General features: G+C 66.5%; 41 protein-coding genes and 4 tRNA genes. 30 read left to right on the plus strand and 15 right to left on the minus strand.

All coding sequences use genetic code 11. The features are described from left to right. Window positions 1-42: 42 nt before the first annotated feature. From AC6LJ2_RS21770 to egtD, 4 genes are all read right to left on the minus strand, one after another. Window positions 43-918 carry a carboxylesterase family protein gene (locus AC6LJ2_RS21770; protein ID WP_498152168.1) on the minus strand — a complete coding sequence of 292 codons (876 nt, stop codon included), beginning with the start codon at window positions 916-918 and terminating at the stop codon, window positions 43-45. Between the two features lie 116 nt (window positions 919-1,034). Next, a tRNA-Met gene (locus tag AC6LJ2_RS21775) sits at window positions 1,035-1,111 on the minus strand. A 130-nt stretch (window positions 1,112-1,241) separates the two neighbouring features. Continuing rightward, complete coding sequence (gene egtB, locus AC6LJ2_RS21780; protein ID WP_263914957.1) at window positions 1,242-2,558, minus strand: ergothioneine biosynthesis protein EgtB; 1,317 nt, start codon at window positions 2,556-2,558, stop codon at window positions 1,242-1,244. A 36-nt stretch (window positions 2,559-2,594) separates the two neighbouring features. Beyond that, window positions 2,595-3,572: an L-histidine N(alpha)-methyltransferase gene (egtD, locus tag AC6LJ2_RS21785; RefSeq protein WP_498152169.1), complete on the minus strand. Its 978-nt coding sequence runs from the start codon at window positions 3,570-3,572 to the stop codon at window positions 2,595-2,597. 393 nt (window positions 3,573-3,965) lie between these two features. On the opposite strand from egtD, the gene AC6LJ2_RS21790 reads away from it, so the two are divergent. Together AC6LJ2_RS21790 and AC6LJ2_RS21795 are read left to right on the plus strand one after the other, a co-directional pair. Continuing rightward, entirely contained in the window at window positions 3,966-4,298 is a 333-nt protein-coding gene (locus AC6LJ2_RS21790) for an ElaB/YgaM/YqjD family protein (protein ID WP_263914959.1), read from the plus strand. Between the two features lie 117 nt (window positions 4,299-4,415). Further along, window positions 4,416-5,780, plus strand: a complete 1,365-nt coding sequence (locus AC6LJ2_RS21795; protein ID WP_498152170.1) for a phospholipase D-like domain-containing protein — start codon at window positions 4,416-4,418, stop codon at window positions 5,778-5,780. Window positions 5,781-5,786: 6 nt separating this feature from the next. Here AC6LJ2_RS21795 and AC6LJ2_RS21800 read toward each other — a convergent pair whose 3' ends face one another. The 4 genes from AC6LJ2_RS21800 to AC6LJ2_RS21815 all read right to left on the minus strand — a co-directional run bounded on the left by AC6LJ2_RS21800 (window position 5,787) and on the right by AC6LJ2_RS21815 (window position 10,810). Further along, a complete protein-coding gene (locus AC6LJ2_RS21800) occupies window positions 5,787-7,457 on the minus strand; it encodes an FMN-binding glutamate synthase family protein (RefSeq protein ID WP_263914961.1) in 1,671 nt (556 codons plus the stop codon). A gap of 91 nt (window positions 7,458-7,548) precedes the next feature. Beyond that, complete coding sequence (locus tag AC6LJ2_RS21805) at window positions 7,549-8,772, minus strand: YeeE/YedE family protein (protein ID WP_445658548.1); 1,224 nt, start codon at window positions 8,770-8,772, stop codon at window positions 7,549-7,551. Between the two features lie 157 nt (window positions 8,773-8,929). Further along, window positions 8,930-9,874, minus strand: a complete 945-nt coding sequence (locus AC6LJ2_RS21810) for an AEC family transporter (protein ID WP_445658549.1) — start codon at window positions 9,872-9,874, stop codon at window positions 8,930-8,932. A gap of 39 nt (window positions 9,875-9,913) precedes the next feature. Continuing rightward, window positions 9,914-10,810, minus strand: coding sequence for a DMT family transporter (locus AC6LJ2_RS21815; protein WP_263914990.1), 897 nt, complete (start codon window positions 10,808-10,810; stop codon window positions 9,914-9,916). A gap of 114 nt (window positions 10,811-10,924) precedes the next feature. On the opposite strand from AC6LJ2_RS21815, the gene AC6LJ2_RS21820 reads away from it, so the two are divergent. Continuing rightward, entirely contained in the window at window positions 10,925-11,365 is a 441-nt protein-coding gene (locus tag AC6LJ2_RS21820; RefSeq protein ID WP_445658550.1) for a GNAT family N-acetyltransferase, read from the plus strand. Window positions 11,366-11,513: 148 nt separating this feature from the next. Here AC6LJ2_RS21820 and AC6LJ2_RS21825 read toward each other — a convergent pair. Next, a tRNA-Leu gene (locus AC6LJ2_RS21825) sits at window positions 11,514-11,598 on the minus strand. A gap of 187 nt (window positions 11,599-11,785) precedes the next feature. Between AC6LJ2_RS21825 and AC6LJ2_RS21830 the strand changes: the two genes are divergently transcribed. Beyond that, window positions 11,786-12,397, plus strand: a complete 612-nt coding sequence (locus tag AC6LJ2_RS21830; protein WP_263914965.1) for a tRNA-uridine aminocarboxypropyltransferase — start codon at window positions 11,786-11,788, stop codon at window positions 12,395-12,397. A gap of 144 nt (window positions 12,398-12,541) precedes the next feature. On the opposite strand, the gene AC6LJ2_RS21835 is transcribed toward AC6LJ2_RS21830, so the two are convergent. Continuing rightward, window positions 12,542-12,626, minus strand: a tRNA-Leu gene (locus tag AC6LJ2_RS21835). A gap of 212 nt (window positions 12,627-12,838) precedes the next feature. Here AC6LJ2_RS21835 and rnr point away from each other — a divergent pair. The 12 genes from rnr to AC6LJ2_RS21895 all read left to right on the plus strand — a co-directional run bounded on the left by rnr (window position 12,839) and on the right by AC6LJ2_RS21895 (window position 25,512). Then, window positions 12,839-15,304 (plus strand): ribonuclease R, encoded by a 2,466-nt coding sequence (gene rnr, locus AC6LJ2_RS21840; protein WP_263914966.1) that lies wholly within the window; start codon window positions 12,839-12,841, stop codon window positions 15,302-15,304. A 148-nt stretch (window positions 15,305-15,452) separates the two neighbouring features. Then, on the plus strand, window positions 15,453-16,190 hold the full coding sequence (gene rlmB / locus AC6LJ2_RS21845) for a 23S rRNA (guanosine(2251)-2'-O)-methyltransferase RlmB (protein ID WP_175194733.1): 738 nt from the start codon (window positions 15,453-15,455) through the stop codon (window positions 16,188-16,190). 61 nt (window positions 16,191-16,251) lie between these two features. Beyond that, entirely contained in the window at window positions 16,252-17,496 is a 1,245-nt protein-coding gene (locus AC6LJ2_RS21850; protein WP_498152171.1) for a cystathionine gamma-synthase family protein, read from the plus strand. Window positions 17,497-17,548: 52 nt separating this feature from the next. Beyond that, entirely contained in the window at window positions 17,549-18,229 is a 681-nt protein-coding gene (locus AC6LJ2_RS21855; RefSeq protein ID WP_498152172.1) for a Fe2+-dependent dioxygenase, read from the plus strand. Between the two features lie 355 nt (window positions 18,230-18,584). Next, window positions 18,585-18,857 (plus strand): HU family DNA-binding protein, encoded by a 273-nt coding sequence (locus tag AC6LJ2_RS21860; protein WP_003812968.1) that lies wholly within the window; start codon window positions 18,585-18,587, stop codon window positions 18,855-18,857. Between the two features lie 164 nt (window positions 18,858-19,021). Continuing rightward, window positions 19,022-19,097, plus strand: a tRNA-Val gene (locus tag AC6LJ2_RS21865). A gap of 310 nt (window positions 19,098-19,407) precedes the next feature. After that, window positions 19,408-20,202, plus strand: coding sequence for an energy transducer TonB (locus AC6LJ2_RS21870; protein ID WP_263914969.1), 795 nt, complete (start codon window positions 19,408-19,410; stop codon window positions 20,200-20,202). A gap of 1 nt (window position 20,203) precedes the next feature. Continuing rightward, a complete protein-coding gene (locus AC6LJ2_RS21875; RefSeq protein WP_263914970.1) occupies window positions 20,204-21,169 on the plus strand; it encodes a MotA/TolQ/ExbB proton channel family protein in 966 nt (321 codons plus the stop codon). Continuing rightward, the gene (locus tag AC6LJ2_RS21880) at window positions 21,169-21,648 is read left to right on the plus strand and encodes an ExbD/TolR family protein (RefSeq protein ID WP_263914971.1); all 480 of its coding nucleotides are present in this window, start codon (window positions 21,169-21,171) and stop codon (window positions 21,646-21,648) included. The genes AC6LJ2_RS21875 and AC6LJ2_RS21880 overlap by 1 nt, the downstream gene beginning before the upstream one ends. Before the next feature lie 65 nt (window positions 21,649-21,713). Further along, window positions 21,714-22,385 carry a response regulator transcription factor gene (locus AC6LJ2_RS21885; RefSeq protein WP_006218435.1) on the plus strand — a complete coding sequence of 224 codons (672 nt, stop codon included), beginning with the start codon at window positions 21,714-21,716 and terminating at the stop codon, window positions 22,383-22,385. An 86-nt stretch (window positions 22,386-22,471) separates the two neighbouring features. Continuing rightward, entirely contained in the window at window positions 22,472-23,587 is a 1,116-nt protein-coding gene (locus AC6LJ2_RS21890) for a sensor histidine kinase (RefSeq protein ID WP_263914972.1), read from the plus strand. Beyond that, window positions 23,584-25,512 (plus strand): potassium transporter Kup, encoded by a 1,929-nt coding sequence (locus AC6LJ2_RS21895; RefSeq protein WP_263914973.1) that lies wholly within the window; start codon window positions 23,584-23,586, stop codon window positions 25,510-25,512. The genes AC6LJ2_RS21890 and AC6LJ2_RS21895 overlap by 4 nt, the downstream gene beginning before the upstream one ends. Window positions 25,513-25,753: 241 nt before the next feature. Here the strand turns inward: AC6LJ2_RS21895 and argG are convergent, their stop codons facing one another. Then, window positions 25,754-27,094, minus strand: a complete 1,341-nt coding sequence (gene argG / locus AC6LJ2_RS21900) for an argininosuccinate synthase (RefSeq protein ID WP_175194718.1) — start codon at window positions 27,092-27,094, stop codon at window positions 25,754-25,756. 186 nt (window positions 27,095-27,280) lie between these two features. Beyond that, window positions 27,281-28,201 (minus strand): LysR substrate-binding domain-containing protein, encoded by a 921-nt coding sequence (locus AC6LJ2_RS21905; protein ID WP_263914974.1) that lies wholly within the window; start codon window positions 28,199-28,201, stop codon window positions 27,281-27,283. A gap of 106 nt (window positions 28,202-28,307) precedes the next feature. On the opposite strand from AC6LJ2_RS21905, the gene AC6LJ2_RS21910 reads away from it, so the two are divergent. From AC6LJ2_RS21910 to AC6LJ2_RS21930, 5 genes are read left to right on the plus strand one after another with little or no spacing between them, the layout of a single operon-like run. Next, entirely contained in the window at window positions 28,308-29,174 is an 867-nt protein-coding gene (locus tag AC6LJ2_RS21910) for an amidohydrolase family protein (RefSeq protein ID WP_263914975.1), read from the plus strand. Between the two features lie 58 nt (window positions 29,175-29,232). Continuing rightward, window positions 29,233-30,186 (plus strand): Bug family tripartite tricarboxylate transporter substrate binding protein, encoded by a 954-nt coding sequence (locus tag AC6LJ2_RS21915; protein WP_175219106.1) that lies wholly within the window; start codon window positions 29,233-29,235, stop codon window positions 30,184-30,186. Window positions 30,187-30,189: 3 nt separating this feature from the next. Continuing rightward, a complete protein-coding gene (locus tag AC6LJ2_RS21920) occupies window positions 30,190-30,720 on the plus strand; it encodes a carboxymuconolactone decarboxylase family protein (RefSeq protein WP_445658555.1) in 531 nt (176 codons plus the stop codon). Window positions 30,721-30,732: 12 nt separating this feature from the next. Then, the gene (locus AC6LJ2_RS21925; RefSeq protein ID WP_445658556.1) at window positions 30,733-31,296 is read left to right on the plus strand and encodes a hypothetical protein; all 564 of its coding nucleotides are present in this window, start codon (window positions 30,733-30,735) and stop codon (window positions 31,294-31,296) included. A gap of 23 nt (window positions 31,297-31,319) precedes the next feature. Beyond that, window positions 31,320-32,201: an alpha/beta fold hydrolase gene (locus AC6LJ2_RS21930; protein ID WP_263914978.1), complete on the plus strand. Its 882-nt coding sequence runs from the start codon at window positions 31,320-31,322 to the stop codon at window positions 32,199-32,201. 84 nt (window positions 32,202-32,285) lie between these two features. Here the strand turns inward: AC6LJ2_RS21930 and argF are convergent, their stop codons facing one another. Both argF and AC6LJ2_RS21940 read right to left on the minus strand, forming a co-directional pair. Further along, window positions 32,286-33,227, minus strand: a complete 942-nt coding sequence (argF, locus tag AC6LJ2_RS21935; protein ID WP_263914979.1) for an ornithine carbamoyltransferase — start codon at window positions 33,225-33,227, stop codon at window positions 32,286-32,288. Window positions 33,228-33,283: 56 nt separating this feature from the next. Next, on the minus strand, window positions 33,284-34,465 hold the full coding sequence (locus AC6LJ2_RS21940) for an aspartate aminotransferase family protein (protein ID WP_498152173.1): 1,182 nt from the start codon (window positions 34,463-34,465) through the stop codon (window positions 33,284-33,286). Between the two features lie 136 nt (window positions 34,466-34,601). Between AC6LJ2_RS21940 and AC6LJ2_RS21945 the strand changes: the two genes are divergently transcribed. Then, window positions 34,602-34,892 (plus strand): DUF3579 domain-containing protein, encoded by a 291-nt coding sequence (locus tag AC6LJ2_RS21945; protein ID WP_129246681.1) that lies wholly within the window; start codon window positions 34,602-34,604, stop codon window positions 34,890-34,892. A gap of 92 nt (window positions 34,893-34,984) precedes the next feature. Here AC6LJ2_RS21945 and AC6LJ2_RS21950 read toward each other — a convergent pair whose 3' ends face one another. Beyond that, complete coding sequence (locus AC6LJ2_RS21950; RefSeq protein ID WP_263914981.1) at window positions 34,985-35,704, minus strand: GntR family transcriptional regulator; 720 nt, start codon at window positions 35,702-35,704, stop codon at window positions 34,985-34,987. A 248-nt stretch (window positions 35,705-35,952) separates the two neighbouring features. Here AC6LJ2_RS21950 and AC6LJ2_RS21955 point away from each other — a divergent pair, with 248 nt between their 5' ends. The 8 genes from AC6LJ2_RS21955 (at window position 35,953) to AC6LJ2_RS21990 (ending at window position 45,054) form a co-directional block, all read left to right on the plus strand. Continuing rightward, the gene (locus tag AC6LJ2_RS21955) at window positions 35,953-36,699 is read left to right on the plus strand and encodes an aspartate/glutamate racemase family protein (protein ID WP_498152174.1); all 747 of its coding nucleotides are present in this window, start codon (window positions 35,953-35,955) and stop codon (window positions 36,697-36,699) included. 73 nt (window positions 36,700-36,772) lie between these two features. Further along, the gene (locus tag AC6LJ2_RS21960; protein ID WP_498152175.1) at window positions 36,773-38,350 is read left to right on the plus strand and encodes an ABC transporter substrate-binding protein; all 1,578 of its coding nucleotides are present in this window, start codon (window positions 36,773-36,775) and stop codon (window positions 38,348-38,350) included. A 93-nt stretch (window positions 38,351-38,443) separates the two neighbouring features. Next, entirely contained in the window at window positions 38,444-39,436 is a 993-nt protein-coding gene (locus AC6LJ2_RS21965; protein ID WP_263914984.1) for an ABC transporter permease, read from the plus strand. After that, the gene (locus AC6LJ2_RS21970; protein WP_263914985.1) at window positions 39,426-40,367 is read left to right on the plus strand and encodes an ABC transporter permease; all 942 of its coding nucleotides are present in this window, start codon (window positions 39,426-39,428) and stop codon (window positions 40,365-40,367) included. The genes AC6LJ2_RS21965 and AC6LJ2_RS21970 overlap by 11 nt, the downstream gene beginning before the upstream one ends. A 32-nt stretch (window positions 40,368-40,399) precedes the next feature. Continuing rightward, the gene (locus AC6LJ2_RS21975) at window positions 40,400-41,593 is read left to right on the plus strand and encodes an amidohydrolase family protein (RefSeq protein ID WP_263914986.1); all 1,194 of its coding nucleotides are present in this window, start codon (window positions 40,400-40,402) and stop codon (window positions 41,591-41,593) included. Continuing rightward, window positions 41,593-43,080, plus strand: coding sequence for an amidohydrolase family protein (locus AC6LJ2_RS21980; protein WP_498152176.1), 1,488 nt, complete (start codon window positions 41,593-41,595; stop codon window positions 43,078-43,080). Before AC6LJ2_RS21975 ends, AC6LJ2_RS21980 begins: the two co-directional genes overlap by 1 nt. Continuing rightward, window positions 43,077-44,084: an ABC transporter ATP-binding protein gene (locus AC6LJ2_RS21985; protein ID WP_498152177.1), complete on the plus strand. Its 1,008-nt coding sequence runs from the start codon at window positions 43,077-43,079 to the stop codon at window positions 44,082-44,084. Before AC6LJ2_RS21980 ends, AC6LJ2_RS21985 begins: the two co-directional genes overlap by 4 nt. After that, entirely contained in the window at window positions 44,074-45,054 is a 981-nt protein-coding gene (locus AC6LJ2_RS21990; RefSeq protein WP_498152178.1) for an ABC transporter ATP-binding protein, read from the plus strand. Before AC6LJ2_RS21985 ends, AC6LJ2_RS21990 begins: the two co-directional genes overlap by 11 nt. Window positions 45,055-45,539 lie beyond the last annotated feature (485 nt).

Below are 45,539 nucleotides of genomic sequence, written 5' to 3' on the forward strand. Positions count from 1 at the left end.
CGCCCCAGGTGGCTTGGCTGCCTGGGGCGCGCGTTTTGCGTATCAGGGGCGGCGTTGCTGGAACATCCATTCCCGCCAGGGCTTGGCGGTCAACAGTTCCGGCGCGATGCGGTGGTCCATGCCGTCGTAAGTGATGAAGATCGGATGACCGCCGGCCGCGGCCAGCGCCTGGGCCCACACCTGGCTGCCTTCGTAGGGATTTTCCTTGTCGGCCGTCCCGTGCATCAGCATGAGCGGAATGCTGGCCAGGGGCTTGGCCAGCGACCGTTCAGGCGGCACGCCCGACATGGCCACGATGGCCGCGAAGCGGTGCGGCGAGGCGACGGCGGCATCCAGCGCGGCCGATGCCCCCATCGAGAAGCCCACCGCGTAGATGCGCCGGGTGTCCACGGGATGGTGCCTGGCGATGTCGTCGACCAAGCGCATGACGTCGGCCAGGTCCAGACCCGGTTTCGAGATACGCACGTCGTGCGCGTCCTTGGTGTAGTTGGCCGTGCGGCCCGGTGTCTGCGGCACCAGCACATACGCCGGGAAATCGCGGCGCGATGCCTCCGTGCCGAAGGTACGGGTGAAGGCGTTCAGGGGCGACAGATTATCCGTGCCGATGCCGCCCGAGCTATGAAAAATCACCACTAATGGGTATTTTTTGCCGGCGTCCTTGCCGCTCGCGGGCAGCGGAGAAACCAGCCGGTAGGGCAGCGCCGGCTTGCCCGAGCGCGCGAATTCGCCCGGCACGAAGGCATCGATCGGGGCCTGTTTGAAGGTTTCAACGGTTTGCAGCTGTTCTGCGGTGGGGGCGAACGCGGCGTGCGACGCCTGCACGCTGCCCGCGGCGGCCCAGGCACTTGTCGACAGCAGGCCGGCAATCAGGGCAAGGGCGGCCAGGGCCGGACGGGGGGCAGTTCCAGAATGGCGCATGTTGTGGGTGCTCTCTTTTCAGTGCTGCTGCTCTGTTTTGTGAAATGACTCGCGCCGCATTCTAGATCGCCCAATGCAAAAAGGCCTTCACTTGCGTGAAGGCCTTTCAAAAATTCTGGTGGCGCATCCCTGATTCGAACAGGGGACCTGCGGATTATGATTCCGTCGCTCTAACCGGCTGAGCTAATGCGCCATCTTTCCGTTGCGTAAAACCGTAGTTTCAAGCTTCAGTTCCAAACGAAGCTGAGCAACGAAGAACGAAATTCTAGCATGAAATTTTTTGGCAATGCAACTGGGTGGGGGCGTTTTTTTATCCCCCCGCCTCAGGCATCCCGCGCCAGCCGGATCCCCGAAAACTGCCACCTGGCCTCCGGCGGGAAGAAATTGCGATAGCTGGGTCGGATATGGCCGCGCGGGGTGGCGCAGGAGCCGCCGCGCAGCACGTATTGGTTGCACATGAACTTGCCGTTGTACTCGCCCACCGCCCCGGCGTCTGGCGTAAAGCCCGGGTAGGCGTCATAGCTGCTGGCAGTCCATTCCCAGGCGTCGCCATACAGTTGCACGGGGCCGGCGGCCCCGAGCCGGGCGGGGGCGGGGCGAGGGTCGAGATGGCCGTTTTCCAGCAGGTTGGCGCGACTGGTATGGCTGCCGTCGGGCAGTTGCCGGGCGGCGTGCTCCCATTCCGCTTCTCGGGGCAGCCGCACGCGGGCCCAGCGCGCGTAGGCGTCGGCTTCGTAGTAGCTGATATGGGTGACGGGCGCCTGCAGTTCCAGTTCCTGCATGCCGCGTAGCGTAAACACCCGCCAGTCGTCGCGCTGGCCCTCCCAGTAGAGCGGGGCGCGCCAGCCTTCGGCGCACACCCGTTCCCAGCCCAGCGAGAGCCATAATTCCGGGCGCCTGTAGCCGCCGTCGCGAATGAAGGCCAGGTACTCGTGCTGGGTCACCAGCCGGTCGGCCAGGTGAAAGGGCGTCAGCAGCACGTCGTGCGCGGGGCCTTCGTTGTCGAAGCCGAAGCCCTTGCCGTCATGGCCGATGCGCACCACGCCCCCGCTGTAGCGAGTCCAGCCGGCGGGGGTCCCGGGCGGCAGCGCCGGCGAGCCCGAGGCCACGTAGGCCGGCCTGAGCGGGTTGCCCGACAGCATGTGCTTGACGTCGGTCAGGATCAGTTCCTGGTGCTGCTGTTCGTGATTCAGTCCCAGTTCCAGCAAGGCATCGAAGGCTGGATCGTTGCCGCCCAACCGCGAGATCAATTCATGCATGGCGTTGTCGACATGCTGGCGGTAGTGCAGCACGTCCGCCAGTGGCGGGCGCGAGAGCAGGCCTCTTTGGGGGCGCGGGTGCTTGGCGCCGACCGCGTTGTAGTAGGAATTGAACAGCATCCGGTACTGCGGGTGAAACACGGTATAGGGTGGATGGAAATGCGTCAGCAGGAAGGTTTCGAAGAACCAGGTCGTGTGCGCCAGATGCCATTTGACGGGACTGCAGTCGGGCATGGATTGCACCTGGCAGTCTTCGGGACTCAAGGGTGCTGCCAGGGAGGTGCTGGTGGCGCGCACGGCATCGTACCGGTCGTGCTGGCCCGCTTGTCCGGCGGCGTAGGGGCCGTTGGCGGGATGGGTCAGCAGGCAGGCAGGTTCCATGGCGATCCTCCAGGGGCGGGTTGAGGGGGCAGGGCGTCAGGCACGGGCGCTGAATACCGAGAACCAGCCGCGCGCATCCGACCAGTGTTCGACATCGTGATAGCCCGCACTGTGCAGCAGGTCGGTGAAGGCCTGGGGCGTGAACTTGTACGAGTTTTCCGTATGGATGCGTTCGCCTGCCGCGAAGCGCCGTTCGCCGCCGGGCCAACTCACGGTGACGGGGCGCTGCGTCTGCAGGTGCATCTCGATGCGCGACTGCTCGCTGTTGAACAGGGCCACATGGCGCCACTCGCCTATGTCGAAGTCCGAGCCCAGCAACGTGTTGACGTGCCGCAGCAGGTTCAGGTTGAAGGCGCCGGTCAGGTGCAGGGCATCGTCGTAGGCGGGTTCAAGCACTTGCCGGGACTTGACCCGGTCCACACCCACCAGCAAGCCGCCGCCTTCGCATTGACGCCGGATGCGTTGCAGCATGGCGCGCGCGCTGTCCGGGTCGAGGTTGCCGATACTGGACCCCGGGTAGAAGAACAGGCGCTGTTCAGGCGCAATGCCGGCCGGCAGTGACAACGCCTGGGAAAAGTCCTGGCCGATCGCGGTGATGCGCAGGTCCGGGTATGACAGACGGAGCCGCCGCACGGCCGCCTGCAGATAGTCGGCGGAGATGTCGATGGGCACGTAATGGCGGGGGCGCAGGTTGGCGAACAGGCGTTCTGCCTTGACGCAATCGCCCGCGCCCAGGTCTATCAGCGTCTGCACGGGGCCGACACGGCGGGCGATGTCCTGGCCGTGCCGTTCGAATATCTCGGCTTCGCAACGGGTCGGGTAGTACTCGGGCAACTGGGTGATGGCGGTGAACAGCGAAGAGCCGAGCGCGTCGTACAGGTATTTGGGATCGATATGGGCGGGGTGGTCCAGCAGGCCACGGCCCAGTTCGTGCTGCTCGGCGCTGATGGGCTGCGGCTGGGGCGCGAGGAAACTTGGCGCGGCGCCGGCAAGAAGTGCGGAGGGGGAGACCATGCGTTCAGTTCCTTTTTGAGGCGGGTGAAGCGCATTGCAAAGGCTTATTGTGGCGGCCAGAGGGGTTCTGGTGTCAAGTCTAAGCCTCTGAAATGCAATGGACTTTTACGAAATCGAGGGGGCGGCGGCGACGTTCGGCCGGGTGTGTCCCCGTGGGCAACCGCATGCGGGCTGGCCGATGAGGGCCGTGGTCCTCAGCAAGTTCCGCGCCATTGAAATATCGGTTAACGGCTGGTTGCGAAAGCTCGGGCCGGGAGCACGCCGACAAGGTCACAATGGGGGCATGGCCTGGCGGAGCGATGGCTCCGCACCGTGCCGCCCGCATCGCGTGATGGCTTGCGCGCAACCGGGGGCAGGGCAGGCCCAACCCGCAACTACGCAATAGGAGCGACTATGAATAGAAAGAACCAGCGCGCTGAAATGGCCCTGCATCGCGATCGGGTGAGCGACAGCTTGCACGAGCTGCTTGCCGGCACTGAAGACCTTTTGCGTTCGACGGCTTCCTATACGGGTTCGGAAATCGAAGCGGCCCGTTCGCGCCTGAAGCGCCAGTTGGCCGAGGCGCGTGAATCCGCTGGCGATTGGGAAGGCGCCGCGCTCGACCGGGCGCGCCGCGCCAAGGCCTATGCCGACGAATACGTCCATGAAAACGCCTGGAAGTCCGTGGGCGTGGCCACGCTGGTGGGGGTGTTGCTGGGCTGCTGCCTGCTGGCCAACCGGCGCTAGGCAAGGCGCGCCATGAGGCCGCCACCGCTTTACCAACGGGCCGCTTGCGGCCCGTTGTCGTGGCGCGCCGGATGGCGGCGGGGGTTGCGCGCCGCGGCGCTGGCGTGCGTTGCCGCCATGCTGGCCGCCTGCGCCAGCGTGCCCGACGCGCAAGAACGCGCGGCACGCAAGGCGCAGGCAGGCCTGTCGGCCGATGCCGCCCAGGACAGCTACCGGCGCGGCCACGATATCGCCGCCAGCCCGGACACGCCCAAAGATGATTTCCTGGCCCGCCACCTGGCAGTCGAAGAAGCGGTCAGCGGCGCGCCGCTGGTGGCCGGCAATCGGGTACGCCTGTTGGCCGACGGCCCCAGCACCTACCAGGCCATGTTGCGCTCGATCGCTCAGGCGCGGCGCTACGTGCACATGGAAACCTACATTTTTGACGACGACGAAGAAGGCGCGCGCTTTGCCGAGGCCCTGATCGCGGCACGCAATCGTGGTGCCGACGTCGCCCTGATGGTGGACGCGGTGGGCACGATCAAGACGCCCGACGCGCTGTTCCAGCGCTTGCGCGACGCGGGCGTGCAGGTGGCGGTGTTCAATCCCGTCAGTCCCGTCAACGGCAGCCGGGCAGGCTGGTCGCCCAACCAGCGCAATCACCGCAAGATACTGGTGGTGGACGGCAAGGTCGGTTACCTCGGCGGCATCAACGTCAGCGGCGTCTATGCCTCGTCGCCTTCAGGCGGGCGCGGCGGTTCGGGCAGCATGGGCAACAGTCCCGACGCCAAGAATACGGACGCTCGCGCCGCACCCTGGCGCGACACCCACCTGCGCATCGAGGGGCCCGCGGTGACCCAATTGGAAGCCGTGGTGCGCGCGGGCTGGGAATCGCAGGCCAAGGAACCGCTCAAGGGCGGCGGCGAGGTGATCGCGCCGCCCGCCACGGGTCCGACGCGGGTGCGGATACTGTCCAACCAGCCTGACCGCAGCGATGGCTACACGGTCTACCTGACGCTGATGTCGGCGTTTGAAAGCGCGCAGAAGTCCATCCACATCACCATGGCGTACTTCGTGCCGGACCCGGCGTTCGTCGATGTGCTGGTTGCCGCCGCGCAGCGCGGCGTGGATGTGGTGCTGGTGCTGCCGGGGTTCAGCGATTCGTCGCTGGTGTTCAATGCCGGCCGTTCGCATTACGGCAAGCTGCTCAAGGCGGGCGTGACCATCCATGAGCGGCGCGATGCGCTGCTGCACGCCAAGACGGCGGTGGTGGACGGGGTCTGGTCCACCGTGGGGTCCAGCAACATGGACTGGCGCAGCTTTGCCCTGAACTACGAGGTCAACGCGGTGGTGCTGGGGGCGGATTTCGCCACTGAAATGGAAGCGCTGTTCCAGCGCGACGTGGCCGATTCGGTGCGCATCACGCCCGAGGCCTGGCGGGCCCGGGGCGTGGACGACCGGTTCATGGAGTTCTTTTCGCGGATGTTCGAGCGCTGGCTGTAGCGGCCGTCAGGCCGGCGCAGCCTGCGGCGGATGGGCCATCGCACGTTCCTGCGCCAGCGCGGTGCTGATGTCGTGCGTGGGCTGGAACGAATTGGCCTGCGCCATGGCCCAGCCGGCGCGGAACACCTGGTGGCGGAATTCGCCGCGCAGCAGCTCGCCGGGAGCCAGTTCGGGGAACAGCGCCGACAGCAGGCGGATCTCGCTGGACGAGATGCGGCGGGCGATATGGTGCGGCCGCAGCTGGCCCGGATGCGTCAGGCCGGCAGCGGCCAGCAACTCGGCCAACGCATGCAGCGTGTTCTTGTGGAAGTTGGCCACGCGCTGGGCCTTGTCCGGCACCACCAGCGCGCGCTGGCGCAGCGGGTCCTGGGTCGTTACGCCGGTCGGGCATTTGCCGGTGTGGCAGGCCTGCGCCTGGATGCAGCCGATGGCGAACATGAAGCCGCGCGCGGCGTTGCACCAGTCGGCGCCCATGGCCATGACGCGGGCCATGTCGAACGCGGTGATGATCTTGCCCGAGGCGCCCAGCTTGATGCGGTCGCGCAGGTTCACGCCGATCAGGGTGTTGTGCACCAGGCGCAGGGCTTCGCGCAGCGGCGTGCCCACATGGTCGACGAATTCCACCGGCGCGGCGCCGGTGCCGCCCTCGGCGCCGTCGACCACGATGAAGTCGGGCGTGATGCCGGTTTCGAGCATGGCCTTGACGATGGCGAACCATTCCCAGGGGTGGCCCACGCAGAACTTGAAGCCAACCGGCTTGCCGCCCGACAGTTCCCGCAGGCGGGCCACGAACCTCATCAGGCCGATGGGCGTGTCGAAGGCCGAGTGGCTGGCCGGTGAATTGCAGTCCTGCCAGGCGACCACGCCGCGCGCTTCGGCGATTTCGGGCGTGACCTTGCCGGCGGGCAGGATGCCCCCGTGGCCTGGCTTGGCGCCTTGCGACAGCTTGATCTCGATCATCTTCACCTGCGGCGTACAGGCATTCTTGATGAACGCTTCTTCGGAAAACGCGCCGTGCTCGTCACGGCAGCCGAAGTAGCCCGAGCCGATGTTCCAGACCAGGCTGCCGCCCGGCTGGCGGTGGTAGCGGCTGATGCCACCTTCGCCCGTGTCGTGCGCGAAATTGCCTTGGCGCGCGCCTTCGTTCAGGGCCAGCACGGCGTTGGCCGACAGGGCGCCAAAGCTCATGGCCGACACGTTGAAGGCCGACATCGAATAGGGCTGGGTACAGTCCGGCCCGCCGACGGTGACGCGGAAATCGGTATCGCGGATGTGGGTGGGCGACATGGAATGGTTGATCCATTCGTAGCGGTCGCCGTAGACGTCTTCCTGGGTGCCGAAGGGGCGCTTGTCGATCTCGCGCTTGGCGCGCTGGTACACGATCGAACGTTGCGCGCGCGAGAACGGCGATGCCTGGGTGTCGTCTTCCAGGAAGTATTGGCGAATCTCGGGGCGGATGAATTCGAACAGAAAGCGCAGGTTGCCCAGCACCGGGTAATTGCGGCGGATGGCGTGGCGCGTCTGGATCAGGTCGTAGACGCCCAGGGCCCCCAGCATGGCCAGCGGGATGGCGGCCCACAGCCATCCGAGCGAGTCCGTGGCGGCCAGCACGGTGGTCACGGCGGCGCCCGCCAGGGTCAAGATAAAGGCCGTGAAGCGGCCGGCAATCCATTGCATGTCCATCTCCGTGTTGCGGAATGCAGCAACCTTACACCACGGCGGACGTAAAAATGCCCCCTGGCAGGGGGCATTGCTGGAACAGTGTTTTTCAGCAGCTGGATGCCGCGGGCGTCTTTTCGACCGCCAGGCCGAACAGCGGGCGCAGGCGCACGCCCAGGGCGCTGCCCGCGAAAGCGGCCGGCAACCACAGCCAGGCGTGCAGGCTGCCCGACAGGATGCCGCTGAAATACGCGCCAATGTTGCAGCCGAAGGCCAGGCGTGCGCCGTAGCCCAGCAGCAGGCCGCCGATGACCGCGCCGGCCAGCGAACGGGCGGGCACCTTCCAGACAGGCGCGAACTTGCCGGCGGCGCTGGCCGCGGCCAGGGCGCCCAGCATCAGGCCGATGTCCATGACCGTGGTCACGTCCTGGCGCAGCGGCGCGCCCAGGGCGGCCTGCTTGCTCCAGTAGGCCCAGGTGGCCACGTCGCCGCCCATGGCATCCAGCGCCTTGGCGCCCCACAGCGCGAAGGCCGACGTGATGCCCCAGGGGCGGCCGGCCAGCGCCAGCGTGGCGAAGTTCAGTACCACCAGGGCCACGCCGCCCCAGATCAGCGGCCAGGGGCCTTGCAGCAGCGACGCCGGCCGGGCCGTGCGCGAGGCGAACGACACCACGTGGCCGTGGCGGCGTTTTTCCAGGACGGTAGCGATCCAGGCGATCAGGGCAAACACCGCCAGGTTGGCGATGATCGCGGGCGCCAGGCCCCAGGTCTTGATGAGCGAGGTGGGTGCCAGCGCGGGCAGGGTCGACCACCAGCCGAAGTTGGCGGTGGCGATGACCGAGCCGATGATGAAGAACAACAGCGTGACCAGCATGCGCGTATTGCCGCCGCCCACCGCGAACAGCGTGCCCGAGGCGCAGCCGCCGCCCAGCTGCATGCCGATGCCGAACAGGAACGCGCCCAGCAGCACCGAAACGCCCGGGGGCGACACCAGGCCGTTGACGGGCTGGCCGAACAGCGACCCCTGCGCAAGGAACGGGAAGAACAGCAGCACGCCCACGGCCAGCATGAACATCTGCGCGCGCAGCCCGGCGCCGCGGCGATCCGACACGAATACGCGCCACGCCTGGGTGAAGCCGAACGAGGCGTGATAGAGCGCCACGCCCAGCAGCGCGCCAACGATCCACAACGCGCCCTGGCGCCAGCTGACCGTCTGGTTCAGGTACAGGGCGCCGGCCAGCACCAGCAGCAGTGCAATCCAGAGCGGCTTGCGGTTGATCTGGATGGGCGGCAGCGCCGACGGCAAGGGTAGGGTGGAGGCGTGGGTGCTCATGGGCGAGTCCGGGGAAAATCGGTCAGTCAATGCAAACGGGCGCGTCGCCGCACCCGTCATCGTGGATCAAGTCTAAAGGGCAGCGAACATTTCTCAAAGCATCTATTTATGCTTCTTTAATAACTATTAATAATATAGGGGCTCGCCTTGGCGAGCGCTACGAAATCGGGTGGGCGCTGATCCAGGCCACCAGCACGCTGACTGTCAGGACGGACAAGACGGTGGACACCAGGATCGCGCGCGACGTGACGCGGGCGTCGCGGCCATACATCTTGGCCAGCATGAACGGGCCGGTGCCAATCGGCAGGGCGCTCATCAGCACCGCGGTCCAGGCCCACAGCGGCGGCATGGAAAACACCTGGAAGGCCAGCAACGCCGTCACGGCCGGTTGCAGCAGCAGTTTGCCGGCGACCAGCCGCAGCACGCCCGGACCGGCGCTGGCGGTTTCGGTCTGCGCCAGGAACAGGCCAATGGTCACCAGCGCGCAGGGGCTGGCCGACGCGCCCAGCAGTGCTACGTAGCGGTCCACGCCATCAGGCAGCGGCACGCCGGTGCCGGCCCAGGCCAGACCCAGCACCGGTGCGGCCAGCAGCGGATTGCGCATCAGCGCCCGGCCGACCTTCAGCAGCGTGGCGGGCAGGCTGGGCGCCTGTTGGCGGTCGAATTCGATCAAGGCGATGGCCACGCCGAACAGTACGCTGGCCGTCAGCAGGGTGGTGAAGGCCGCGGGCGCCAGGCTTTCGGCGCCGAACAGTGCCAGGCACAGCGGAATGCCCATGTAGCCGGCGTTGGCGTATGAGGCGGCCAGCCCCTCGATGCTGCGGTCGGTCAGGCCGGTGGGGCCGCGCTTGCGTGGCACGAACGACACCAGGAAGGTCACGGCGATGCCGCCGGCGAACGCGCCCACGAAACCCCAGTGCGCCATGCGCGTCAGGTCCACCTGCGTCATGGCGCGAAACAGCAGCGCCGGCAACGACAGGTAGACCACGTAGCGGTTCAGGGCGTCGGTGGCGCCAGCCCCCAGCACGCGCCACCGCGCCGCCAGCCATCCGGTCAGGATCAGCGCAAAGACCGGCAGGGCGGCGGTGATGACGGCATTCATGGCGGCATGAGAGGGGGGGGGGGCGAAAAGCCGGTCATTCTACCGGGCGGACGCCGGCCGCGCGGATCGCGTCACCAGCAGGATGCCCAGCGCCGCCAGCGCCATGCCGGGCCAGGCGAGCGGCGGAATCGGCTCTTGCAGCACCAGCAGGGCGATGACGGCCGTGGTGGGCGGTACCAGGAAGAACAGGGCGGACACGCGGGACGCCTCGCCATGGCGGATCATCGCCAGCAGCAACGTGATCGCGACCAGCGAATTGCCGACCACCAGATAGGCCAGCGAGCCCAGCAGCGGTCCGGTCCACTCGATTTGCATGGGTTCCAGCCACCAGGCCAGCGGTGCGCTCACCAGCAGTCCCACCGTGTATTGCACGGTATTGGACGTGACGGGATGGGTCTGCACCCCGAAGCGCTTTTCGTACAGCGTGCCGCTGGTGATGCACAGCAGGGCGGCCACGGCGAACGCCAGGCCCAGTGGCGACGCCAGGTCGACCGAGGCCTTGGATACGATGACCAGCGCGGCGCCGCACACGCCCAGTCCCAGGCCGGCCCAGCGCCGCGCATCGACGCGTTCGTGCGCGATGGCCGGTGCCAAGAGGCCGATCAGGATGGGTTGCAGCGATGTGATCAGCGCGACGCCGCCGGCCGACATGCCATGCTTGAGTGCCAGGTAGGTAAAGCAGAAATAGCCCGCCTGCAGCAGCAGGCCGACCATGGCCAGGTGGCCCCAGGCGCTGGCGCCGCGCGGCAGCGGCGGGCGCAACGCCAGCAGCAGCGGTGCCAGCAGCAGCAGCACGCAGGCGTAGCGCAGCGCCAGGAAGGTCATCGGGTCGGCATAGGCCAGCCCGACCTTGAGCACCACGAAGCCGCTGGACCACAGCAGCAGGAAAAGCGCGGGGGCGAATTTCAACCAGGCGGGCGTGGCGGCTTGCGGCATGGGCATGGGCGAGGGGAGGCCAGCCGCGATCGTACGCCTGTTTCACCGGGGAGCCATCCCTGCGAAAATGAGGGCAACGCAATCATGGACAGCGGCGACGCGAAGGAAAACAACATGGCCAGCGAAAAACCGGCGGTACGCATCTCTCTGGGAACCTGGGACCGCCTGCGCGACGACGCCTCGTCGGTGCGCTATGAAGTGTTCGTGATCGAACAGAACGTGCCGCCCGAAGTCGAGATGGACGATGACGACGCGGTCTCGGTGCACGCCGTGGCCTATGCCGCCGACGGCACGCCGCTGGGCACCGGGCGCCTGTTGCCCGACGGCCACATCGGCCGCATGGCCGTGCACAAGCGGGCGCGCGGCCTGGGCGTGGGCGGCCTGTTGCTCGATGCCCTGATCGGGCAGGGCCACGGCGACGGCCACCGCATGCTGGTGCTGCACGCGCAAACCCACGCCAAGGGCTTCTACGAAGCGCACGGTTTCCGCGTGGAAGGCGAGGAGTTCATCGAGGCCGGCATTGCGCACGTCGTGATGACGCGGGTGCTGGCTTAAGGCGGGGACCCGGCCCGCGATGCGGCGGGCCGGCGACCTGGCTTCGGGTTGGCGGCAGAGCCGTCAGCGGAAAAGAAAAAACCCCGGTCGCATTCGCGAACGGGGTTTTTCTTGGCGCATCACGACAGGTACCTCGTGATGTAATAATTGGTGCCCAGGAGAGGACTCGAACCTCCACACCTTGCGGCACATGGACCTGAACCATGCGCGTCTACCAATTCCGCCACCTGGGCGCTGTTGCTTCACATTTTGCGGCGCTTGTCGTTGGCTTTTCAGCTAGCGGCTTGCGTTTCGTTTCGTGTTCAGCAGCAGAGGAACGAGATTATGCATACTTTTTTTAAAGTGTGCAAGTCGTGCGGCATTTTTTTCATTTTTTTTGGATTTTTTTTGAAGGCGTCGCTTTCGCTATAGTGTCGCCCCATGTCTCGTACTGTCTGCCTGCGCTGCAAGCGCCCTGAATCCCATTGCCTGTGCGCCTTGATTCCCTCGTTGGCGCCGCGCACGCGCGTGCTGGTGTTGCAGCACCCCAGCGAAGCGCGCCATGCGTTGAACACGGCCCGACTGGCGGTGCTGGGGCTGGCGGGCGCGCGCCGGCTGGTGGGGGAGTATTTTCGGCCCGAGCAATGGGCCGAGCCGGGCTGGGCGTCGCATGTGCTGTTTCCGGGCGAGGGCGCCCAGGTGCTGCAGCCGGGCTGTGCGGCAGCCCGTGGCGGACCGGTGCAGTTGATCGTGCCGGACGGCACCTGGACCCATGCACGCAAGCTGCTGCACATCAATCCCGAATTGGCCGCGCTGCCGCGAGTGATGCTGCCCGCCGGATTGACGACGCGCTATCGGGTCCGGCATGCCGACATCCCCGGCGCCCTGTCCACCATCGAAGCGGTAACCCATGCGCTCAATGCGCTGGAGGCGCCGCACCACTTCGATGCCTTGCTGCGGCCGTTCGAAGCGCTGATCGACGGGCAGATCGAAGGCATGGGCGCGGACCTGTATGCACGCCATCACCTCAATAGAAAGGTGCCCCGGCGCTGAGCGGGCGTGGCGGGGATAGGGCGCCAAACATGCTGGGGCGCGCCGCAAAGCAAAAGCCCCGGCAATCTTTCGATTACCGGGGCCTTCAACTTTTTAATCAACGCCGCTTGCATCGTGATGCCAGCCGCCTTGATCGGAATTCCGTGGTGCCCAGGAGAGGACTCGAACCTCCACACCTTGCGGCACATGGACCTGAACCATGCGCGTCTACCAATTCCGCCACCTGGGCACTGAGAGATTTCGGTAAAGACTTTGTGATACGCTGCCGCTCAGTTGCATGGGTTTTGTTTTTCACATTACCGATGCTGCCGGTGCAGTCAGAAATCACAAAACAGTATGTAGTTAAAAAATCAATCTACAATCCGTCTCGACCACTTCTGCTTCAGTGTTCAGCCTTGGGCGAACCACAGAAGCTGCGCATTATATACGGAAAATTTAGCTTTGGCAAAACGATCGAATAACGAATCGAACAACAACAGATCCACTCCGTTGCCGGAAGCGCCGCCTGACTTCGACCCCGATGTCCCGTCCCGTGAAGCCATCCTGAAAGCGCTGCGATCCGCGGGGGCGCCGTTGTCACCCGTGGAGCTGGCCGAGCGCATGGGCGTGGAGCGTCCCGCGACGCTGGTGGGTTTCGAACGCCGCCTGGGCGCCATGGAGCGCGACGGCCAGTTGATGCCCAACCGCAAGGGTGTCCTGCTGCTGGCGACCAAACTGGATTTCGTCGCCGGCAAGGTGCTGGGTCACCGCGACGGTTTCGGTTTCCTGTTGCGCGACGACGGCGGGCCGGACCTGTTCCTGTCGCCGCGCGAAATGCTCAAGGTACTGCATGGCGACCGCGTGCTGGTCAAGCCCACGGGCGAATACCGGGGCAAGCCGGAAGGCACCATCGTCGAAGTCATCGAGCGCCGCACCAACAAACTGGTGGGGCGCTTCCTGCATGAGCACGGCCTGTCCATCGTGGTGCCTGAAGACCAGCGCATCAAGCACGACATCCTGATTCCCCCCAGCGACACCAATGGCGCCCAGCATGGGCAGGTGGTGGCGGTCGAGATCATGGAGCAGCCCACCCGCCATACGCAGCCGCTGGGCCGCGTAGCCGAAGTGTTGGGTGAAATCGATGATCCGGGCATGGAAATCGAGATCGCGGTGCGCAAGTTCGACGTGCCCGTGGAATTCTCGGAAGCCGCGCGCAAGCAGGCCGCCCGCCTGCCCGACGTGGTGCGCAAGAGCGACCTGAAAGATCGCGTCGACCTGCGTGACGTGCCGCTCATCACCATCGATGGCGAAGATGCGCGCGACTTCGACGACGCCGTCTACTGCGAAGCCGTCGAACTGGGTACCGGCCAGCGCAAGCGTCCCGGTTGGCGCCTGCTGGTGGCCATTGCCGACGTCAGCAATTATGTGCGTCCCGGCGACGCCCTGGACGACGACGCGGTCGAGCGCGGTACCAGCGTGTACTTTCCGCGCCGCGTGATACCGATGTTGCCCGAATCGCTGTCCAACGGCCTGTGTTCGCTGAACCCGGACGTCGACCGCCTGGTGCTGGTCTGCGACATGGTGATCCCGGCGACCGGCGCCAAGGCCGGCACGGTCACGGCATACCAGTTCTATAACGCGGTCATGCATTCGCACGCCCGCACCACCTATACCAATATCTGGGCAGCGCTGCAGCAGCCTGGCGGTCCGGCCGCCCATGCCATGCGCGCCGTCATGCCGCAGGTGCAGAGCCTGTACGAGCTCTATCACCTGCTGTCGCAGAGCCGCAAGAAGCGCGGCGCCATCGACTTCGACACGGTCGAGACCAAGATCGTCTGCAACGAGCTGGGCCGCATCGAACAGATCGTGCCGTCGGTGCGCAACGATGCCCACAAGCTGATCGAAGAGTGCATGCTGGCCGCCAACACCTGCGCGGCCGACTTCATGACGCGCAGCAAGCATCCCGGCCTGTACCGCATTCACGAAGGCCCGACACCCGAGCGCCTGCAGTCGCTGCGCGAATTCCTGCGCACCATGGGCCTGTCGCTGGGCGGGGGCGAGACGCCCACGGCCAAGGACTATGGCGATTTCCTGGATTCGGTACGTGGTCGTCCCGACTACCAGCTGCTGCAGACCATGTGCCTGCGCTCGATGCAGCAGGCCATCTACAGCCCCGATAACCTGGGTCACTTCGGCCTGGCCTATCCCGGCTACAGTCACTTCACCTCGCCGATCCGTCGTTATCCCGATCTGCTCACGCACCGCGTGATCAAGGCCCTGCTGGCCGGGCAGCGCTACGTGCCCAGCCTGGAGGACCAGCCGGTCGTCATCGGCCGTACCCAGCGCGAGCACGAACACGCCATCTGGGAAAAGATGGGCCTGGTGCTGTCGGCCAGCGAACGCCGCGCCGACGAGGCCTCCCGCGATGTCGAGGCCTGGCTCAAGTGCTGGTTCGTCAAAGAACGCGTGGGCGAAGACTTCAGCGGTACCGTCACGGGCGTGGCCAGCTTCGGCATCTTCGTCACGCTCGACACCCTGCACGTGGAAGGGCTGGTGCACGTGTCGGAACTGGGCGGCGAATACTTCCAGTTCAACGACGCGCTGCACGAGCTGCGCGGCGAACGCACGGGCATGCGCTATCGCCTGACCGACAAGGTCCAGGTGCAGGTGTCGCGCGTGGACCTGGAAGCGCGCCGCATCGAGTTCCGCCTGGTGCAGGGCACCAGCTTCGACGCCCTGCGCAAGGCGGCGGCCCGCGGCCCCGACGAGGGTCCGCGCCGCGTGAAGAAGGCGGCGGCGCCCAAGCCGGCCGCACTGAAAGGGCAGACCGCCAAGGAGCGGCGCGCCGAGGCCAAGAAGGCCGGCAAGCCGGCCAAGGCCCCCCAGCGCGCCGCGCCGGCCAAGAAAGCCGTGCGCAAGCGCCACTGACCCGACAGCGTCCGGTCTTGCGGCAAGCCCGCGGGCCGGACGTGGGACAAGCGCCCCATAAGGGGTAACATTGCGCCTATGGCCGGACCCGTCCGGCGGCCCGCTCCGCTCTGGGGCGGGTATTCGTTTTTCTAAAGGTATTGCATTTATGGCGTCGACCCAAGTTCTTGCCGGGTTTCACGCGGTGGTCGCGCGGCTGCGCCACGCGCCCGAGTCGATCAAGGATATTTATGTAGAAGCGTCGCGCCGCGACAAGCGCATGCAGACGTTCATCGAACAGGTCGAAAAGGCCGGCTGCCGCCTGCACCCGGTGCCCATGGAACGCCTGGACGGCCTGGCGCGCGGCACCCGCCACCAGGGAGTGGTGGCGCTGGCCGACGAACGCCAGCTGGCGGTCGACGTCGACGAAGTGCTCGATGTCATCGAAGGCCCGCCGCTGCTGCTGATTCTTGATGGCGTGACCGACCCCCACAACCTGGGCGCCTGCCTGCGCACAGCGGACGCCGCCGGCGTGCACGCCGTCATCGCGCCGCGCGACCGCGCGGTGGGCTTGAATGCCACCGTGCAGCGCGTGGCCTGCGGCGCGGCCGATACCGTGCCTTACCTGATGGTCACCAACCTGGCGCGCACGATGCGCAGCCTGAAAGACCGCGGTGTGTGGCTGGTGGGCACCGACGACCAGGCTACCGACAGCATGCACAAGATCGACGCGCGTCAGCCGATGGCCTGGGTCATGGGCGCCGAAGGCGAGGGCATGCGCCGCCTGACTCGCGAAACCTGCGACCAACTGGTCAATATCCCCATGCTGGGTTCGGTCGAAAGCCTGAACGTCAGCGTGGCCAGCGCCGTGTGCCTGTACGAGACCGTGCGCCAGCGCCAGGACTGATCCCGCGCTGTTTTTTTGGTACTTCCTTTTTCGTAGCCCATTCTTTTCCGCGTAGCCCATCATGCACCAGAACGGCTTTACCACCACGATCCTCCATTCCGACCGCCAGCAATCCGTCGAGCACGGAGCGGTGCACAAGCCGATGCATCCCTCGTCCGAGTTCGCCTACGACGACGCCCGCGAGCTGGCCGCGGTGTTCCAGGGCAAGGCGGGGTTCACCTACGCACGCCAGGGTACGCCGACCACCACGGCGCTCGAAGCCAAGATCAACCACATGGAAGGCGGCAAGGGCACCGTCAGCTTCTCCACGGGCATGGCCGCGCTGGCCGCGATCTTCACCACCTTGCTGCGCCGGGGCGATCACCTGGTCTCCAGCCAGTACGTATTCGGCAACACCAACAGCCTGTTCGGGACGCTGCAGGAACTGGGCGTCGAGATCACCTTCGTCGACGCGACCGATTCCGCGCAAGTACGCGCGGCCATCCAGCCCAACACGCGCATGGTGTTCACCGAGACCATCGCCAACCCCGGCACGCAGGTCGCGGACCTGGCCGTCATCGGCGAGATCTGCCGTGAAAAGGGCCTGGTCTATGTCGTCGACAACACGCTGACGTCGCCGTGGATGTTCCGGCCGTCCACCGTGCGGGCTTCGCTGGTCATGAATTCGTTGTCCAAGTACATCGGCGGTCATGGCAACGCGCTGGGCGGCGCGGTGACCGACACGGGCCTGTACGACTGGTCGAACTACGCCAATATCTACGACACCTACCGCAAGGGTTCACCCACCAGCTGGGGCCTGACCCAGATCAAGAAGAAGGGCCTGCGCGACATGGGCGGCACGCTGGCGGCCGAACCCGCGCACCGTATTGCGGTGGGCGCCGAGACGCTGGCGCTGCGCATGGCCAAGCATTGCGCCAATGCGCTGGCGCTGGCGCGCTTCCTGCAAGAGCACCGCGGCGTGGCCAAGGTGCATTACCCCGGACTGGCCAGCCACGCGCAGCACGCGCGCGCCGCGGCACTGTTCGGTTCGCGTTTCGGCGGACTGCTGGGCGTGGAGCTTGCCGACGGCGTCGATTGCTTCGACTTCCTGAACCGCCTGCGCGTCGTGCTGATGGCCACCCACCTGGGCGACACGCGCAGCCTGGCGCTGCCCGCCGCGCACACCATCTACTACGAGATGGGCGCGGAACGCCGCAAGCAGATGGGCATCGCCGACAGCCTGATCCGCGTGTCCGTGGGCATCGAAGACGAAGCCGATCTGCTGTTTGATTTCGATCAGGCGCTCAACGGCTGCCTGCCGGGATAATCCACGGGGAGCGCCGGTGCGTCAGCGCGCCGGCCGAACAGGGCAGGAACCCATGCTGATACAGATTGCCGAAGTCTTCTCTCCGATCGAGGCGGCCGATATCCGCCGCCGCCTGGACGCTGTCGACTGGGTCGACGGCAAGGTCACGGCGGGCTACCAGTCCGCCGAGGTCAAGCGCAACCGCCAATTACCCGAACAGCATCCGCTGGCGCAGGAACTGGGCAACCTGATCCTGCAGCGCCTGGCAGTCAACAACCTGTTCATGTCGGCGGCCTTGCCGCGCAAGATCTTCCCGCCGCTGTTCAATCGCTACGAAGGGGGCGAGGCCTTCGGCTATCACGTCGACAACGCCGTGCGTGGCATCACCGGCACGGCCGAACGCGTGCGCACCGACCTGTCCGCCACGCTGTTTTTCTCGGACCCTGATTCCTATGACGGCGGCGAGCTGGTCATCGACGATACGTACGGCCCGCGCGCCGTGAAGCTGCCTGCCGGGCACATGGTGCTGTATCCAGGCACCAGCCTGCACAAGGTCAACCCGGTGACGCGCGGCGCCCGCGTGAGCTCGTTCTTCTGGATGCAAAGCCTGGTGCGCGAAGACAGCCAGCGCGCCTTGCTGCTCGACATGGACGTGGCCATACAGCGCTTGAACCAGGACACGCCGGGCCATGCGTCGATCGTTCAGCTCACCGGCATCTATCACAATTTGCTGCGCCGCTGGGTCGACGTCTGACGCTGTTCCAGAACGCGTTGCGGGGGTGTCGCGCAAACCCCGAAATGCGCGTTTTTGTTTATTGCGAAAAGACCTAAAAGCTAGTATTGGTGCGGGTTGTGGTGAGGTTTTCGCTTGACAGCCGCTCTACGCCAAGGCCTAATACACGTCTGCGTCGCTGACGGTTTGAGGGCTTGAAAGTCCTTGAAACCCAAGCGGCGCAGCAGTTTAAAAGTTGTGCTTTGCAGCGCAAGAAAAAGTTTATCCACTAGTCTGTTCGTCGTTTGTCGGGTCTTCGCGTCAAGTCGTGGCCTTCCCATGACAGCCATGAACTGCACTCCCGGCAGACTCCATACCTTGTGAGGGGTACACCTGAATGAACAAAACCGAACTCATCGATCACATCGCCAGCAAGGCCGATATCTCCAAGGCTGCCGCCGGTCGTTCGCTCGACGCCCTGATCGGTGCCGTCAAGACCACCCTGAAGAAGGGCGGTACGGTCACCCTGGTGGGCTTTGGCACGTTTGCCGTGTCGGCTCGCGCAGCTCGCACCGGCCGCAACCCGCGCACGGGTGAAACCATCAAGATCAAGAAGGCCAAGGTGCCGAAGTTCCGTCCGGGCAAGGCCCTGAAGGACGCCGTCAACTGATTGACGCCATGGCGAATCCCGCGGCTCCGGCGCCCGGTGATTTGCCGACAGGTACGCGGTCCGGTATACTCCGGCCCGCGTATTGCTTTTGAGTACCCCGGCAGGCGTTTTTCGCAATTGATGATGATGTTCCCTCATGTCAACGCGAAAGCCGCAACCAAGACGGGTGCTTAGCTCAGTTGGTAGAGCGGCGCCCTTACAAGGCGTAGGTCACAGGTTCGACCCCTGTAGCACCCACCAGAAGCAGTCAGCGGTCTTGCACCGCCAAGCCGATCCAGAACCCGCACACGTCGCCGTGGCGGGTTTTTTGTTTTGCGCGCGATTCATCGGGCCAGCCCATGGGGGCCGCCCGCCTGGGCGCAACGATGCAGCGGCATCGGTCCCAGGTTGAGCGACATCAAGAGTGTTACTCTGTTCCACCTGAAATATGGCGTGCGAATCATTCGCATTTAAGATATGATGTTCGGCTTGTACCGGTCAGCCGGCGGCGCCTTCGGGCGCGCGTCTTTTTTCTGGCTGGCCAGATAAGTTAATGCACCCTGGCTGATTCATGCCTAGCTTTCAACGTGGTTTGAACTCTACTCCGACGTCTTCATTTGGTATTCGCGCAGGCGCTGGCCTGGCGGTCGTTGCGCTACATGCCGCAGTGGTCTATGCCATTTACATGGCACCCGCAAGCCGTCCTGAATTGGAGGAACCCGAGGCCATCATGGTGAGCGTGGTCGACGCACCCATTCCCCAGATCGCCAAAGCCGAGCCCACACCGGAACCGCCGCAGCCGGTCGTCGAAACGCCGCCGCCGCAGCCCGAGGTCGAACCCGAGCCCGAACCCGAACCGGAACTCAAGCCCGAGCCGGAACCCGAGCCCGAGCCCGTCGTCGAGAAGCCGCCGATGCCGGCGCCCAAGCCCAAACCCAAGCCGAAACCCAAACCCCAGCCCAAGCAGGAAGCCAAGCCCGAGCCCAAGAAGGAAACGCCGCCCGTGCAGACGCCGCCGGCCGGCGCGCCCGAAGGCACGCAGGCGCCGCAGGGCCCCCAGCAGGGTCCGCCGCCGGACCAGCCGGTAATGGTGTCCAGTATCGAATTCCAGGGCGCGCGGCCCATGCCCAATTACCCGATGGCTTCGCGCCGCATGCGGGAAGAGGGGCGCGTGGTGGTGCTGGTGGAAATCAATACCCAGGGGCTCGTCGAGCGGGCGACCATCGACGCGTCTTCGGGGTTCCCAAGGCTTGACGAATCGGCGCTGGCCGCTGCCCGCAAGGGCCGTTTCAAACCGTATACCCGCAACGGCGTGGCTTACCCCGCCAAAGCAAAAATTCCGTTCGATTTCGTAATGAGGAACTGAGATGTCCAACGCAATGCATAGCGCTACCCTGGTGGCGCAGGCGACCACCAGCCCGGCCGCGGCGCCGGCGGCTGCCGCCGCCGCGCCCGCTGCCCAGCAGGCCGCCGCCACGGCCGGTGGCGTCGCCCAGCAGGCTGCCGGCACCGTCCAGCAAGCCACCGATGCGCTGCACACCGCAGCCGCCGCAATGCCCGCGGCGCCCGCGCCTGCGGCCGTCCCCGACATGGGCTTCCTGCACTTCGTCGCCCAGAGCGACTTCGTGGGCAAGAGCCTGTTCATCATCCTGATCCTGATGTCGCTGGTGACCTGGTACCTGATCCTGGTCAAGGTTGCCAGCAACGTCAGCATGCGCAAGCGCTCGGCCGACTTCCTGAACAAGTTCTGGAACGCCAGCTCGCTCGAGCAGGTCGAAAACGAAATCGTGACGCACGGCGCGCGCGATCCGTTCTCGCACCTGGCCAGCCACGCCATGCACGCCCAGGCGCACCACAGCAAGTTCGGCGCCACCAAGCTGGAAGAAGCCGGTTCGAACACCGACTTCGTCACCCGCACGATGCGCAAGGTGATCGACGAAGAAACCGCCAAGCTGGAAAACGGCCTGACGGTGCTGGCCTCGGTGGGGTCGACGGCGCCGTTCGTCGGTCTGTTCGGTACGGTGTGGGGCGTGTACCACGCGCTGGTCGGCATCGGCCTGTCCGATGGCGTCACCATCAACCGCATCGCCGGGCCGGTGGGCGAAGCGCTGATCATGACTGGCCTGGGCCTGGCGGTTGCCATTCCGGCCGTGTTGGCCTACAACACCTTCGTGCGCAACAACCGCGTGTTCCTGTCGCGCCTGGATGCCTTTGCGCACGATCTGTTCGCCTTCCTGACGACCGGCCAGCAAGTGGCCCTGTCCGACGGCAAGGTGCGTGCCCTGCGCCGCCAGAACGGTAACGGCGCCGCGGTTCAACGCGGGAGCGAATAATGGCTTTTGGCAGCTTCGAGGGTAAAGGGTCCGGAAGCCACACGGTTTCCGAGATCAACATGGTGCCCCTGATCGACGTCATGCTGGTGCTGCTGGTGATCTTCATCATCACGGCGCCGCTGCTGGCGCACTCGATCAAGATCAACATGCCCCAGGTGGCTGCCGAGCAGATCGAGGAAGAACCCAAGACCGTGGACCTGGCCATCGATGCCAGCGGCGCGCTGTTCTGGGACGAGAAGCCGGTCAATATCGATGACCTGCCGAACCGCTTCAAGTCGATCGCCGGCACCAAGCCGCAACCGGAAATCCGCATCCGCGCCGACCAGAACACCCGCTACGAGACCCTGGCCAAGGTCATGGCCTCGGCCCGGCGATCGGGCATGACGCGCATCGGCTTCGTCACCACGCCGCCCTCGGGCGGAGCCCCGTCGGCCGGCGCGCCGGCGGGCGCCGCCGCCCCGGCACCGACCGGCAAGTGAACGTTTCCTGGGAAAAGGGGCGCATTGGGCGCCCCTTTTTTTTGGGATCGCGCTAGAATCGCGGCATGCGAGTTCTGGTAATCGAAGACGACACCACCCTGGGCCATGCGCTCCAGGAATTTCTGGCCGACCAGGGGTATGCGGTCGACTGGCTGACCGAGGGCGACCGGGTTCTGGGCGCGCTGGCAGGCCAGCCGTATGACCTGATGCTGCTCGACCTCAACCTGCCTGGCATGAGCGGCCTGGACGTCCTGCGCCAGTTGCGCCAGGACGGCAACCAGGTTCCGGTGCTGATCCTGACGGCCCGCGACGGCATCGAAGACCGCGTCGCCGGGCTGGATGCCGGCGCCGACGACTACGTCACCAAACCCTTTGAACTGCCCGAGCTGGCCGCGCGCGTGCGCGCCTTCGGCCGCCGCAGGGCAGGGCAGGCGCAGCCCCTGATCGAAGTCGGCCCGCTGGTGTTCGACACCGTCGGCCGCGAAGTCCGGGCCAACGGCCAGCGCCTGTCGCTGTCGGTGCGCGAACTGTCCGTCCTGGAAATGCTGATGGCCCGCGTGGGCCGGGTGGTGACCAAGCGGCAGATCGTCAATTCCCTGTCCGCCTGGGACGCCGACTTCAGCGAAAACGCAGTGGAAGTCTACGTTTACCGTCTGCGCAAGCGCCTGGAAGGCACGGGCGCCAGCATCCAGACGGTGCGTGGCTTCGGCTACATGCTGGATGTGGAAACGGCCTGACGGCCCGCCTGGCCGTCCTGCACCGGCCGGTATAGGCCGTTTGCAGCGGCCGGACGCCATTCCCGTCTAAGCGAGGGCTCCGCGTCATGACGCACGAACGCACTCCCCCCTCTCCCCCGGCCTCGCGCCCCTTGCTCCCGTCCCGTTCGCTTGCGCGGCATCTGGTCATCCGGCTGATGCCGCCGATCCTGCTGCTGGTGCTGCTGGACCTGGCCGCGACCTGGGTCATCACCCACAAGATCGACATGTCGTTGTGGATGCTGGAAGACTTCTTCTGGCTGATGGTGGTGGGGCAGGTGGCGCTGATCGGGCTGTTCACCTGGGTGGTGGTGCAGGGCGTGCGGTCCGGCCTGCGTTCGGTCAACCACCTGTCCGAGGAAATCCGGCAGCGCTCCATCGACGACATGCAGCCGCTGGAAGTGGCCGGCGTGCCGGTCGAGATCGAGCCCCTGGTCACCCATACCAACGACCTGCTGCTGCGGCTGGATGCGTCGCTGGCGGCGCAGCGCCGCTTCATCGGCCATGCCGCCCACCAGTTGCGCACGCCGCTGTCGGGCCTGCGGCTGGAATCCGAACTGATGCTGGCACGGCCCTTGCCTGACGACGTGCGGGCCCGCGCCGAGCGTATCAAGGCGGTCAGCGACCGCATGATCCGTCTGGGCCAGCAGTTGCTGGTACTGGCGCGCGCCGACCCCAATGCCCGGCCGCAGGACAGCTTTGTGCGGATCGACCTGTGCGAATGGGTGCGGGCGCACGGCGCCGAGTGGTTTCCGCGGGTGCGCGAGGCTCGCTATGAACTGGATCTGGTGGCGCCCGATGCGCCGATCTGGATCGATGCCGACCCGTTGCTGCTGGCCGAGCTGCTCGGCAACCTGATCGACAATGCGCTGCGCTACGGCAACGCGACCGGCAAGATCACCTTGATCGTCGGCGCCAACCCGCCGTCCTTGACGGTCGAGGACGATGGCCCCGGTATTCCGCCCGAAGAGCGCGACCGCGTGTTCGAGGCGTTCTACCGCTCGCCCACGGTCACGGCCGGCGGGTCGGGCCTGGGGCTGGCGATCGTGCGCGAGATCGCGCATGCGCACGGCGCCTGGTGGAAGCTCACCAGCCGTCCCGACTTTTCCGGAACACGGCTTTCCGTCGTGTTTCCCGGCCCTCGCAAAGGGGCTCAACTCACTCGGCAAGAACCCACATCATGAGCCAAGGCACGGCTGGCGTTCCTTCCTCTCCCCCCGGTCACGCACCTGCCGGCCATGCGCCGTCTTCGCGCGCGGCGCTCGTTCTGGGGGCGCTGGGAGTGGTGTACGGCGACATCGGTACCAGCCCGTTGTACACATTGCGGGCCTGCCTGACCGGGTTGAGCGTGCACACCGACCTGGAGCCGGCCCATTTGCTGGGCGTGCTGTCCATCCTCTTCTGGATGCTGATGCTGGTGGTGTCGTTCAAGTATGTGACGCTGATCCTGCGGGCGGACAACCGCGGCGAAGGCGGCACCCTGGCGCTCCTCGAGCTGGCGGTGCGCAGCCGCGAGGGCAAGCTGCGGTGGGTGCTGATCGTGCTGGGTATTTTCGGCGCGGCGCTGTTCTATGGCGACAGCATGATCACGCCGGCGATTTCGGTGCTGTCGGCGCTGGAGGGGATCAGCATCGTGTCGCACACGCTCGATGCCTGGGTCGTGCCGCTGGCGCTGGTGGTGCTGGTGGCGCTGTTCGCGATCCAGTCGCACGGCACCGGGGCGATGGGCAAGCTGTTCGGGCCGGTGATGCTGTTGTGGTTCGGTACGCTGGCGGCGCTGGGGGGCTGGCAGGTGTGGCAGACGCCGGAGGTGCTGGCGGCCTTGAACCCGATGTGGGGGCTGCGCTTCATTGTCGAGTTCCCGCTGATCAGCTTCGTGCTGCTGGGCGCGGTGGTGCTGGCGCTGACCGGCGCCGAGGCGCTGTACGCGGACATGGGCCACTTCGGCCGTCCGGCGATCCGCAGCGCCTGGTTCAGCATGGTGCTGCCGGCGCTGACGCTTTGCTACTTTGGCCAGGGCGCCTTGCTGCTGCGTGATCCGACGGCGATTCGCAATCCGTTCTTCATGATGGCTCCGGAATGGGGCCTGGCGCCGCTGGTGGCGTTGGCGACGGTGGCGACGATCGTGGCGTCGCAAGCGGTGATTTCCGGCGCGTACTCGGTGACGCGCCAGGCAGTTCAACTGGGCTTCTGGCCGCGCATGCAGATCCTGCACACGTCGGCAGTGGAAAAGGGCCAGATCTACCTGCCGCAGGTCAATGCGCTGCTGCTGTGCGCAGTGCTGGTGCTGGTGCTGCTGTTCCGCAATTCGGACAACCTGGCGGCGGCCTACGGGTTCGCGGTGACGGGGACGATGCTGACGACGTCGGTGCTGGCGTTCGCGGTGCTGCCGCGCGGCACGACGGGGGCCAAGCGGATGCTGTGGTTCGTGGTGCTGGGGCTGTTGCTGCTGTTCGACGTGCTGCTGTTTTCGGCCAATGTGTTCAAGATCCACGAAGGCGGCTGGTTGCCGCTGGTGGTGGCGATCGTGGTGTTCACGCTGATGATGACGTGGCGCCGCGGGCGTCGGCTGCTGTCGGAGATGCAGCAGCGCGACCGCCAGCCGCTCAAGGAATTCATGGAGCAGCTCGAGGAATATCCGCCGTCGCGGGTGCCGGGCACGGCGATTTTCATGACGATGAATTCGGGGAACGTGCCGCCGGCCTTGCTGCACAACCTGAAGCACAACAAGGTGCTGCATGACCACGTGCTGTTCCTGACGATCCTGGTGGCGGACGTACCGTACATTTCGCCGGAAGAGCGCTTTACGGTGCACAAGCTGAGCGCGTCCAGCTGGGCGGCGACGATCAATTACGGATTCAAGGAAGATCCGGACGTGCCGGAGGCGCTGCGCCTGGTGGCGGAGGCTTATCCGGAGCTGGATCTTGAGCCGATGCGGACGTCTTATTTCCTGTCGCGGCAGACGGTGGTGGCGGCTCGCAAGCCGGCTTTGTGGCGGTGGCGGCGGGCGGTGTTTTCTTTCATGGCTCGGAACTCTACGCGTAGTACCAAGTTCTTCAAGATTCCTGCCAATCGGGTGGTTGAGATGGGGATGCAGGTTGAGCTTTAAGGTTTTTTTGTAGCGTCGTGGGTTCTTGAGACGCTTGGCGCGTTGTGCCTGCTTGACGGTTGGCTTGGGATCCGTGTGCTTGGGGGGCCTAAAGTCTTTGGTGGGGCGGTGGGTCGCCAAAGTCGGCCGCGCGGGCGGCCTTTTTTGGCGTTTGGGCGGTGGGGTGTGTGAGGTTGCTGGATTTGCACGGATAAAAAAAGCCCCTTGAGCGATCAAGGGGCTTTTTGTCGGGCGGGAAGAATTACTTCTTCTTGGCCTCGTCCTTCAGTTGGGGCAGCGAGGTGCCGGAGGAGGAGAGCAGGCCGGTCTTCACGTAGGTGAACAGCTTTTCGCGGGTGTCGACGATGTCGAGGTTGCGCATGGTGAGCTGGCCGATGCGGTCGGCGGGGGTGAAGGGGGCGTTCTCGACCTTTTCCATCGACAGGCGCTCGGGGGCGTACGTCAGGTTGGGCGATTCGGTGTTGAGCAGCGAGTAGTCGTTGCCGCGGCGCAGTTCGATGGTGACTTCGCCGGTGATGGCGCGGGCGACCCAGCGTTGGGCGGTTTCGCGCAGCATGATGGCTTGGGGGTCGAACCAGCGGCCTTGGTACAGCAGGCGGCCGAGCTTGCGGCCGCTTTCGCGGTATTGCTCGATGGTGTCTTCGTTGTGGATGCCGGTGACCAGGCGTTCGTAGGCGATGAACAGCAGGGCCAGGCCGGGGGCTTCGTAGATGCCGCGGCTCTTGGCTTCGATGATGCGGTTTTCGATCTGGTCGCTCATGCCCAGGCCGTGGCGGCCGCCGATGCGGTTGGCTTCGAGCAGCAGTTCGACGGGGTCGCTGTATTCGACGCCGTTCAGGGCGACGGGCTGGCCTTCTTCGAAGCGCACGGTGACTTCTTCGGCCTTGACGACGACGTCGTCGCGCCAGAAGGCGACGCCCATGATGGGCTTGACGATGCGGATGCCGGAGTTCAGGTGCTCGAGGTCTTTGGCTTCGTGGGTGGCGCCCAGCAGGTTCGAGTCGGTGGAGTAGGCCTTTTCAGCCGACATCTTGTAGTCGAAGCCGGCTTGGCGCATGTATTCGGACATTTCCGAACGACCGCCGAGTTCGTCGATGAAGCGCTGGTCGAGCCAGGGCTTGTAGATCTTGAGGTCGGGGTTGGTGAGCAGGCCGTAGCGGTAGAAACGCTCGATGTCGTTGCCCTTGAAGGTGCTGCCGTCGCCCCAGATGTTGACGTTGTCTTCCTTCATGGCGGCCACGAGCATGGTGCCGGTGACGGCGCGACCGATGGGCGTGGTGTTGAAGTAGGTGATGCCGGCGGTGGAGATGTGGAAGGCGCCGGCCTGCAGGGCGGCGATGCCTTCGGCCACGAGCTGCGCGCGGCAGTCGATCAGGCGGGCGTTTTCGGCGCCGTAGGCCAGGGCCTTGCGGGGGATCTCGTCGTAGTCGGCTTCGTCGGGCTGGCCGAGGTTGGCGGTGTAGGCGTACGGGATGGCGCCGTTGTTGCGCATCCAGAGCAGCGCGGCGCTGGTGTCGAGGCCGCCGGAGAAGGCGATGCCGACCTTCTGGCCGGTGGGAAGGTTCGGGAGGATAGTGGTCATTGTTTGAGGTAAGACGCCAACGGGGCTTTGACAGCAGACTTTGACAGCAACAGGCCGCCAAACAAGAAATCAGAGGGCTATTTTAACTCTTTTGAACCGGGTGGGCGGGGGGCGCCCGGTGGTGAGGGCGGCGGCGATGCGCGGTGGCCAGCGTCCGGGGGGCCGGGTGGCGTTCTGCGTGGGGGCTCAGGCTTGAGCGCCCGGCGCAGGGGCAAACAGCGCGGCCAGGTTCAATTGGCGGATCAGTTCGCCGGTGGCCGCCGCCAGCCGGGTGGCGGGGCGATGGCGGGCGCTGGCCAGCACCAGGTTGTTGGTGATGGGCGGAGACTCGATGTCGCTGAGCGACAGCGCGTGTTCGGCCGCCGGCCCGCGCGCCGCCGATCGCGGCAGGATGGCGTAGGCGTCGCCCTGCGCGGCCAGTTCCACGATCGTCTGCACGGCGTCCACCTCGGCCGCCACTTGCAAGCGCACGCCCTGTGCGCGGCAGACGCTTTCGACCAGGGTGCGGATGGCGTTGGGCAGGCTGGGCAGCACCAGCGGGTACGCACCCAACCCGGCCACCGCGATGCGGTCGGGCAGGGGCGGCTGGTGGTTGGCGGCGGCCACCAGCACCAGGTTTTCGCGAAACAACGATTCATAGGCCAGTTGTGGTGACGGCGCCGGGTCGTACAGCAGCGCCAGGTCGACCCGGCCGGCCAGCAGCCATTCGCGCATCTGCGCGCTCAGGCCTTCGGCCACGGCGATGGAGGCGTCGGGAAAGCGGCGGCGAAACGCCTGCACCAGGGGCGGGGTCAGCACGCGGGCAATACGCGGCGGCAGGCCGACCACCACTTTGCCGGTGGGCGTTTCGCGCAGGGTCTGCAGGTCTTGCTTGGCACGGTCGGCCAGGGCCAGCAGGGCGCGGGCGTGTTCCAGAAAGCGCAGGCCGGCCTCGGTGGGTTCGGCGCCGCGGCCGTTGCGATACAGCAGGTGCTGGCCCAGTTCCAGTTCCAGCAGCCGCACCTGGCGGCTGAGGGTGGGCTGGGCGACATCCAGCATTTCGGCCGCGCGCGAAAAGCTGCGCCGTTCGGCGACGCGCACGAAGTATTCGATCTGCTTGAGGTCCATGGAGTGGGTGTTGATATTTATATTTTCTATATCTGAAATCAAAGATATAGCATTGTTAGTCGGCCCGCAATCCGGGAGGATGGCGTTTTTCCCGCAGGAACCCGCCGTGCCCGATTGCCGCCCTCCGCTTGCGTCACCTTCCCGTCCCCGCCATGCGTTGCCGGCCGGCTCCTGCGACACGCACTGCCACGTGTTCGGCCCGGCCGACGTGTTTCCCTATGCCGAGGGGCGCTCGTACACGCCGCCCGATGCGCCCTACGCCAGGATGGCGGCGCTGCATGCGCACCTGGGGGTGCAGCGCGCGGTGGTGGTGCAGGCCAACTGCCACGGTAGCGACCATGCCGCCTTGCTGGACGCGCTGGCGCAAAGCCAGGGGCGCTATCGCGGCGTGGCGCTGCTGGGGGCGGATGCCACGGCCGCCAGCGTGCGCCGATTGCACGAGGGCGGGGTGCGCGGGGCGCGTTTCAATTTCGTGCCGCACCTGGGCGGCGCGCCCGATCCGGCCGTGTTCGATCACGTCATCGGCCTGATCGCGCCGCTGGGCTGGCATGTGTGCCTGCATCTGGACGGCGCCATGCTGCCCGAGCTGCTGCCGCGCCTGCGCGCGCTGCCGGTGCCGTTCGTGGTGGATCACATGGGTCGCGTCAAGGCATCCGACGGCGTCGATGCGCCAGCCTTTCGCGCGCTGCTGGACCTGGCCGCCGAGCCCAAGGCCTGGGTCAAGGTGTCGGGTATCGACCGCATCGCCTCGGGCCGTCGGCCGTTTGCCGAAGGCGTTCCTTTCGTGCGGGCCCTGGTGGATGCGCTGCCCGAGCGCACGCTGTGGGGCACCGACTGGCCGCATCCGAACGTGGCGGGCGACATGCCCGACGACGGCGAACTGGCCGACGCTTTTTTCCTGGCCTGCCCGGACGCGCCATCGCGCCAGCAGGTCCTGGTGGACAACCCGGCGCGCCTGTACGGATTTCCGTAGCGCGCTCATCGCCTGACCGCAGGCAACAACAAGACACGACAATCCCGAGGAGACAACCATGTTCAAGAAACTCGTATTCGCAGGCCTCATGGGCCTGGCCAGCCTGAGCCCGGCGCACGCCGATGGCCCGGTGCGCCTGATCATCGCCTTCCCGCCCGGCGGCCCTGTCGACCTGGTGGGCCGGGTGCTGGCCGAACAGCTGGGCAAAGAGCTCAAGCAGCAGGTCATCGTGGAAAACAAGGCGGGCGCCAACGGCAATATCGCCGCCGCCTACGTGGCCAAGGCGCCCGGCGATGGCTCGGTACTGTTCCTGACCAGCGTGGGCGCGGTGGCCATCAGCCCGGCGCTGTACAAGGACCTGCCGTATGACCCGGTGCGCGATTTCGCGCCCGTGTCGCGCGTGGTCAACAACGCCACCGTGTTCGTCGTGAATCCGGCCAACCCGGCCACCGACGCCGCCGATTTCGTCAAGCGCTCGCAGGCCGACAAGCAGTCCGTGGCAGTGGGTTCGTCGGGCATCGGCAGCATTCCGCACCTGACGCTGGAAATGTTCGCCGACGCCAGCCACGCCAACGTGCTGCACGTGCCGTACAAGGGCGCGGCGCCGGTCATCAACGACGTCATGGGCAACCAGGTGTCGGGCTTCTTCGGCGACGTGCCGGGCCTGATCGGTCACATCCAGGGCGGCAAGCTCAAGCCGCTGGGCATTGCCGCGCCCACGCGCCACCCGCTCTTGCCCGATGTGAAGACGCTGGCCGAGCAGGGCATCACCGGAGTCGAGTCCAACAACTGGTACGGCATCGTAGCGCCCGCCACCACGCCGGCCGCCACGGTGGACAAGCTGAACCAGGCTTTGCGCGCCACGCTGGACAACGCCGCCGTGCGCGCCAAGCTGGAGAAGTTCGGTGCCCAGGCCGCGCCCAGCACGCCGCAGGAACTGGCCGCGCTGATCGCCGCCGACCGCGAGAAGTGGACCGCGCTGATCCAGCGCAAGAACATTCGCCCGGAGTAAGCCATGGATGCCTGCCGAGTCACACCGGTGGCGCCGGGCACGCGCCCGGCCCTGGCCGACATCGAATCGCGTATCGCGGCCGCGCGCGGCCGCATCTCGCCCCTGTACCAGGTGCTGCTGAACAGCCCCGCCGTGGTGCAGGGCTGGGAAGCGATGCTGACCGCCATCCGCCTGAACACGTCGCTGTCGCCGCGAGTGCGCGAGCTGATCATCCTGCGCGTGGCGACCCTGAACAACGCGCCCTATGAGTTCGATGCCCATGTGCCGCATGCGCTGGCGGCGGGCATGCCGGTTGCTGTGGTGGAACAGTTGCGCACCGGCCCGGCGGCAGCGGCGGTGACGGGGCTGGAAGCGGGCGAAGCCGACGTGCTGGCCCTGACCGACGCGATGACGCGCGACATCGAAGTGCCGGACGCGCTGTTCGCGCCGCTGCGCGCGCGGTACAACGACCAGGAACTGGTCGAACTGACCGCGACGGTCGCGGCCTACAACATGGTGTCGCGCTTCCTGGTGGCGTTGCGCGTCGGACACTGAAAGGAGCAGGGCATGGACAAGACGGTATTGCTGGTGTCGTTGGGCGAGCGTTTCGACGCCGCGCGCGCGGCCGATATGGCCGCGCGGTTGACGGATGGCCTGGCCGGGCTGCGGGTGCGGGCATTCGCGGCGCTCGAAGAAGACGACACCTATGTATACGTGGACGGCGACACGCGCGGCCTGCCGGAAGTGCAGGCGCGCCTGGCCGAGCTGTTTCCGGGCGCCCAGGCGCGGGTGCTGCACCTGACGCTGGATCTGGCCGGCGCGTCGGCGGGGGCGGATGCGCCCTGGCACTACATCGTCGAAACCGACGTGCTGCCCGAGGCGCAAGCCGACCTGAACGCCTGGTACGACCAGGAACACCTGCCGGGCCTGGCGTCGGTGCCGGGCACGGTGCGCGCCCAGCGCTACGAATGCCGTGACCAGGGGCCGCGCTATCTCGCCTGCTACGACCTGCAGACCCGCGAAACCTTCGGCAGCCCGCCCTGGCTGGCAGTCCGCGCGACCGACTGGAGCAGCCGGGTGCGGCCATCGTTTCGCAACACGCGCCGCACCATGTTCCAGAAGATTCTCTAAGCAAGAAGAACGGGGAGACAACGATGAAGAAGCAGTGGGCTGGTTGGGTTCTGTGGGGCGCCGCCCTGGGTGCCACGGGCATGTCGGCGCAGGCCGCGCCGGCGGCGGCTGACGCGGCCGCGGACGCCGTGCAGCGTGTCACCGTGCTGCCCGGCAACGGCGCCAGCATCGAAGTGCTGGTGCAAGGCCAGGGGCCGGCGTTGGTATTGCTGCCGTCACGCGGGCGCGGCGCCGAGGACTTCGATGACCTGGCGGCGCGCCTGGCGCGGGCCGGCTACCGCGTGCTGCGACCCGAGCCGCGCGGCATCGGCGCCAGCACCGGACCGATGACCGGCATTACGCTGCATGACCTGGGCAACGACATGGCCGCGGTGATCCGCAACGTGGCCAGGCAGCCTGTCGTGATGGTCGGTCATGCGTTCGGCAACTGGGTCGCGCGCACCACCGGCGTGGACCATCCCGAACTGGTGCGCGGCGTGGTCATCGTGGCGGCGGCGGCCAAGCAGTATCCGGCAGGCCTGAGTGAACACGTGGACCGCAGCGCCGACCTGTCGCTGCCGGATGCCGAGCGCCTGAAATCCATCCAGTACGCCTTTTTCGCGCCGGGCCACGACGCCCGCGTGTGGCTGAACGGCTGGTACCCCCAGGTCAGTGAAAGCCAGCGGCTGGCGGGCAAGGCCACGCGCCAGTCCGACTGGTGGTCGGGCGGCAAGAAGCCGCTGTTGGACCTGCAGGCGGGCGCTGACCTGTTCAAGCCCGAGTCGACCCGCAACGAGATCCGCGACGAGTTCGGCGAACGCGTGTCGGTCGTAGTGATTCCCGGCGCCGGACACGCGCTGGTGCCCGAGGAACCGCAAGCGGTGGCGGATGCGATCGTGCGCTGGGAAAAGGGCCTGACGCCTTGAGGGGTTGACCCCGGCATCGGTCATGGCCTGGCCACGACGAAAAAAAAGCAGCCCTCAAGGCTGTTTTTTTTGTCCGCGCATCGCTTACTTGATCTGGCCGAGCAGCAGGAATTCCATCAGCGCCTTCTGCACGTGCAGGCGGTTTTCGGCTTCGTCCCAGACCACGCTTTGCGGGCCGTCGATGACTTCGCCGGTGACTTCCTCGCCGCGGTGGGCGGGCAAGCAGTGCATGAACACGGCTTGGGGGTCGGCGGCGGCCATCATTTCGGCGTCGACGCACCAGTCGGCGAAGGCGGCGCGTCGCTCTTCGTTTTCGGCTTCATAACCCATGCTGGTCCAGACGTCGGTCGTGACCAGGTGTGCGCCCTGGCAGGCCTGCATCGGGTCCTTGAACTGGCGCAGCACCTTGTCGGACGGGTTGCCGATGCGGGCGGCTTCGAGTTCGTAGCCGGCCGGCGTGGACACGTGCAGCGTGAAGCCCAGCATTTCGGCTGCGTGCAGCCAGGTGTAGGCCATGTTGTTGGCATCGCCCACCCAGGCGACCGTCTTGCCAGCGATGGGGCCGCGGTGCTCGATGTAGGTGAAGATGTCGGCCAGGATCTGGCAGGGGTGGAATTCGTTGGTCAGGCCGTTGATGACCGGCACGCGCGAATGCGACGCGAAGCGCTCGATGCGGGTCTGCTCGAACGTGCGGATCATGACGATGTCGACCATGCGCGAAATGACGCGCGCGGTGTCTTCGATGGGCTCTGAGCGGCCCAGTTGGGAATCGTTGGAGGTCAGGTTGATGACCGACCCGCCCATCTGGTACATGCCGGCCTCGAACGACACGCGGGTACGCGTGCTGGCCTTTTCGAACACCATGGCCAGCGTGCGGTCGTGCAGCGGCATGTGGGGTTCGTAGCGTTTGAATTTTTCCTTGATCAGGCGCGCGCGGTCCAGCACGTAGGCGATCTCGGCGGACGAGAAGTCCTTGAACTGCAGAAAGTGCCGCAAGGGGCCGTTTTGAGTCGTGGGAGGAGTCATGATGATGTCGCTAGTCTGGGGGCCCGGTCGGGCTCGTGGCCCGGGCGGGAGGTTGATTATGGATGTTCGGCCAGAAACTGTCGAATCAGGGGGACCAGGATCTGTACGATCTGGTCGGCTTCCTGGCGGGACAGGATCAGCGGCGGCAACAGGCGCACCACGCGCTCGCGGGTGACATTGATGAGCAGGCCGGCTTCCAGGGCGCGGGCGGCCAGCACGCCGCAGGGGCGGGCCAGCTCGATGCCCAGCATCAGGCCGCGGCCGCGCACCTCAGTCACGCCCGCCGTGCCGGCCAGTTCGGCGGCGAGCCGGTCTTTCAGGTGGCTGCCGACCTGGTGGGCGTTTTCCAGCAGATTGTCGGATGCCAGGGCGTCCAGCACCGCCAGCCCGGCCGCACAGGCCAGCGGGCCGCCGCCGAAGGTGGTGCCGTGGCTGCCGGGCGTGAACACGCCCGCCGCGGGGCCGGCGGCCAGCATCGCGCCGATGGGCACGCCGCCGGCCAGGCCCTTGGCCAGGGTCATGACGTCGGGCACGATGTCCGCCCACTGGTGGGCGAACCACTTGCCGGTGCGGCCGATGCCGGACTGGACTTCGTCGATCATCAGCAGCCAGCCGCGCTCGGTGCACAGCCGCCGCACTTCCTGCAGGAAGGCGATGTCGGACGGGCGGATGCCGCCTTCGCCCTGCAAAACCTCGAGCAGCACGGCCGCAACCCGGGGCTCGGCGTCTCCGGCGGCGCGGATGGCGTCGGCGTTGTTGTAGGGCACCTGGATGAAGCCCGAGGGCAGGGGCTCGAAGCCTTTGCGCGCCTTTTCGCTGCCGGTGGCCGCCAGGGTGGCCAGGGTGCGCCCGTGCCAGGACGAATCCATGGTGATGATGTGCGCATGGCGGTTGCCGCGCTGGTAGGCGTAATAGCGCGCCAGCTTGATGGCGGCCTCGTTGGCTTCGGAGCCGCTGTTGTTGAAGGCCACTTCGCGCATGCCGGACAGCGCGGTCAGGCGGGCAGCCAGTTCGGCCTGCTGGGGCACTTCGTAGATATTCGAGGTATGGATGACGCGGGCGGCCTGCTCGCTGATGGCGGCCACCAGGCGGGGATGGGCATGGCCCAGGCAGGAAACGCCGATGCCGGCGAGCGCGTCGAGGTACTTGCGGCCCTGGGCGTCCCAGAGCCAGACGCCCTGGCCGTGGGTGAACGATACGGGCAGCCGGGCGTAGATATTGGCCAGAGGCGAGGTCATCGGGGGTCTCCTCCTGGGCTTTTTCCCTGGGCGAATCGCCCCAAAGGATCAATCATATACAATTCGCGGCGCGGGGCGCATGTTTGATCACGCCGAAGATCCGGCTCAGTGAAGGGCGTCCCGTAGTGAAGAATCCATGGCAACTCGCGTCAGACAATTCGTAATTCATGGCGTTACCGAAAGCGGTAGCCGCTTTCGCCCCAGCGATTGGGCGGAACGGCTCGCCGGCGTAATGGCACAGTTCCGGCCCGCCGGCTGTGCCGGTAACCACCTCACCTACTCGCCCTACGTGCTGCCCGTCGTCATCGACGGCGTGCGCGGCATCGTGGTCGACCAGCGCCTGCGCGACCTCGAGCCGCTGGCGTACAAGTTCGTGGTGGATTTCGCCCGCGATAACAACCTCAAGACGGAAGAGCGCGAAATCTAGCGCCTGAAAACCCAAAAGCGCCCCGACCGGGCGCTTTTCTCATTCAGGCGCGTCCCGTACGCCCCCCTGGCAAGCCAGGGGCGGGTGATCGCCTACGTGCCGTATCGGTCCAGGATCTTGCGGATATCGCGCACGCCGGCGCCGTCCGGGCTGAGCAGCGCGCGGGCGGTGACGGATTCCAGGTGGTGTTCCAGCAGATGCAGCACATGCTTTTCGTCGCGGGCCCGCAGGCTGGCGACGATTTCGCGATGCTCGCTGACCGCGCATTCGCTCGAATGCGGCCGGCCGTAAAGCGCCAGGATCAACGAGCAGCGCGACACGATTTCATTGACGTAGCGGGCATAGACCGCGTTTCCCGAGAGCTCGGCCATCAGGATGTGGAATTCGCCGGACAGGCGGATCGATTCGTTGACGCTGTTGCGCGAACGCGCGGCCTCTTCCTGGGCCACGTGCTGTTCCAGGCGCGCCAGCCCGGCATCGGTGACGTGCAGCACCAGCCGGCGGGCGACGTCGCGCTCCAGGCAGCGGCGGGCTTCGAAGATGTCGTGCGCTTCTTCCAGGCTGGGGCGGGCCACCGCCGCGCCGCGATTGGGGCGCAGGTCGACCAGGCCTTCGCTGAACAGGCGGGTCAGGACGCCGCGGACGATGGTGCGGCTGACACCGAAGCGTTCGCCAATGACGTCTTCGGGCAGCTTGTCGCCGGGCAGCAGCGCCTGTTCGATGATCGCCTGCCGCAAGTTTTTGTATACGATTTCCGTGCGGTTCACGTCTTTCCGGGCCGTGTCGGCTGCCGGCGGCAGGGGGGACGTCATCGTGGTGGGTTCTCCGTGGGGTGCGTGTTCCGGAGGATGATAACGAGCGGCAAAGCCGCGCCGGCACGCACTTTCTAAGTGTGAAACAGCATACTACATCGGGCGGTAAGGGTTAGCGATAGCTTGAAGCATCAGACCAATGGCGTACATTGTCGTCATAAATCGTATACAAACATTTATACAAAATCAGCGAATTGTCAGGCTGAACGTATGGAGGTTTGTATACAAAACGACCAGAGGTTTGATTCATGTCCGCAGCACCCGTCGCCGAGCTTTCCGCCCGCCTTGCCATCCCGCCTTGCCGCCTGTTGGTGGTCAATGGCAATACCACTGACGACCTCACGATCCGCCTGGCCGAACAGGCGCGCGCCTTTTTCGGGGACGCGGCGCACATCCACGCCGTGACGGCGCCGTTCGGCCCGGCCTATATCGCCAGCCGCGCCCAGGCCGCCGTGGCCGCGCACGCCGTGCTGGAAACGGTCGAGCGCGAAGCGGCCCTGGCCGAGGCCGCCGGCACGCCCTTCGACGCCTGCCTGCTGGCCTGTTTCGGCGAGCCTGGGATCGGCGCGGTGCGCGAACGCCTGCGCGTGCCCGTGGCCGGCATGGCCGAAGCCGCCATCATGACGGCGATGCAGCGCGGCGACCGCTACGCCATCGTCACCGTGGGCCGCCTGTGGCCCGGCATGCTGCGCGAGCAGATCCGACAACTGGGCGTGGAATCCCGCTGCGCCGGCGTGCTGGCCTTGCCGGGCAATGCGCTGGATTACGTCACCCGTTCGCCCGACACCATTGCCGCCGTCGGCCAGGCGCTGGACGACGCCGTGGCCCTGGGGGCCGACGTGGTCATCGTGGCCGGCGCCGCGCTGGCCGGCTTTCTGCCCAGCCTGCCGCGCCTGCCTTCCGTTCCCGTCATCGATTCCTACCGCGCCGCCCTGGCGCAGGTGATGGCGCTGGCCACGCTGGACCGCGCCCAGCGCCAGGCCACGGGCGGCTAAGGCCGCCCCTGCCGCAACCCATCCGCAAGCCTAGAAGTCCCCATACCCAAATACGCAAGGGAGAATTTCCGCCATGAAGACGCTGCTGAAGTGGACCGCCGGGGCCGTGATCGCGCTATCGGCCATCACGGGCGCATCCGCCGCCAACACCTTGAAGTGGGGCGCCGCCCGCGACCTGGATTCCCTGGATCCATATTCCTACGGCAGCACGTTCAACCTGGCCTTCCTGAACCACGTCTACGAGGCGCTGATCCGCTACGACGACAAGTTCAACGTCACGCCCGCGCTGGCCGAGTCCTGGGAATCGTCGTCGCCCACCGTGCTGCGCTTTCACCTGCGCCGCGGCGTGACGTTCCATAACGGCGCGCCGTTCTCGGCCGACGACGTCGTGGCCTCGATGACCCGGGTGTCCGACGACGCCTCGCCGCTCAAGGGCAACCTGCCGGCGTTCAAGGCCGTACGCAAGGTCGACGACTACACGGTCGACATCGAAATGACGCATCCTTACCCGCTGATGCTCAATGACCTGACCAATATCTTCATCTTCAACCGCCAATGGCTGGTCGACAACAACAGCCTGAAACCCACCGACGCGGCCAAGAAGATCGAAGGCTACGCGACCCACAACGCCAATGGCACCGGCCCGTTCAAGGTCGAGTCGTACCGGCCCGACACCCGCACCGTGCTGGTGGTGAACCCGGCCTGGTGGGACAAACCGCGCCACAATCTGGACCGCATCGAGTTCACGCCGATCGCCTCGGCGCCCACCCGGGTCGCGGCGTTGCTGTCGGGCGACATCAACTTCACTGAAAACGCCCCGCTGCAGGACCTGGACCGCCTGCGCGCCGCGCCCAACGTCAAGGTGCTGGCCGCGACCGAGCTGCGCACCCTCTATTTCGGCTTGAACCTGGGCGACAAGCTGGTGGGGTCCAACATTACCGACAAGAACCCGCTGAAAGACCTGCGGGTGCGCCAGGCGCTGTACATGGCGCTGTCGCCCGACCTGCTGCAAAAGCGGGTGATGCGCGGCCTGTCGCGCACCACCGGCGCGCTGGTGGCGCCGTCGATCCCGGGTTACGAGGCCAAACAGGAAGCGCGCCTGCCGTTCGATGCCGTCCGCGCCAAGCAGCTGTTGGCCGAGGCCGGCTACCCCGACGGTTTCTCGCTGTCGCTGCTGTGCTCGAACGATATGTTCGTCAACGAAGAAGAGCTGTGCCAGGCCGCCGCCTCGATGTGGGCGCGGATCGGCGTGAAGGCCTCGCTGGCCAGCGGGCCGCGGTCGCTGCAGAACCCCAAGCGCTCGCGCGGCGAGTTCGACATCACCATCCACGGCTGGGCCAACGAACCGCAGATCGACGCGCTGTCGATCCTGTTGCAGGTGATGCACAGCCGCAGCGGCCCGGCCGGTGTCTTCAACTGGGGGCAGTGGGGCGACGCGGCGCTGGATGCGCGCATTGACGCCGCGGCCGCCGAAATGGACCGGCCCAAGCGAGTGCAGATGATGGCCGACATTCTGCAGACCCTGCACGACGACGTGCGCTTCCTGCCGCTGCACCAGCAGCCCATGGCCTGGGCCGTGGGCGCCAATGTGGGCGACGTGCTGCAGATGCCCGACAACAAGGCGCGCCTGTGGACGGTGCACATGAAGTGATGGCGGGCTGGCCGCTCTGGCGGCCAGCCTTGCGAGAGCGGATCAGGGGGCGTCAATGCCGGCGTTCGTAACCAGGGCTGACAGGGGGCGCACATGCTGGCGTTCATAGTGAGGCGGGTCGTCAACGCAGTCGGCGTGATGCTGGCGGTGGCGTTGATGGCGTTCGTGATTTTCCGTTTCGTCGGCGATCCCGTCGACATGATGCTCAACGAGCAGGCCTCGCAGACGCAGCGCGACGAGCTGCGCGAGCGCCTGGGGCTCAATGCCTCGGTGGGCATGCAGTTCGTGCACTTCGTGGCCAACGCCGCGCACGGCGAGTTCGGCATTTCCTACCGCAACCAGCAGGATGTGTTCGCGCTGGTGGCCGAGCGTTTTCCGGCCACCTTCGAACTGGTCATGATGGCAACCCTGCTGTCGCTGCTGGTGGGGGTGCCGCTGGGCGTGCTGACGGCCATCTACCGCAAGTCGCGGGTCGCGCAGGCGCTGCAGTTCGTGTCCATCCTGGGTATTTCGCTGCCCAGTTTCGTGGTGGGCATCATGCTGATCCTGGTGTTTTCGGTGCAGCTGGGCTGGCTGCCGGGCTTTGGCCGCGGCGAGACGGTGCGGATCGGCGGCTGGACCACGGGTCTCTTGACGCCGTCGGGCCGCGCCGCGCTGGTGCTGCCGTCCATCACGCTGGCGCTGTTCCAGATCACGCTCATCATGCGGCTGGTGCGGGCCGAAATGCTGGAAACGCTGCGCACCGAATTCATCAAGTTCGCCCGCGCCCGCGGCCTGCCGAACCGGGTGGTGCATTTCCGGCTGGCGCTGCGCAACTGCCTGATGCCGGTCATTACCGTGACCGGCATGCAGATCGGCAACCTGATCGCGTTCGCGCTTATCACCGAGACCGTGTTCCAGTGGCCTGGCATGGGCTTGCTGTTCATCCAATCGGTCATGTTCGTGGATATTCCCGTCATGGCCGCCTACCTGGTGATCGTGTCCTTCATCTTCGTGGCGCTGAACACGCTGGTGGACATGATGTACGGCGTGGTCGATCCGCGCCTGCGCAGCCAGCACGTCAAAGGAGGCGCCAATGCTCACTAAACCGTTTTCCGGCCAGGGCCGGGGCAGGCTGGCGCGGATGCGCCAAAGCGACCTGTGGTGGAGCCTGCGGCAGGACTACGTGGCGATGGGCGCGGGCATCGTGCTGCTGGCGGTTGTGCTGCTGGCCGTGTTTGCCCCGCTGATCGCGCCGCAGAACCCCTACGACCTGGCACAGCTTGATTTGCTGAACGCCGAACTGCCGCCGCGCTGGGTGGCCGGGGGCGAGGCCCAGTTTCTTTTGGGCACCGACACCCAGGGGCGCGATGTCTGGTCCGCCATTCTGTACGGCTCGCGCATGTCGCTGGTGATCGGGCTGGCCACCGTGGTGCTGTCGCTGGCGATCGGCCTGCTGGTGGGCCTGGCGGCCGGGTATTTCGGCGGCTGGGTCGACAACGCGTTGATGCGGCTGGGCGACACGCTGCTCAGCATCCCCACCATTCTCGTCGCCATCCTGGTCACCGCGGTGTTCCGGCAGTTGCTGCCGCCCGGCATGCGCGAAACCCTGTCGTCGGTGATTCTCATCCTGGCGATCTCGATGACCAACTGGGTGCAGTACGCCCGCACCGTACGCGCCTCGGCGCTGGTCGAGCGCGGCAAGGAATACGTGCAGGCGGCCCGGCTGATCCGCGTCAGTTCGCTGCGCATCATGCTGACGCACATCCTGCCCAACACGCTGACGCCGGTGATGGTGACGGCCACCCTGAACCTGGGCCTGGCGATCCTGATCGAGGCGACCCTGAGCTTTCTGGGCGTGGGCATGCCGCCGACCGAGCCGTCGCTGGGCACCCTGATCCGGCTGGGCAACCAGTTCCTGTTTTCGGGTCAATGGTGGGTGGTGGTGTTTCCCGCGCTGTACCTGAGCCTGATCGTGCTGGTCGTGAACCTGCTGGGCGACTGGCTGCGCGATGCCCTGAATCCCCGCCTGCGCTGAGCGCGGCACCGTACGGAGACCAATGTAGAACCATGGACAACGCAACTCTCTATACCCACGTCCGCCCGGCGGGCGGCGAGATCGCCTCGGTGCTGGTGCGCGACGGGCGCTTCGCGGCCGTCGACGGTCCGGTGCCCGACAGCGTGCCGCGGGTATATGGCGGCGGCGCCATCATGCTGCCGGGCCTGATCGACGCGCATGCCCACCTGGACAAGACAATGTACGGCATGCCTTGGTACCGCAACGAGGTGGGCCCGCGCCTGATCGACAAAATCGAGAACGAGCGCCTGGAAAAGCGCCGCCTTGGCATCGACCCCTACCGTCAATCGGCACGCCAGCTGGTGATGTCGGTGGCCGACGGCACCAGCCACATCCGCAGCCACGTCGACGTGGATACCGACATCGGCGTGGCCGCCATCGAAGGCGTGATGCGGGCCCGCGACCAGTACCGCGACCAGATCGACGTGCAGATCGTGGCCTTTCCGCAAAGCGGCCTGCTGATCCGTCCGGGCACGCTGGAACTGATGGACCAGGCCCTGCGCATGGGGGCAGACGTGGTGGGCGGGCTGGACCCGGCCGGCATGGACCGCGACCCGAAGGGCCACCTGGACGCCATCTTCGCCCTGGCCGACAAGCACGGCAAGCCCATCGACATCCACCTGCACGAAGCCGGCGAGCTGGGCGCGTTCTCGATGCAGATGACCATCGACCGGGTGCTGGCGCTGGGCATGCAGGGCAAGGTGACGCTGTCGCATTCGTTCTGCCTGGGCATGCCCGATGCGCAGGCCGTGCAAGGGCTGGTCGACGGCCTGCTGGAAGCCGGCGTGCACATCATGACCACGGGGTCGGCCTCGCGGCCGGTGCCGAACGTGGCGCGGCTGCATGCGGCGGGCGTGGTGGTCTGTACCGGCAACGACGGCATGCGCGACACCTGGGGCCCCTACGGCAAGCCCGACATGCTGGAACGCACCATGCTGGTGGGCCTGCGCAACAATTTCCGGCGCGACGACGAACTGGCGCTGGCCCTGCACGTGGCCACGTACGGCAACGCCCGCGTCATGGACCTGGCCGACTACGGCCTGGCGCCGGGTTGCCACGCCGACTTCGTGCTGGTCGACGCCGAAACGGTGGCCGAAGCCATCGTGTCGCGCCCGGTGCGCAAGCTGGTGGTCAAGCGCGGCCAGGTGGTGGCGCGCGACGGCCGCGCCCTGGTGGAGGCGCCCTGATGGCCGCCCGCGACGACGCCACGCTGCTGACAGCCCGTTGGGTCGTGGGCCACGAGAACGGCCGCCACTGCCTGTACGAGAACGGCGAAGTCGTGTTCCAGGGTGACCGCATCGTCTATGTGGGCCACCGCTACCCCGGCGTGGCCGCGCGCCGCTTCGATTACGGCCGCGCGCTGATCGGGCCGGGCTTCGTCGACCTGGACGCCCTGTCGGACCTGGACACCACCATCCTGGGGTTCGACAATTCGCCGGCCTGGCGCCGCGGCCGCATCTGGCCCGAGACCTACATGAAGCGGGGGCCGTACGAGATGTACACCCCCGACGAACTGGCATTCCAGAAACGCTACGCCTTTGCCCAGCTGATCCGCAACGGCATCACGACCGCGTTGCCGATCGCGTCGCTGTTCTACCGGGTATGGGGCGAGACCCGCGACGAATTCCTGTCGGCGGCGCAAGCGGCCGGCGACCTGGGGCTGCGGGTCTACCTGGGGCCGGCCTACCGCAGCGGCCATACCTATGTGGACGGGCAGGGCGCCATCCGCTGCCATTACGACGAGGCGCGCGGCATGGCCGGGTTGGCGCAGGCCGTGGCGTTCTGCGACGAGGTCGAAGGCCTGCACGGCGGCCGGGTGCGCGCCATGCTGTCGCCCGACCGCATCGAAACCTGTACGCCCGACCTGTTGCGCGCTTCGGCGACGGCCGCGCGCGAGCGCGATATCCCGATCCGCCTGCACTGCTGCCAGTCGCGACTGGAATACGACCTGGTGCTGCAACAGCACGGCATGAGTCCGCCCGAATGGCTGCAAAGCCTGGGCTTCCTGTCCGCGCGGGCGCTGCTGCCGCATGGCACCTATGTGTCCGGCTCGCGCCATATCGACCGGCCAGGGCGCGACCTGGACATCCTGCGCGACGCGGGCGCCAGCATCGTGCATTGCCCGCTGGTGTCGGCGCGCCACGGCGCCACGCTGGAATCGTTTGCCCGCTACCGCAAGCAAGGCATCAACATCGGCATGGGCACCGATACCTGGCCGCCGGACATGGTGCTGAACATGCAGGTGGGCATGATGCTGTGCCGGGTCATTGACCAGTCCACCGAGGCGGTCCGCTCGGAAGACTATTACGACGCCGCCACGGTGGGCGGCGCCGATGCGCTGGGCCGGCCCGACCTGGGCCGCCTGGCGCCGGGCGCCAAGGCCGACATCGTGGTGTTCGATTTTTCCCACGACCGCAACGGCCAGTTGATCGACCCGATCCAGACGCTGATGGTGGGCGGCAGCGGCCGCGATGTGTCGCAGGTGGTCATCGACGGTCGCTTCGTGATGGTCGACGGGCGCATCCCCGGCTTTGACGCCGCCCAGGCGCAAGCGCAGGCTCAGGCACAGTTCGACGGCCTGGTGGCGCGCTATCCCGACCGCACCTGGGGCCATCCGGCGGTCGACGAGATCTTTTCATCCAGCTACCCGCGGCCCCCAAGGAGCCCGTCATGACGACCGTTTCCAGTCCCGCCGCCCCGACGCTGTCGGTGCGCGGCCTGTCGGTGGAGTTTCCCACGCGCCATGGCACGCTGGTGGCCACGCGCGACATCTCGTTCGATATTGCTCCGGGCGAAATCCTGGGCATGGTGGGCGAATCCGGCGCAGGCAAGTCGCTGACCGGCATGGCGGTGATCGGCCTGCTGGAGCCGCCGGGGCGCCTGGGCGGCGGCGAAATCCACCTGGCCGGCCGGCGCATCGACAATCTGCCGCCCAAGGCTCGCCAGCAACTGCGCGGCAAGGAAATCGGCGCGATCTTCCAGGACCCGCTGACCAGCCTGCATCCGCTGTTCACGGTGGGCGACCAACTGATCGAAACCATCCGCCATCACGACAGGGGGGCGCCCGCGGCAGCCCGCCAGCGGGCGCTGGAACTGCTGGTGGCGGTGGGCATTCCGGCCGCCGATCGCCGCATCGACCATTATCCGCACCAGTTTTCCGGCGGCATGCGCCAGCGGGTGGTGATTGCCCTGGCGCTGGCGGCCCGGCCGCGGCTGATCATCGCCGACGAGCCGACGACGGCGCTGGACGTGTCGGTGCAGGCGCAGATCACGGCGCTGTTGCGCCGCCTGTGCCGCGAGCAGGGCACGTCGGTGCTGCTGGTGACGCACGACATGGGCGTGATCGCGGAAACGGCGGACCGGGTGGCGGTGATGTATGCGGGCCGCATCGTCGAGATCGGGCCGGTGCTCGAGGTGCTGCGACGTCCGGGCCATCCGTACACCCAGGGCCTGATGAATGCGATTCCGGGCCTGCGCCACCGCGCGGCCCGCCTGAACCAGATCGATGGCGCGATGCCGCGGCTGCACGCGATGCCGGACGGCTGCGCGTTCCACCCGCGCTGCGCCCTGGCCGGGCCGCGCTGCGGCCATGCCCGTCCTGCGCTGGCGGCGTCGCCGTCAGGCGCCACGGTCAGCGCCTGCTGGCTGCACCAAGGAGGCGTCGCCCATGCCGCATGACCAGGATTTCCTGTTGCGGGCCGACGACCTGGCCTGCTGGTTCGATGTGTCGCCGCCCTGGCTGGAACGCACGCTGTCGCGCCAACCCGAACAAACGCTGAAGGCGGTGGACGGCGTGTCGCTGGCGGTGCCACGCGGCAGCACGCTGAGCATCGTGGGCGAGTCGGGCTGCGGCAAGTCGACGCTGGCCAAGCTGCTGGTGGGGCTGGTGGCGCCGACCCGCGGCACGCTGCGCTACGGCCGCAACCGCAAGGGCGGCACGCTGCATCCACAGATGATTTTCCAGGACCCCTACGCCAGCCTGAATCCGCGCTGGCGCGTGGGCAACATCGTGGCGGAACCGATCATCACGCTGGGCCTGCGGGCCAGCCCGGCCGACACGCGCCGCCGCGTGGACGAGTTGCTGGAACTGGTCGGCCTGTCGGCCAGCGACGCCAGCCGTTTTCCGCACGAGTTTTCGGGCGGCCAACGCCAACGCATTTCGATTGCGCGGGCGCTGGCAACGGAAGCGGAATTCCTGGTGTGCGACGAGCCGACATCGGCACTGGACGTGTCGGTGCAGGCGCAGATCCTGAACCTGATGGGCGACCTGCAAAAAGAGTTCGGCCTGACGTACGTGTTCATCAGCCACAACCTGTCGGTGGTGCGCCACGTGTCGGATCGGGTAGCGGTGATGTACCTGGGGAGAATCGTGGAGCAGGCGGCGGCCGACGAACTATTCGAGTCGCCCAGGCATCCGTATACGAGGATGCTGCTGGATACGATTCCGGATCTGGATGATCCGAGACGGGATCGGGAGCCGATGGGAGGCGAGGTGCCGAATCCGATCATGCCGCCGGCGGGGTGCACGTTTCATACTCGATGCGGGATGGTGCAGGAGCGGTGCCGGAGTGTGGTGCCTGAGGTGGCTTTGGTTGGGGGGAGGGAGGTGCGGTGTCATTTGGTTGCTGGGGCGGGGTTTTCTTCGTAGGTCGCCCCGCACGCCGCCGCCACGAGGGGCTACGCGCGTCTCGGGTCGTCGCGCTGTTAGACCTGTGGTCAGGGCATGAGATCTACAGGGTCGCCAAGCCGCGGCCGCGCGGGCGGCCACGTTTGGCATTTGTGTTGTTGATTGCGGTGCGGGGGCGCTTCGCGCTGATGCGGACTGGTTTTCTAGTGGGTCCGCAGTCAAGGGGGAGGGGCGGTGATGGGCGGCGCGTGGTGGCGCTGGCTTGCGCATGCTGGCCGTCTCGCGCGCCGCCCATCAGGCGCTGGAGGTTTTGTTGGATTCCCGCGCATCCGCGCCGTTAGATGACGGGGGCGACAGGTTCCTGGTGACGTGGCTTAGTGGGACTGTCAGTATTTTTGTGTTTAAGGCAGTAAATGCCTGACCGAGGTTTGGTCAGGCCTATCGATGCTATCTCAGCGATACGGGTCAGTGAAGCGTTCGGCATAGATGATGGCGAACTGGTTCAT

It is taken from the genome of Achromobacter sp. 1014246743 (assembly GCF_059760725.1).

Coding starts and splice junctions, on each gene's coding strand:
- AC6LJ2_RS21970 (WP_263914985.1), top strand. CDS start 39,426: ATGCTCACTAAACCGTTTTCCGGCCAGGGCCGGGGCAGGCTGGCGCGG.
- AC6LJ2_RS21980 (WP_498152176.1), top strand. CDS start 41,593: ATGGCCGCCCGCGACGACGCCACGCTGCTGACAGCCCGTTGGGTCGTG.
- AC6LJ2_RS21985 (WP_498152177.1), top strand. CDS start 43,077: ATGACGACCGTTTCCAGTCCCGCCGCCCCGACGCTGTCGGTGCGCGGC.
- AC6LJ2_RS21960 (WP_498152175.1), top strand. CDS start 36,773: ATGAAGACGCTGCTGAAGTGGACCGCCGGGGCCGTGATCGCGCTATCG.
- AC6LJ2_RS21955 (WP_498152174.1), top strand. CDS start 35,953: ATGTCCGCAGCACCCGTCGCCGAGCTTTCCGCCCGCCTTGCCATCCCG.
- AC6LJ2_RS21990 (WP_498152178.1), top strand. CDS start 44,074: ATGCCGCATGACCAGGATTTCCTGTTGCGGGCCGACGACCTGGCCTGC.
- AC6LJ2_RS21905 (WP_263914974.1), bottom strand. CDS start 28,201: ATGGACCTCAAGCAGATCGAATACTTCGTGCGCGTCGCCGAACGGCGC.
- AC6LJ2_RS21890 (WP_263914972.1), top strand. CDS start 22,472: ATGACGCACGAACGCACTCCCCCCTCTCCCCCGGCCTCGCGCCCCTTG.
- AC6LJ2_RS21915 (WP_175219106.1), top strand. CDS start 29,233: ATGTTCAAGAAACTCGTATTCGCAGGCCTCATGGGCCTGGCCAGCCTG.
- argF (WP_263914979.1), bottom strand. CDS start 33,227: ATGACTCCTCCCACGACTCAAAACGGCCCCTTGCGGCACTTTCTGCAG.
- AC6LJ2_RS21930 (WP_263914978.1), top strand. CDS start 31,320: ATGAAGAAGCAGTGGGCTGGTTGGGTTCTGTGGGGCGCCGCCCTGGGT.
- AC6LJ2_RS21805 (WP_445658548.1), bottom strand. CDS start 8,772: ATGAGCACCCACGCCTCCACCCTACCCTTGCCGTCGGCGCTGCCGCCC.
- AC6LJ2_RS21895 (WP_263914973.1), top strand. CDS start 23,584: ATGAGCCAAGGCACGGCTGGCGTTCCTTCCTCTCCCCCCGGTCACGCA.
- AC6LJ2_RS21950 (WP_263914981.1), bottom strand. CDS start 35,704: ATGACGTCCCCCCTGCCGCCGGCAGCCGACACGGCCCGGAAAGACGTG.
- AC6LJ2_RS21790 (WP_263914959.1), top strand. CDS start 3,966: ATGAATAGAAAGAACCAGCGCGCTGAAATGGCCCTGCATCGCGATCGG.
- AC6LJ2_RS21795 (WP_498152170.1), top strand. CDS start 4,416: ATGCTGGCCGCCTGCGCCAGCGTGCCCGACGCGCAAGAACGCGCGGCA.
- AC6LJ2_RS21965 (WP_263914984.1), top strand. CDS start 38,444: ATGCTGGCGTTCATAGTGAGGCGGGTCGTCAACGCAGTCGGCGTGATG.
- AC6LJ2_RS21885 (WP_006218435.1), top strand. CDS start 21,714: ATGCGAGTTCTGGTAATCGAAGACGACACCACCCTGGGCCATGCGCTC.
- AC6LJ2_RS21850 (WP_498152171.1), top strand. CDS start 16,252: ATGCACCAGAACGGCTTTACCACCACGATCCTCCATTCCGACCGCCAG.
- AC6LJ2_RS21820 (WP_445658550.1), top strand. CDS start 10,925: ATGGCCAGCGAAAAACCGGCGGTACGCATCTCTCTGGGAACCTGGGAC.
- AC6LJ2_RS21920 (WP_445658555.1), top strand. CDS start 30,190: ATGGATGCCTGCCGAGTCACACCGGTGGCGCCGGGCACGCGCCCGGCC.
- argG (WP_175194718.1), bottom strand. CDS start 27,094: ATGACCACTATCCTCCCGAACCTTCCCACCGGCCAGAAGGTCGGCATC.
- AC6LJ2_RS21925 (WP_445658556.1), top strand. CDS start 30,733: ATGGACAAGACGGTATTGCTGGTGTCGTTGGGCGAGCGTTTCGACGCC.
- AC6LJ2_RS21875 (WP_263914970.1), top strand. CDS start 20,204: ATGTCCAACGCAATGCATAGCGCTACCCTGGTGGCGCAGGCGACCACC.
- AC6LJ2_RS21815 (WP_263914990.1), bottom strand. CDS start 10,810: ATGCCGCAAGCCGCCACGCCCGCCTGGTTGAAATTCGCCCCCGCGCTT.
- AC6LJ2_RS21940 (WP_498152173.1), bottom strand. CDS start 34,465: ATGACCTCGCCTCTGGCCAATATCTACGCCCGGCTGCCCGTATCGTTC.
- AC6LJ2_RS21975 (WP_263914986.1), top strand. CDS start 40,400: ATGGACAACGCAACTCTCTATACCCACGTCCGCCCGGCGGGCGGCGAG.
- AC6LJ2_RS21830 (WP_263914965.1), top strand. CDS start 11,786: ATGTCTCGTACTGTCTGCCTGCGCTGCAAGCGCCCTGAATCCCATTGC.
- AC6LJ2_RS21860 (WP_003812968.1), top strand. CDS start 18,585: ATGAACAAAACCGAACTCATCGATCACATCGCCAGCAAGGCCGATATC.
- AC6LJ2_RS21880 (WP_263914971.1), top strand. CDS start 21,169: ATGGCTTTTGGCAGCTTCGAGGGTAAAGGGTCCGGAAGCCACACGGTT.
- AC6LJ2_RS21855 (WP_498152172.1), top strand. CDS start 17,549: ATGCTGATACAGATTGCCGAAGTCTTCTCTCCGATCGAGGCGGCCGAT.
- AC6LJ2_RS21810 (WP_445658549.1), bottom strand. CDS start 9,874: ATGAATGCCGTCATCACCGCCGCCCTGCCGGTCTTTGCGCTGATCCTG.
- AC6LJ2_RS21945 (WP_129246681.1), top strand. CDS start 34,602: ATGGCAACTCGCGTCAGACAATTCGTAATTCATGGCGTTACCGAAAGC.
- egtB (WP_263914957.1), bottom strand. CDS start 2,558: ATGGAACCTGCCTGCCTGCTGACCCATCCCGCCAACGGCCCCTACGCC.
- AC6LJ2_RS21770 (WP_498152168.1), bottom strand. CDS start 918: ATGCGCCATTCTGGAACTGCCCCCCGTCCGGCCCTGGCCGCCCTTGCC.
- egtD (WP_498152169.1), bottom strand. CDS start 3,572: ATGGTCTCCCCCTCCGCACTTCTTGCCGGCGCCGCGCCAAGTTTCCTC.
- AC6LJ2_RS21800 (WP_263914961.1), bottom strand. CDS start 7,457: ATGCAATGGATTGCCGGCCGCTTCACGGCCTTTATCTTGACCCTGGCG.
- AC6LJ2_RS21870 (WP_263914969.1), top strand. CDS start 19,408: ATGCCTAGCTTTCAACGTGGTTTGAACTCTACTCCGACGTCTTCATTT.
- rlmB (WP_175194733.1), top strand. CDS start 15,453: ATGGCGTCGACCCAAGTTCTTGCCGGGTTTCACGCGGTGGTCGCGCGG.